General features: G+C 56.7%; 45 protein-coding genes and 1 pseudogene (1 of these 46 running past the window's edge). 17 read left to right on the top strand and 29 right to left on the bottom strand.

The features are described from left to right. Both F3J39_RS11070 and uraH read left to right on the top strand, forming a co-directional pair. A protein-coding gene (locus F3J39_RS11070; RefSeq protein ID WP_166714181.1) for an NADH:flavin oxidoreductase/NADH oxidase crosses the window boundary here: on the top strand, positions 1 to 45 show its end. 1,059 nt of this gene lie to the left of the window's left edge; 45 of the gene's 1,104 nt are visible here — the last part of the coding sequence; the start codon falls outside the window, past its left edge; it ends in the stop codon at positions 43 to 45. A gap of 127 nt (positions 46 to 172) precedes the next feature. Next, positions 173 to 586: a hydroxyisourate hydrolase gene (uraH, locus tag F3J39_RS11065; protein WP_071668326.1), complete on the top strand. Its 414-nt coding sequence runs from the start codon at positions 173 to 175 to the stop codon at positions 584 to 586. Positions 587 to 626: 40 nt separating this feature from the next. Here the strand turns inward: uraH and F3J39_RS11060 are convergent, their stop codons facing one another. From F3J39_RS11060 to arnB, 10 genes are all read right to left on the bottom strand, one after another. Next, positions 627 to 1,865 (bottom strand): aromatic amino acid transporter, encoded by a 1,239-nt coding sequence (locus tag F3J39_RS11060; RefSeq protein WP_071668325.1) that lies wholly within the window; start codon positions 1,863 to 1,865, stop codon positions 627 to 629. A 147-nt stretch (positions 1,866 to 2,012) separates the two neighbouring features. Then, positions 2,013 to 3,023: a Gfo/Idh/MocA family oxidoreductase gene (locus tag F3J39_RS11055; protein ID WP_166714180.1), complete on the bottom strand. Its 1,011-nt coding sequence runs from the start codon at positions 3,021 to 3,023 to the stop codon at positions 2,013 to 2,015. 25 nt (positions 3,024 to 3,048) lie between these two features. After that, positions 3,049 to 3,870 (bottom strand): TIM barrel protein, encoded by an 822-nt coding sequence (locus F3J39_RS11050; RefSeq protein ID WP_166714179.1) that lies wholly within the window; start codon positions 3,868 to 3,870, stop codon positions 3,049 to 3,051. 123 nt (positions 3,871 to 3,993) lie between these two features. After that, on the bottom strand, positions 3,994 to 4,368 hold the full coding sequence (gene arnF / locus F3J39_RS11045; protein WP_040113475.1) for a 4-amino-4-deoxy-L-arabinose-phosphoundecaprenol flippase subunit ArnF: 375 nt from the start codon (positions 4,366 to 4,368) through the stop codon (positions 3,994 to 3,996). Beyond that, a complete protein-coding gene (gene arnE, locus F3J39_RS11040) occupies positions 4,365 to 4,691 on the bottom strand; it encodes a 4-amino-4-deoxy-L-arabinose-phosphoundecaprenol flippase subunit ArnE (protein WP_040113474.1) in 327 nt (108 codons plus the stop codon). The genes arnF and arnE overlap by 4 nt, the downstream gene beginning before the upstream one ends. After that, complete coding sequence (arnT, locus tag F3J39_RS11035; RefSeq protein WP_166714178.1) at positions 4,688 to 6,343, bottom strand: lipid IV(A) 4-amino-4-deoxy-L-arabinosyltransferase; 1,656 nt, start codon at positions 6,341 to 6,343, stop codon at positions 4,688 to 4,690. The genes arnE and arnT overlap by 4 nt, the downstream gene beginning before the upstream one ends. 13 nt (positions 6,344 to 6,356) lie before the next feature. Continuing rightward, positions 6,357 to 7,247 carry a 4-deoxy-4-formamido-L-arabinose-phosphoundecaprenol deformylase gene (gene arnD / locus F3J39_RS11030; protein ID WP_071668322.1) on the bottom strand — a complete coding sequence of 297 codons (891 nt, stop codon included), beginning with the start codon at positions 7,245 to 7,247 and terminating at the stop codon, positions 6,357 to 6,359. Continuing rightward, a complete protein-coding gene (gene arnA, locus F3J39_RS11025) occupies positions 7,244 to 9,223 on the bottom strand; it encodes a bifunctional UDP-4-amino-4-deoxy-L-arabinose formyltransferase/UDP-glucuronic acid oxidase ArnA (RefSeq protein WP_166714177.1) in 1,980 nt (659 codons plus the stop codon). Before arnA ends, arnD begins: the two co-directional genes overlap by 4 nt. After that, complete coding sequence (gene arnC / locus F3J39_RS11020; RefSeq protein ID WP_040113472.1) at positions 9,220 to 10,206, bottom strand: undecaprenyl-phosphate 4-deoxy-4-formamido-L-arabinose transferase; 987 nt, start codon at positions 10,204 to 10,206, stop codon at positions 9,220 to 9,222. Before arnC ends, arnA begins: the two co-directional genes overlap by 4 nt. Continuing rightward, positions 10,196 to 11,344, bottom strand: coding sequence for a UDP-4-amino-4-deoxy-L-arabinose aminotransferase (gene arnB, locus F3J39_RS11015; RefSeq protein WP_166714176.1), 1,149 nt, complete (start codon positions 11,342 to 11,344; stop codon positions 10,196 to 10,198). Before arnB ends, arnC begins: the two co-directional genes overlap by 11 nt. A gap of 461 nt (positions 11,345 to 11,805) precedes the next feature. Between arnB and F3J39_RS11010 the strand changes: the two genes are divergently transcribed. The 3 genes from F3J39_RS11010 (at position 11,806) to F3J39_RS11000 (ending at position 15,636) form a co-directional block, all read left to right on the top strand. Continuing rightward, positions 11,806 to 12,561 (top strand): A24 family peptidase, encoded by a 756-nt coding sequence (locus F3J39_RS11010; RefSeq protein ID WP_040113470.1) that lies wholly within the window; start codon positions 11,806 to 11,808, stop codon positions 12,559 to 12,561. Positions 12,562 to 12,774: 213 nt separating this feature from the next. Continuing rightward, positions 12,775 to 14,157 carry a diaminobutyrate--2-oxoglutarate transaminase gene (locus tag F3J39_RS11005; protein ID WP_071668318.1) on the top strand — a complete coding sequence of 461 codons (1,383 nt, stop codon included), beginning with the start codon at positions 12,775 to 12,777 and terminating at the stop codon, positions 14,155 to 14,157. Positions 14,158 to 14,169: 12 nt separating this feature from the next. Further along, a complete protein-coding gene (locus F3J39_RS11000; protein ID WP_166714175.1) occupies positions 14,170 to 15,636 on the top strand; it encodes an aspartate aminotransferase family protein in 1,467 nt (488 codons plus the stop codon). Between the two features lie 49 nt (positions 15,637 to 15,685). On the opposite strand, the gene F3J39_RS10995 is transcribed toward F3J39_RS11000, so the two are convergent. After that, a complete protein-coding gene (locus F3J39_RS10995) occupies positions 15,686 to 17,200 on the bottom strand; it encodes a PLP-dependent aminotransferase family protein (RefSeq protein ID WP_175540448.1) in 1,515 nt (504 codons plus the stop codon). A 109-nt stretch (positions 17,201 to 17,309) separates the two neighbouring features. Here F3J39_RS10995 and gabT point away from each other — a divergent pair, with 109 nt between their 5' ends. Together gabT and gabP are read left to right on the top strand one after the other, a co-directional pair. Further along, a complete protein-coding gene (gene gabT / locus F3J39_RS10990) occupies positions 17,310 to 18,566 on the top strand; it encodes a 4-aminobutyrate--2-oxoglutarate transaminase (protein WP_104085669.1) in 1,257 nt (418 codons plus the stop codon). Between the two features lie 101 nt (positions 18,567 to 18,667). Further along, positions 18,668 to 20,062, top strand: coding sequence for a GABA permease (gene gabP / locus F3J39_RS10985; protein ID WP_071668316.1), 1,395 nt, complete (start codon positions 18,668 to 18,670; stop codon positions 20,060 to 20,062). Between the two features lie 29 nt (positions 20,063 to 20,091). Here the strand turns inward: gabP and F3J39_RS10980 are convergent, their stop codons facing one another. Continuing rightward, positions 20,092 to 20,412: a hypothetical protein gene (locus tag F3J39_RS10980; protein ID WP_040113465.1), complete on the bottom strand. Its 321-nt coding sequence runs from the start codon at positions 20,410 to 20,412 to the stop codon at positions 20,092 to 20,094. A gap of 115 nt (positions 20,413 to 20,527) precedes the next feature. Here F3J39_RS10980 and F3J39_RS10975 point away from each other — a divergent pair, with 115 nt between their 5' ends. Together F3J39_RS10975 and F3J39_RS10970 are read left to right on the top strand one after the other, a co-directional pair. Further along, positions 20,528 to 21,856 carry a glycoside hydrolase family 10 protein gene (locus F3J39_RS10975; RefSeq protein ID WP_304485925.1) on the top strand — a complete coding sequence of 443 codons (1,329 nt, stop codon included), beginning with the start codon at positions 20,528 to 20,530 and terminating at the stop codon, positions 21,854 to 21,856. A 51-nt stretch (positions 21,857 to 21,907) separates the two neighbouring features. Further along, positions 21,908 to 22,594: an RluA family pseudouridine synthase gene (locus F3J39_RS10970; protein ID WP_104085672.1), complete on the top strand. Its 687-nt coding sequence runs from the start codon at positions 21,908 to 21,910 to the stop codon at positions 22,592 to 22,594. 12 nt (positions 22,595 to 22,606) lie between these two features. On the opposite strand, the gene F3J39_RS10965 is transcribed toward F3J39_RS10970, so the two are convergent. The 3 genes from F3J39_RS10965 to F3J39_RS10955 form a co-directional block, all read right to left on the bottom strand. Then, the gene (locus F3J39_RS10965) at positions 22,607 to 23,137 is read right to left on the bottom strand and encodes a DUF2058 domain-containing protein (protein ID WP_094112280.1); all 531 of its coding nucleotides are present in this window, start codon (positions 23,135 to 23,137) and stop codon (positions 22,607 to 22,609) included. A gap of 115 nt (positions 23,138 to 23,252) precedes the next feature. Further along, positions 23,253 to 25,235, bottom strand: a complete 1,983-nt coding sequence (locus tag F3J39_RS10960; RefSeq protein WP_104085673.1) for an autotransporter domain-containing protein — start codon at positions 25,233 to 25,235, stop codon at positions 23,253 to 23,255. 220 nt (positions 25,236 to 25,455) lie between these two features. Further along, positions 25,456 to 26,583 carry an acyltransferase family protein gene (locus F3J39_RS10955; RefSeq protein WP_104085674.1) on the bottom strand — a complete coding sequence of 376 codons (1,128 nt, stop codon included), beginning with the start codon at positions 26,581 to 26,583 and terminating at the stop codon, positions 25,456 to 25,458. 575 nt (positions 26,584 to 27,158) lie between these two features. On the opposite strand from F3J39_RS10955, the gene F3J39_RS10950 reads away from it, so the two are divergent. Both F3J39_RS10950 and cybB read left to right on the top strand, forming a co-directional pair. Next, positions 27,159 to 27,956 carry an SGNH/GDSL hydrolase family protein gene (locus tag F3J39_RS10950; protein ID WP_052246545.1) on the top strand — a complete coding sequence of 266 codons (798 nt, stop codon included), beginning with the start codon at positions 27,159 to 27,161 and terminating at the stop codon, positions 27,954 to 27,956. Positions 27,957 to 28,048: 92 nt separating this feature from the next. Continuing rightward, positions 28,049 to 28,588, top strand: a complete 540-nt coding sequence (cybB, locus tag F3J39_RS10945) for a cytochrome b561 (protein ID WP_071668312.1) — start codon at positions 28,049 to 28,051, stop codon at positions 28,586 to 28,588. A gap of 32 nt (positions 28,589 to 28,620) precedes the next feature. On the opposite strand, the gene F3J39_RS10940 is transcribed toward cybB, so the two are convergent. From F3J39_RS10940 to F3J39_RS10925, 4 genes are all read right to left on the bottom strand, one after another. Beyond that, positions 28,621 to 30,561: a methyl-accepting chemotaxis protein gene (locus F3J39_RS10940; protein ID WP_108569873.1), complete on the bottom strand. Its 1,941-nt coding sequence runs from the start codon at positions 30,559 to 30,561 to the stop codon at positions 28,621 to 28,623. Between the two features lie 658 nt (positions 30,562 to 31,219). Next, a complete protein-coding gene (locus tag F3J39_RS10935; protein ID WP_166714174.1) occupies positions 31,220 to 31,543 on the bottom strand; it encodes a YebG family protein in 324 nt (107 codons plus the stop codon). A 71-nt stretch (positions 31,544 to 31,614) separates the two neighbouring features. After that, positions 31,615 to 32,409, bottom strand: a complete 795-nt coding sequence (locus tag F3J39_RS10930) for an SIR2 family protein (protein ID WP_034829783.1) — start codon at positions 32,407 to 32,409, stop codon at positions 31,615 to 31,617. Further along, on the bottom strand, positions 32,406 to 32,966 hold the full coding sequence (locus F3J39_RS10925) for a non-canonical purine NTP pyrophosphatase (RefSeq protein WP_040113457.1): 561 nt from the start codon (positions 32,964 to 32,966) through the stop codon (positions 32,406 to 32,408). The genes F3J39_RS10930 and F3J39_RS10925 overlap by 4 nt, the downstream gene beginning before the upstream one ends. Before the next feature lie 337 nt (positions 32,967 to 33,303). Here F3J39_RS10925 and F3J39_RS10920 point away from each other — a divergent pair, with 337 nt between their 5' ends. After that, positions 33,304 to 34,698: an EAL domain-containing protein gene (locus tag F3J39_RS10920; protein WP_166714173.1), complete on the top strand. Its 1,395-nt coding sequence runs from the start codon at positions 33,304 to 33,306 to the stop codon at positions 34,696 to 34,698. On the opposite strand, the gene F3J39_RS10915 is transcribed toward F3J39_RS10920, so the two are convergent. The 8 genes and pseudogenes from F3J39_RS10915 to fhuE form a co-directional block, all read right to left on the bottom strand. Then, a complete protein-coding gene (locus F3J39_RS10915; RefSeq protein WP_094110874.1) occupies positions 34,692 to 35,594 on the bottom strand; it encodes an ABC transporter substrate-binding protein in 903 nt (300 codons plus the stop codon). The two genes, F3J39_RS10920 and F3J39_RS10915, sit on opposite strands and share 7 nt — an antisense overlap. After that, complete coding sequence (locus F3J39_RS10910; protein WP_040113455.1) at positions 35,594 to 36,388, bottom strand: amino acid ABC transporter ATP-binding protein; 795 nt, start codon at positions 36,386 to 36,388, stop codon at positions 35,594 to 35,596. The genes F3J39_RS10915 and F3J39_RS10910 overlap by 1 nt, the downstream gene beginning before the upstream one ends. Further along, positions 36,372 to 37,298, bottom strand: a complete 927-nt coding sequence (locus F3J39_RS10905) for an amino acid ABC transporter permease (RefSeq protein WP_104085677.1) — start codon at positions 37,296 to 37,298, stop codon at positions 36,372 to 36,374. The genes F3J39_RS10910 and F3J39_RS10905 overlap by 17 nt, the downstream gene beginning before the upstream one ends. A gap of 10 nt (positions 37,299 to 37,308) precedes the next feature. Then, positions 37,309 to 37,818: a GNAT family N-acetyltransferase gene (locus tag F3J39_RS10900; protein ID WP_104085678.1), complete on the bottom strand. Its 510-nt coding sequence runs from the start codon at positions 37,816 to 37,818 to the stop codon at positions 37,309 to 37,311. Positions 37,819 to 37,827: 9 nt separating this feature from the next. Beyond that, positions 37,828 to 40,094, bottom strand: a pseudogene (locus F3J39_RS18855) (NtaA/DmoA family FMN-dependent monooxygenase). 163 nt (positions 40,095 to 40,257) lie between these two features. After that, positions 40,258 to 41,253, bottom strand: coding sequence for an MsnO8 family LLM class oxidoreductase (locus F3J39_RS10885; RefSeq protein WP_040113450.1), 996 nt, complete (start codon positions 41,251 to 41,253; stop codon positions 40,258 to 40,260). Between the two features lie 188 nt (positions 41,254 to 41,441). Then, the gene (locus F3J39_RS10880) at positions 41,442 to 42,641 is read right to left on the bottom strand and encodes a glycosyltransferase (protein WP_104085680.1); all 1,200 of its coding nucleotides are present in this window, start codon (positions 42,639 to 42,641) and stop codon (positions 41,442 to 41,444) included. A 648-nt stretch (positions 42,642 to 43,289) separates the two neighbouring features. Then, positions 43,290 to 45,464, bottom strand: a complete 2,175-nt coding sequence (fhuE, locus tag F3J39_RS10875; protein ID WP_104085681.1) for a ferric-rhodotorulic acid/ferric-coprogen receptor FhuE — start codon at positions 45,462 to 45,464, stop codon at positions 43,290 to 43,292. Positions 45,465 to 46,010: 546 nt separating this feature from the next. Here fhuE and F3J39_RS10870 point away from each other — a divergent pair. From F3J39_RS10870 to F3J39_RS10860, 3 genes are all read left to right on the top strand, one after another. Then, complete coding sequence (locus F3J39_RS10870; RefSeq protein WP_071668305.1) at positions 46,011 to 46,412, top strand: H-NS family nucleoid-associated regulatory protein; 402 nt, start codon at positions 46,011 to 46,013, stop codon at positions 46,410 to 46,412. Positions 46,413 to 46,631: 219 nt separating this feature from the next. Continuing rightward, positions 46,632 to 47,780: an amidohydrolase gene (locus F3J39_RS10865; protein ID WP_166714172.1), complete on the top strand. Its 1,149-nt coding sequence runs from the start codon at positions 46,632 to 46,634 to the stop codon at positions 47,778 to 47,780. A gap of 519 nt (positions 47,781 to 48,299) precedes the next feature. Beyond that, positions 48,300 to 52,028: an FAD-dependent oxidoreductase gene (locus F3J39_RS10860; RefSeq protein ID WP_166714171.1), complete on the top strand. Its 3,729-nt coding sequence runs from the start codon at positions 48,300 to 48,302 to the stop codon at positions 52,026 to 52,028. Between the two features lie 35 nt (positions 52,029 to 52,063). On the opposite strand, the gene F3J39_RS10855 is transcribed toward F3J39_RS10860, so the two are convergent. After that, positions 52,064 to 53,257, bottom strand: a complete 1,194-nt coding sequence (locus F3J39_RS10855; protein ID WP_223811795.1) for a cellulase family glycosylhydrolase — start codon at positions 53,255 to 53,257, stop codon at positions 52,064 to 52,066. 103 nt (positions 53,258 to 53,360) lie between these two features. Continuing rightward, positions 53,361 to 54,248 carry a MurR/RpiR family transcriptional regulator gene (locus tag F3J39_RS10850; RefSeq protein ID WP_104085686.1) on the bottom strand — a complete coding sequence of 296 codons (888 nt, stop codon included), beginning with the start codon at positions 54,246 to 54,248 and terminating at the stop codon, positions 53,361 to 53,363. A 364-nt stretch (positions 54,249 to 54,612) separates the two neighbouring features. Here F3J39_RS10850 and F3J39_RS10845 point away from each other — a divergent pair, with 364 nt between their 5' ends. Both F3J39_RS10845 and F3J39_RS10840 read left to right on the top strand, forming a co-directional pair. Continuing rightward, positions 54,613 to 56,736, top strand: a complete 2,124-nt coding sequence (locus tag F3J39_RS10845) for a TonB-dependent siderophore receptor (RefSeq protein ID WP_104085825.1) — start codon at positions 54,613 to 54,615, stop codon at positions 56,734 to 56,736. Beyond that, positions 56,726 to 57,671 (top strand): ABC transporter substrate-binding protein (locus F3J39_RS10840; RefSeq protein WP_247648252.1); only part of this gene is annotated, 946 nt, incomplete at its 3' end. The genes F3J39_RS10845 and F3J39_RS10840, both read left to right, overlap by 11 nt.

Below are 57,671 nucleotides of genomic sequence, written 5' to 3'. Positions count from 1 at the left end.
GAGCCGCACGGTCTGAAAGGCACTCTGGTACAGAACGGCAAGTGATCCATTGCGGCAGGCGCTCCGCCTGCCGCACCCCTCTGGGAAATTTCACAGATTGTGGCCAGCGTGAGGCGCTCCGGCCCTTAGCCTCTATGCTTCATTTCACGCATTCACATTAAAGGACGATGAAATGAAACCTCAACACCTTCTGCTTTCTGCTGTTTTACTTTGCACCGCTGGCGTCGCCGCGGCCGATACCATGAAAAACCCGGTGAGCGTGCACGTGCTCAACCTGCAGACTGGCATCCCCACCGCCGGCGTAAAAGTAGAACTGGATCAGAAAGCAGGCGATAACTGGACAAAACTGGCAGAAGCCACCACGGATGCGCAGGGGCGGATCCCTGCACTCTATCCGAAAGATAAAATGGCGCAGTCAGGTATTTATCGCGTGGTGTTTAAAACCGGGGAGTATTATAAATCAGTTAATCAGCAGACTTTCTTTCCGGAAATTCCGGTGATTTTTAACCTTGAGAAAACCGATCAGCATTACCATATCCCGCTGCTGCTGAGCCAGTATGGCTATTCAACCTATCGCGGTAACTGATTGATAAAACGCGCTGGCGTCAGGCCAGCGCGTTCTCCTGTCAGCCTGGGCCAAATCGCGGCAACCACTCCAGCCAGCTCAGCAGCCACGCTACGATGTTCAGTCCCCCAAATAGCAGTACCAGCGTAATCGCCAGCGAGGATTTTTTATGCGTGGCGAAGCGCTTTTCTGCCCGTAATGCGAGCAAGGCCGGGATCGCTACCGCCCACAGGGTGGCAAACAATCCGGCATAGCCGATGGCCGCCACAAACCCGTGTGGCCAGACAATCGACGCCAGCAGCGGCGGCAAAAAGGTCAGCAGCGCCGTTTTCACACGCGCCCGGCGCGTATCGCCCTGCCCCATACGGTCGGCGATATAGTCGAACAATCCTGCGGTGACGCCAAGAAACGAAGCGATAACGGCAAAATGGGAAAAGAGCGACAGCATCAGGGTTAATGCCGGCACCTGCAGATGCGAGCCCAGCGCCGCCATCAGCGCGGCGATATCCCCGCCCTGCGCAACAATACCCGGAAACGCGCTGCGCGGCAGGTTTCCCATCGTGCTGACGATCCAGAACAGGTAGAGCGCAAGCGACATCAGGGTCCCGAGCAGCAGCGCACGTGCGATCCTGCGCCGGTCGCGATGGTAATAGCTCACCAGCCCGGTGATATTGCCGTGATACCCAAAAGAGGCCAGGCAGAAAGGCAGCACGCCGAGCGCATAGGGCCAGTAAGCGCTGCCTTCTGGCGCTGGCTGCAGCAGTGAGGCACTGTCAACCTGCATCAGGAGTCCGCCAAACAGCATAATAAGCAGCGCAATTTTTGCCACTACGCAGAAGGTCATAAGCCGGCTCACGCCACGCGTGCCGAGCAGCACGACCCCTGCAACCAGCAGCGTCAGCGCAATTTTCGCACCGGCCGCTGTCAGCGGCAGTCCCAGCTGATTAAGAGAGTGCTGATAGACCGGACCGCTGGCTGAAATGTAGGCGTAGGTCAGAATACCCAGTACAAACAGGATGCTTAACCCGTTGAGCCTTGCCCAGCCGCGTCCCAGCAGATCGCGCACCAGCGTGTCATAGCCGGCGCCGGCAGTATAGTGCAGGCTGACGCGCATAAACAGCAGGCCGGAGAGCAGCATCGCGCCCCAGCTGATAAACAGCAGCAGCACGCCCCAGCCAAACCAGCTTCCTGCCATAACCACAGGCAGCGTAAACATACCGGCACCCACAACGGTGCCACAGATGATCATAGCGCCCCACCAGACTGAGGGCTGGCGCGGCGTGAGTTGAGGTACTGACATTAAGACGACTCAGAAAATTAGCAAAGGCGGGATGATACACATCATGTACTAGTATGTAGAGTACAAAACGCAAAAACAGACTGGCAGGGTTGTAAGCAGATAATGACAGCAGCGCGCCTGCAGAGCAGGCGCGCAGTTCAGGCGGGGTTACTGATAAAAAGCCGGACGGGGTGGCATCGTAATCTGAACAATATCGCCACTCTTCTGAGCCGCGACGCAGGCGTCTGCCGCTACCGCCGCCGCATAACCATCCCAGGCAGAAGGCCCGGTCAGCTCATCGGCAAGCACATTGTTGATAAATGCCTGCAGCTCCACATCGTATGCATCGATAAAGCGCTTTTTCCAGTCGGTCAGGATGGCCACAGAGAGCGCAGCGTTACTGCGCGTCTGCACCGCCACAGGTTCCGGCAGCCGGGCAATGCCGCTTTCTCCGACAACTTCACACTGAATGTCATAGCCATACTGGCAGTTAACAAAAATTTCGACGTCGATGCGCGTGCCCTGCGCCGTTTCCAGCAGAACAATCTGCGGATCTTTCAGGTGTGAACTGGCGTGACGCGTTTTGCGTGGCCAGATCACCTGCGCGCTGACGTAATCATCATTCAGTAACCAGCGCAGCACATCCAGCTCATGGATCAGCGTATCGGTAATCGCCATATCCGTGGTGTAACTGTCACCCACCTCCGGACTGCGATGCGCGCAGTGCAGCATCAGCGGCGCGCCAATCTCACCGCTCTCCAGCACCTGCTTCAGCGCGCGATAGCCGCTGTCATAAGGTCGCATAAAGCCGACCTGTACGCGTTTTTTACCGCCGGCCATCTCCGCTTCAACGATGTTCATACAGCCCTGCGCCGTCACTGCCAGCGGCTTTTCACAAAATACCGCCTTGCCCGCTTTGATCGCCGCCAGCACAAACTCTTCATGAGTGGGACCCCAGGAGGTCACCAGCACGGCCTGTACGTCAGGCGCATTAATCAGATCGTGCGCGCTGTCGTAGATCTCCGCCTGCAGCTGTAGCGCAGCTGCGACCTCTTCACACTGACGGCGGTCGATATCATTCAGCGCCACTACGCGCGCGTTCTGCAGCACCTGACTGCAGCGCCGGATATGTTCACGACCGATTGCACCGGTGCCAATTACGCCAATATTGAGTGTCATAGTCTGTTTCCTGAGCCGGTTGCGGTTAGCGGTTGAGATAGTCGATACTGCTGCGGATCTGCTGCTCAATCTCAGCAGCGCTCCAGCTCTCCATCACCGATGAGAAAGGCTCAAACGCATAGATCCCGCGATACCCCATCTCTTCAAGGCGGGCCACCTGCTGTTTTGTCTGCAGTCTGTCATCGGCGCTGAGCATAATACGCTCTTCATCCGTCAGCTCTGCCGCCGGCCGCGTATCGGTCACGCCGGACAGGTGAACCAGACCAATCTCATGCACGTTGACGTGCCCGGCAAAGTCCGCTTCGGCACCTTCATAAAGATGATGATGGAAGGTATCCAGCACAATTTTGAACGGCACCCCGGCCTGTTTGATCAGCTGCTGCGCCTGCGCGGCAGAACGCAGCGAACTCTGCGGAAAGCCCAGCGGCTCAACCAGCCCCTGAATGCCGTATTCTGCAAACAGCGGCGCCAGCGTTTGCAGCGCATCGATAGTCTGTGCGTCGCTGACCGGCGCACCATCGTTGAGCGGACAGAGCACCAGCGCTCTGGCACCGCTTTCAGCTGCGTCTTTCAGCAGGCCGCGGGTCTTTGCCAGAACCTCATCATTGAGCTGGTTAAACGGATAAACCGCATTGATTGTTTCGATAGTCAGATCGTGCTCGCGCGCCAGCGCGCTGACCTGCGCGCCACCGAGATTGTCGGTCACGCTGCCGCTTTTCATGTCATTGCGGATTTCAACCTTGTGCAGCCCCAGCTTTGACACCAGCGCAAAAAATTCACTGATGCTCAGAGCGGGAGCAATTTTGCGATTAATACAGAGGCGGTCGCTGCTTAGTTTACCGGTCATATTCAGTCCTGATGCGTACGGGTTGGAAGGCAACTGAAGGGATACTAAAACATCAGGCTGAGCGGCTCCGCTGCTTCTTTGAGTGATTTACATCAGCCCCGTATCGTGCTGACTAAGCGCATATCAGCAGTCCTGTTTTTTACCGCGCGGCAGCGATACCACCAGCAGGCCCGCCACAATCAGTACTACGCCCGCCAGACTGCTCCAGCGAAAAGGCTCATGAAACCACGGCAGAACGACAGCAGCCAGCCAGACCAGTACGTAGCTCAGACTGAGTAGCGGATAGAGCTGACTGAGCGGCTGATAGCGCAGCGCGGTAAGCCAGCAGAGCATCGATAACCCGTAGGCTGCAAGGCCGGCGCAGAGCATCAGCACAGGGCGTGCGCCGCCCTGCAGCAGCGCACTGAACGCGGGAAACTCCATCATCGCGCTGCGCAGCATCAGCTGCGCCAGCGTCACCAGCGCGACGCTTACGAGCGCCAGCCCTGTACCTTTCATAGCTGACTCCCCATCAGCGCCACCCCCGCGACAATCAGCAGCGTGCCCAGCCACTGCTGCAGCGTACAGGCTTCGCGCCAGATCAGGCGTGCGGCTGCCGCCACCAGCACAAAGTTAAGGCTGAGCATCGGATAGGCCTGGCTGACCGGCACACTGCGCAATACCAGCAGCCAGAGCAGCATCGCCGCCCCCAGCAGCAGCAGGCTGAGCGCGACCCAGAGCGCCATGCGCCTGCCGCCTGACGCCATCAGCGCGGCCTGCTTCTGACAGAGCTGGGCTGCACAGCTGAGCAGGCTGACCAGAACAATCAGCAGCAGATTCATGGCGCGCGACGGTAGCTGTAATAAACCAGCCGTCCCTGCTGCCAGACATCATCCGGCACCGGCAGCATCGCATCCGGCGTTTTCTGTCCGGCATCCAGCATCAGTACCAGCGCGACATCACCCTCTCTGCGATGGACGCGCAGCCAGTCGGCAAACTCCGCTCCGGCAACGTAGCGCTTTCGGGCATCGGCGTAGCTGAGACCATACTCCAGCTCGCCTTTGCTGCTGTAAAAAAGGATATCGCTGCGTTTGAGCTGCCAGGCGATCGCCGAGCCGACGCCGGGATTATCCGCCAGGATAAAGCGGCTCTGCGCAAGCCGCTCCTGGATGTGGCGGACAAAGTTCTGCGGCTGTTTGGCGTCCCGTATCCGGTCGGGAATAGCAAATCCCACCAGCAGCGCCAGCGCCAGCGGGCAGAGCGCCGCCAGCTGCCAGCGCCCGGTGCGCAGGCTGACACCTGCCGCCAGCGCCCAGCCGGTAAAAGCGAGCGCAGCCAGAGTCGCACGCAGCTTCTCGTCGCTGCTGTAGAGCGGCCGGTGTGCCAGCCCCCACGGCGCCAGTACGCTTATCACCGCCAGCGCGGTCAGCGCGCCAAACAGCAGGTTAATCCAGCCGTTAAACCGCAGCGCGGTGCTTAAGCGTGCGCTGTTTCCTGATGCATAACCTGCTATCAGCAGGCTCAGCGGAGCAAAACAGGGCAGGATATAGGTTGGCAGCTTGCCTTTTGCAATACTGAAAAACAGCAGCGGCAGCAGGACCCAGCTCAGTAAATAGAGCACGCCTGCCTGCTGGCGACGCTGCTGCCAGCCGCTTATCAGCGCGCCGGGCAGCAGCCCCAGCCAGGGCAGCGTGCCCGCAACCAGCACCGGCAGGTAGTACCAGAAAGGCGCTTTGTGCTGCGCGTTTTCTTCAGCAAAACGCTGAATATGCTCAACCCAGAAAAAGTAGTGCCAGAAATCTCCCGCCTGCTGCGCTATCGCCAGCGCCCACGGCAGGCTCAGCAGTACTGCGGTCAGCAGCGCCAGCGGCCCCCAGCGCAGCAATTCCGTGAAGCGGCGCTGCCACACCATCCACGGCACAATCGCCAGCACCGGAACCGCGAGCGCCAGGAAGCCTTTGGTCATAAACCCCATGGCGCAGGCCGCACCCAGCAGCAGATAGCCGGAGAAGCGCTGCCGGAATGTGCGTGCCTGAACCGCGTACCAGAAGCTGCACATCGCTCCCGTCAGCCACAGCAGCAGAACAGGGTCCAGCACCGCATAAGTGCCGATTCCGTAAACCAGCAGCGAGGTCAGAAAAACGGTGCTGGCCAGCAGGGCGACGTTGCGGCTGGCAAACATCCGGCATCCCAGCCAGAAAATCAGCAGGCCGCTGCATAGCGTGCTGAACAGCGCGCCGGCGCGGACGCCAAAATTAGTGTGTCCGAACAGCAGCTGGCCCAGATTATTTATCCAGTAGCCGGCGACAGGTTTTTCAAAATAGCGCAAATCAAAAAAGTGCGGCACAACCCAGTTGCCGCTGACAATCATCTCGCGGCTGATCTCTGCATAACGCAGCTCATCGGGCTGCCACAGATCGCGAAACGGAACCGGCAGCAGATAATAGAGCGCAAACAGCATCAGCAGCAGCGTAATTTTGGTGCCTGTACGCATCAGAACTCCCTGATTAGTTTTCTGCCTGACAGCCCAGCCACCCTTCCCGACCCGCAATCCGGCCGCGTATCACAGGCGCGCGCGGCAGAGTGGAGAGATCGGCAGGCAGAAGCTCGCTGAGCGGACAGAAGTGAATACCGGCCTGCCGGGCGCGATCGAGCAGGTTGCTAAAGGCGTCGCGCGCGGCGATCCCCTCAACTTCGGCATGAATGGTGTAAACCGCGGTGCCCGCAGCGTGCTGCATGCGCTCAAGGATAAAATCGTTGAAGCGCGCAGCACTCACCTGTTGCCCCACCACTTCATCCCAGGTAGGCAGCGTGACCGGGATCTGTACTGTGCCTTCTGTACCGTCCGGTAGCAGCGGGATAAACGGGCCGCTGCCGCGGCAGTCGCTGTTGTACCGAAAATGGAAAGGTTCTTTTGCAGCAATAATCCGGCTGTCTGCCCGCCAGCCGGCAACGGCTGAACAAGTGACGGCGTCACCTGTCAGCGCTTCCAGCATCTGCCTGCCCCGCCCGATCTCCTGCGCCAGCCGCTGTTCTGACCAGACGCCCGCCCAGGTCTGCCAGGCGAAGTGATCCCAGGCGTGCAGGCCAACCTCATGATGATCGGCGGTGGCGCGGATAATGTCCGCCTGGCCGCGTCCGATGTGGCGTCCTGGCCAGGCGGTACCGGCCAGCAGAATATCCCAGCCATAGAGCGATGCCGCCCGCGAGCGCACCATTTTGTGAAAAAAGTGCGGCTTAAGCAGGCGCCAGATATGGCGCCCCATATTGTCCGGCCCGACGCTGAAAAAGAAGCTCGCCTGCAGCTGATGCAGGCTGAACTGTTCCAGCAGTGCCGGGACGCCCAGCCGGGTGCCGCGCCAGGTATCAACATCGACCCGCAGCCCCACTTTTTTCATGGCTTCTCCTGCAGTTCAACAGTGCGCAGAAAGAAATCAAGGGTGTTATCGATGGTGGTATCCATATCCACATCCGGTGCCCAGTTCAGCAGCCGGCGCGCATTTTTTATCGAGGGCTTGCGATGCTCCACATCCTGATACCCTTTGCCGTAGTAGCTGCTGCTTTCTACTTCGCGGAACCCGGCAAACGGCGGAAAACGGTCGCGCAGCGGATGGCGCTCAAAGCTTGCCAGCAGATGCTCCGCCAGCTCACGAATACTGGCTTCATTTTCAGGATTACCAATATTGATGATCTGCCCGTCACAGTTACCGTTGCGGTTTTCAATGATGCGAAACAGCGCCTCAATGCCGTCACGGATATCGGTAAAGCAGCGCTTCTGCGCCCCGCCATCCACCAGTTTGATGGGCGATCCCTCTACCAGATTGAGGATCAGCTGCGTAATGGCGCGCGAGCTGCCAATGCGTGCAGCATTGAGGTTATCCAGCCGGGGGCCCATCCAGTTAAAGGGGCGGAACAGCGTAAAGCGCAGGCCCTCTTTTTCACCATAGGCCCAGATCACCCGATCGAGCAGCTGTTTGGAAACCGAGTAGATCCAGCGCTGCTTGTTAATCGGACCGACCACCAGGTTAGAGCTATCCTCATCAAAATGCCGATCGGTACACATGCCGTACACTTCAGAGGTAGAAGGGAAGATGATGCGTTTTTTATATTTAACGCAGTCGCGAATGATTTTCAGGTTCTCTTCAAAATCGAGTTCAAATACGCGCAGCGGGTTACGGGTGTACTCAATCGGCGTAGCAATCGCCACCAGCGGCAGCACCACGTCACACTTCTTGATGTGATACTCAATCCATTCAGAATGAATGCTGATGTCGCCCTCAACAAAGTGGAAACGCGGCTCGTTCAGAAAACGGCTTATCGCATCAGAGCCGATATCCAGCCCGTAAACCTCAAAATTATCATCCTGCAGCAGGCGTTCAGTCAGATGATTGCCGATAAAGCCGTTCACCCCGAGGATCAGCACCCGCGTGCGGCGTTTAACAGCCGCCACCGGCTCAGAGTAAAGCAGCGCGCCGGGCACCAGCCCCAGGCTCTGCGCCAGCTGGCTGCCATTCATAAACACGCCGTTGTCACACTGGCCGGTGATAATTTCCAGTGCGCCCTGGCCGCAGGCGACCTGCAGCGGATCGACAGAGAGTATGGTCCCGGCTCTGGCACCCGGCGTGCCGGCGTGCACACGTCCTTTCCACACCATAAACTTCACCGTACCGGCAAAGGCAAAAGCACCGGGCCACGGCCAGGTTACCGCGCGCACCAGATTATTCACCTGCTGCGCACTCTGCTCCCACCGGATACGTCCATCTTCCGGCGTGCGGCGTCCGACCCGGGTTGCCAGCCGCTCATCCTGCGGCCGGGCTACAATCTCGCCGCGCTTCAGCGCTGGCAGCGTACCTTCCAGCAGCTGCGTAGCACAGGCGACCAGCTTACGGTGCAGCGTCAGCGCGTCATCCTGCTCATCGATCGCCACCCTTTCCTGCGTGACAATGTCACCGGCATCGGCCCGCTTAACCATGCGATGCAGCGTCACGCCGGTTTCCGTTTCGCCATTAACCAGCACCCAGTTAAGCGGTGCGCGTCCGCGATAGGCGGGCAGCAGCGAGCCGTGCAGATTAAACGCGCCGCGTGCCGCACATCCCAAAATAGCGTCGCTCAGCATGGCGCGGTAATAAAAGGAGAAAATATAGTCAGGCTGCAAGGCGCGGATGCGTTCAATCCATAACGGGTGATTGACCTCTTCAGGCGCATGCACCGGAATGCCGCGCTCAGCGGCGAGGCGCGCGACGGAATCAAAAAAATGGCTCTCTGCGCCGGTGTCGGTGTGCGTGAAGATCGCCGCAATCTCAAAACCCGCTTTCAGCAGCGCGTTGATTCCTGCGCAACCCATTTCCGCATAGGCAAAAACAACTGTTTTCATGGTTTGATTTCCTGAACCTGAGGAGTTTCCTGCTGCGGGTGGATCACCCGCTGAATGAAATAGCGCGGCCGCGCGCGTACATCGTTGTAGATACGCCCGATGTATTCGCCCAGCAGGCCCATCCCGATAAACTGCGCGCCGACAAAAATGAACAGCACTGCAAACAGCATAAACAGACCGTCGCCGGCCCAGCCGGCGCCAAAAAACAGGCGTAAGATCACCAGCACTATCGAAAAGGCAAAGCCCGCCAGCGCAATCAGGCTGCCAGCAATACTCAGCAGGCGCAGCGGCGTCGTGGTCAGACAGGTCACCAGGTCATACATCAGATTGATAAGCTTCATGACGCTGTATTTGGAATCGCCAAACTCGCGTTCAGCGTGTGCGACCGGCAGTTCGATAGTGCGGCGGGCAAAGGTATTGGCCAGTATGGGAATAAAGGTGCTGCGTTCATGGCAGTTCAGCATGGCGTCAACAATATGCCGGCGATAGGCGCGCAGCATGCAGCCATAGTCGCCCATCGCTTTGCCGGTCACGCGCTGGATCAGCTGATTGATGGCGCGTGAGGCGCGTTTACGAAACCAGCTATCCTGCCGGTTCTGGCGTACCGTGCCCACCACGTCGTAACCCTGCTGCGCAGCTTTGACCAGCGCCGGGATCTCTTCGGGCGGGTTCTGCAGATCGGCGTCCAGCGTAATAATCAGGTCGCCCGATACATGGGCGAAGCCCGCCATAATCGCAGAGTGCTGACCATAGTTTCGGTTAAGCAGTACGCCGACGACGTGACTTCCTGGCATATCAGCGGCATCAGCGATCATCTGCGCCGAGCGGTCGCTGCTGCCGTCATCCACCAGCAGGATCTCAAAGTTCAGACCCAGCGTGCTACAGGCTGCGCTGGTGCGGCGTACCAGCTCCGGCAAACTCTCCTCTTCGTTATAGACCGGGATAACCACAGAGATTTTCTGAAGCGGTTTTTCATCCAGCATGGCGGCCTCCTGCCAGCGTACGCAGCGCGCCGATCACCCGGCTGACATCCTCATCCTGCATATCAGGAAACAGCGGGAGCGAACAGATACGTTCGCTGTTCCATTCCGTGTCAGGCAGGGAAAGATGCGGATAACGCTCGCGATAATATTTGTGCGTGTGCGCCGCGCGGAAGTGAAGTCCGGTGCCGATCTCCTCCGCTTTCAGCGCCTCCATCAGCGCATCGCGGCTGATGCCGCAGGTAGCTTCATCCACGCGAATGATAAACAGATGCCAGGCGTGCTGATGCGGCCAGTCCGGCTGTTTCAGCGGCAGAAAAGGCGTATCCGCCAGCGCCTGCAGGTAGCGCTGCGCAATCTCCCGGCGGCGCCGGTTGATAGCCTCAAGCTTACCGAGCTGAACCAGCGCAATAGCGGCATTGATATCGGGCAAATTGTATTTAAAACCGGGTGCTATCACCTCTGCCTGCGGTTTGCGCCCGTGCGTATCGCGATCCCAGGCATCCACCCCCAGGCCGTGAAACTTCAGGCTGCGCACCCGGTCGGCCAGTTCAGCATCATCCGTTACAACAACGCCGCCCTCGGCACAGGTGATATTTTTGATGGCGTGCAGTGAAAAGATCGCCGTGCCGCGCTGTCCGACATGCTGGCCGTTATAGTGGCAGCCGGTTGCGTGTGCGGCGTCCTCAATCACCGGAATGGCGTAGCGCTCACCCAGCGCGCAGATTGACGCCAGATCTACCGGCGCACCGGCGTAATGCACTGGAATAATCGCCCGGGTGCGTGGTGTGATCGCCGTTTCAATCTGCGGTGCCGTCACCATCAGCGTATGACGGTCGACATCAACCATAACCGGCGTGGCTCCCAGCAGCGTGATGATATTGAGCGTAGAGACCCACGTTAGCGAAGGGGTGATCACTTCATCTCCGGGCTGAATGCCCAGCGCCAGCAGCGTAACGTGCAGGCCGGCAGTCGCTGAACTGACGGCAATGGCGTGCTGGTTTCCAGTCAATTCACAGAAAGCCTGCTCCAGCGCAGCATTTTTCGGGCCGGTGGTGATCCAGCCTGAAGCGAACACCGCACTGACGGCGGCCAGCTCTTCTTCGCCCAAAGCGGGACGCGAAAAAGGTAAGAAAGACATAAATCCACCTTATCAATTATGCTCTGACCACAATGCAGGAATAAACTCTGCACCTGTCACTCTGCGCAACTTCAACGCACTCTCAACGTGTTATAGTGAAAAACCGGTTAACATCACGCCCGTTCACTGGCTCAGCGCTGACATAGCCGATCGACTAAAACATTAGTGCACCTGCTATTTTTCCTGCGTAATCACCATAAGCAACGAAACTTAACGCAACATTAAATTTGCAGTGTTTACTCAGCCAACTTCTTCAGCGTTTAGGGTTGATTGATAATTGTGCAGAGCGCGGTATGACAAAAAGCAGGGCTGCCGTTGAGATTTTTACACGCTGATTTTTCTGGATATGGCGCGCAACTTTTTCTGCAACTATCTGAAAATATTGATTTTAAATACCTCACTCGCCGGATATCAGGTAGGTTACTCGCAGATGAATTACGTCATGTGAGAAGGAGGAAAATATGATGCTGGTAATGGTGACGCTGCTGTCGCTGGCGACGGGCAGTTTTATTAACGTTGTGGTGTACCGGCTGCCACGACACATCGCCGGGGCGGCCACGTTCACTTCCCTGCTGGCTCCCTCCTCCTGCTGCATACACTGTGAACGCGCCCTGCGCTGGTATGACATGATCCCGGTGCTGAGCTGGCTGCTGCTGCGCGGCCGGTGTCGCGATTGCTATGGCCCTATCAGCTGTCGTTATCCGGTTACTGAGGCCGCGACGTCGCTGATCGCCCTGCTGCTGATGCAGCTGCTGCCCGCGGACAGCCGCCTGATTGCCGCACTGCTGCTGGCATGGTCACTGCTGGCGCTTTCGCTTATCGATATGACGCATCTGCTGCTGCCGGATGCGATTACGCTGCCGCTGCTCTGGCTTGGCCTGCTACTGCATGCCGGTGATGCGATGCCCGGTACGCTTCGTGATGCCGTTACCGGCGCAGCGGCCGGGTATAGCGTGATTCGCTTTACCGGCTGGTGCTATCAGCTGCTGAGAAATCAGCCCGGCATCGGACTGGGGGATGCAAAATTAATGGCAGCGCTGGGTGCCTGGCTTGGCTGGACGTCGCTGCCGGCGCTGCTGCTTATCGCCTGCGGCAGCGCGCTGATTTTTGTGATCTTTATCAAACCCTACTGTTTTCAGCGGCCAGACCGCCCTGTTCCGTTTGGTCCGTGGCTTTCACTGGCGGGTATAAGTCTCTTTATTCATTCAATAATTTAAAGCTGGCTATTTTAGCGGAGAAATAACAGCGGCCAGTTTCTGTCCAACGTTATGATTCGTATATGAAAAGAATAAACAATTCTACACAAAATTAATCATTGTGATGTGAGGCAAAAGGCTCTATATTGGCCGCGCTTTTTACATTACTGATACTTTTTTGTTCAATTAGTCAATCGGCCAGCCACTGCGAGCCCCGGTTGAAGGAGAGATATGATGACGGATAAAGTCCGTATTGATAATTTTGGTGCCAGCTCATTCAACGGAAACAACGACGCATTCTTAGCCCGTCAGGCTGAGTTTGAATCAAACGTCAGGAGTTACCCGCGCAAATTGCCTTTAGCCATCGCTAAAGCCAGCGGCGTGTGGATTACGGATGTTGAGAATAAGCAATATCTTGACTGTCTGGCTGGCGCAGGGACGCTGGCACTTGGTCATAACCATCCTGATGTTCTGCAGAGCATCCAAAATGTCATTACCAGCGGCTTGCCGTTACATACTCTTGATCTGACCACACCGCTGAAAGATCAATTCTCTGAATCTCTGCTTTCTCTGCTGCCAGGCCAGGGCAAAGAGTATTGCCTGCAGTTCACCGGCCCATCCGGCGCGGACGCCGTTGAAGCTGCGCTGAAGCTGGCGAAAAAAGTCACCGGCCGCAGCGGTATTATCAGTTTCTCAGGCGGCTATCACGGCATGACGCACGGCGCGCTCGCGGTGACCGGCAACCTGTCGCCAAAAGAAGCGGTTAACGGCATGATGCCGGAAGTGCAGTTTATGCCTTATCCGCACCAGTACCGCTGCCCGCTGGGTATCGGTGGCGACGCAGGCGTGAAAGCGCTGACCTACTACTTCGATAACCTGATCAATGACGTAGAAAGCGGCGTGCGCAAGCCGGCAGCCGTTATTCTGGAAGCGGTCCAAGGTGAAGGCGGCGTGAACCCGGCACCGGCAGAGTGGCTGCAGCGCATTCGCAAAGTCACGCAGGAGCACGGCATCCTGCTTATTCTGGATGAAGTTCAGGCAGGCTTTGCCCGCACTGGCAAATTCTTCGCCTTTGAACACGCCGGCATTGAGCCGGACATCATCGTGATGTCAAAAGCGGTTGGCGGTGGCCTGCCTCTCGCTGTGCTGGGCATTAAAAAGCAGTTTGATGCCTGGTCACCAGGACACCATACCGGTACTTTCCGCGGCAATCAGCTGGCGATGGCGACTGGTCTGGCTACCCTGAAAGTGCTGACCGAGCAGAATATTGCTGCCAAAGTTGCGGAACAGGGTGAATGGCTGAAAGCACAGCTGGCAGAGATGCAGCAGCGCTTCCCGGTTATCGGTCATATTCGCGGCATGGGCATGATGATCGGTATCGAAATCGTTAAGCCTGATGAGCCAGCCGATCACATGGGCAGCTTCCCGGCAGATGGCGAGCTTTCTGCGCTGCTGCAGAAGAAATGCTTCGAAGCGGGCCTGATTCTGGAGCGCGGCGGCCGTCACGGTTCTGTCCTGCGCCTGCTGCCGTCCCTGCTTATCACAAACGAAGAGCTGGCTGTATTCCTGGATAAATTTGAGCAGGCGCTGCTGGGCGCTGGCGTCAAACCTGTTTGACTGGAAAAGTAAATGAGTGAAGTGAACCCGATTCTGGCCGCCTCTGCGCAGAGCATTGAGGCGTATCAGCAGGCGATTGCCCAGAGCAGCGCCGCGGTTGTGCAGTGGCTGCAACAGCCTGAGATGTATCAGGGCAAAACGGTTGCCGAACTGCGCGAGCGAATTGCGCTTGACTTCAATCCTGACGGCCTGGGTAACCAGGCCGCGATTGAGCGCGCAATTGAGTATTTCCTGAAAGACAGCCTGTCAGTGCACCACCCGCAGTGTGTGGCGCATCTGCACTGCCCAAGCCTGGTGGTAAGCCAGGCCGCTGAAGTTCTGATCAACGCCACAAACCAGAGCATGGATTCCTGGGATCAGAGCCCATCAGCGACCATCATTGAGGTCAAACTCATTGAATGGCTGCGTGCTCAGGTGGGTTACGCTGCCGGCGACGCGGGCGTCTTTACCAGCGGCGGCACCCAGAGCAATCTGATGGGCCTGATGCTGGCGCGTGATGCCTTCTTTGCCCGCCAGGGACATTCGGTGCAGCAGGATGGCATCACCGGCGATCTGCGTAAGATGAAAGTGTTCTGCTCTGAAAATGCGCACTTCTCCGTACAGAAGAACATGGCGCTGCTCGGCCACGGCTATCAGTCAGTGGTTCAGGTGAAGTCGGATGACTTTGCGCGCATGGACATCAACGATCTGCAGGCCAAACTGGCGCAGGCTGAAGCGAATGGCGAACAGGTACTGGCGATTGTTGCTACGGCGGGTACCACTGACGCAGGCGCTATCGATCCGCTGCGCGAAATTGCTGCCATTGCTGCTGAACGTAACATCTGGGTGCACGTGGATGCGGCATGGGGCGGCGCGCTGCTGCTGTCAGAGAAGTATCGCCACTATCTGGATGGCCTGGAAATGGTGGACTCCGTTACCCTGGACTTCCATAAGCAATATTTCCAGACCATCAGCTGCGGCGCATTTCTGCTGAAGGATGCGCGTCACTATGAACTGATGCGTTATCAGGCGGCTTACCTGAACTCTGAGTTTGATGAAGAGGCGGGCGTACCAAACCTGGTCTCTAAATCGCTGCAGACCACGCGTCGCTTCGATGCGCTGAAGCTGTGGATGGGTCTGGAAGCGCTGGGTCAGAAACAGTATGCGGCAATTATCGACCACGGCGTCACGCTGGCGCAGGAAGTGGCGCAGTATGTTGAAGCGACACCGCGCCTGGAGCTGGTGATGCAGCCGCAGCTGGCAAGCGTGCTGTTCCGCTATCGTCCGCAGCAGCTCACCGATATCGCGCAGATTGCCCTGTTTAATCAGCGCATCGGCGATGTGCTGCTGGAGTCGGGCCGCGCTAACGTAGGCGTGACCGAAAATCAGGGTGTGACCTGCCTGAAGCTGACGCTGCTGAATCCGACCGTGACGCTGGATGATATCAAGCTGCTGCTGGCTCTGGTGGAAAAAACCGCCGATCAGCTGCTGAGCGCCTGATTCTCCGGCTGACATCAGGCCGGCAACCTTCACGGGTTGCCGGCTTTTTTTATGCCAGATTTTCCGTGCCGCTGCCACGCGCGATCACGCCCGCCTCCAGCAGACAGCCTCTCAGCGCGCCAAACGCATCCTGACACTGACGCTCGTCAACGCAGGCATATCCCAGCAGTAAACCGCGTTTCTCCTGCGGATGCATATAATACTGCGACAGCGCACGCACCTTCACGCCGCGCCTGAGCGCCAGCGCAGCTATCGCCACGTCATCACACCCCTGCGGCAGCGGCAGTACCAGATGCAGACCCGCCTGATAGTTCACCGCAGGCATAAACGCCTCCCCAAGATAGCGGGAGATAAGCCCGGTCAGAAACTGCCGCCGCTGGCTGTAAAGCTTGCGCATGCGGCGGATATGCGCCATGTAATGCCCTTTCTGAATAAACTCTGCCAGCGCGCGCTGGATCAGCAGGTGACCGCCCCGGTATAGCTCCGCTGCCGCCAGCCGCAGCGGCTGTGCCAGCGCTTTTGGCACCACCAGATAGCCCAGCCGCAGCGCCGGATAGAGCGTTTTAGAGAACGTGCCCATATAGATAACCGGTGCATCCGCCTCAAAGCCCTGCAGCGACGGAAACGGCTGGCCGGAAAAACGAAATTCACTGTCGTAGTCATCTTCTACCAGCCAGCTTTTATGTTTTCGCGCAAAATCAAGCAGCTGCCTGCGACGCTCCAGGCTAAGATGTACGCCCAGCGGATACTGGTGTGACGGTGTCACAAATATCATTTTTGGCGGTTTACTGCGCGACGTCAGATCTGGAATGATGCCCTGCTCATCCACCGCTTTCGCCTGGATTTTAAGGCCGTTGATGCGCAGCAAATTACGCGTTCCCCAGTAGCCCGGCTCCTCGATCCAGACCGGATCCCCCGCGTCGCACAGCACGCGCGTCACCAGATCCACCGCCTGATGCACACCCTCGGTAATAATAATCTGGTCGGCGTCCGCCCGTACCGAACGCGCCACGCTGAGATACTCCGCCAGCGCCTGACGCAGCAGCGGACAGCCTCCGCTGCTGCTGTAGATCAGCCGCTCTATCTCCGGATCGCGGTTCAGCCGCGCCTGGATCTGACTGAACAGCTTATGGGGAAACTGACGCACATCGGGCGCGCCCGGAACAAATGCGCCCCACTGCCACGGTGAGGCGTTGGCGTGGCCGAGCAGGGTTGCCCCCCGTCGCGACAGCGCAGCAGGTTTTGTCAACGCGGCAGCAGGCTCAGGAACGCGCTGCGGGCTGTTCAGACACCCCTCAGGCAGCGTTTCAGCAATCCAGGTGCCGCTGCCGGTGCGCGCCGTGACGTATCCCTGCGCAATGAGATTTTCATAGACGTTCAGCACCGTATTACGCGATACCGCCAGCTCGCGTGCCAGATCGCGCGTGGCGGGCAGGCGCGAGGCGCGCGGGAAAATACCTTCAGCAATCGCCTGCTGCATGCAGATAAGCAGGCGCTGCTGCAGCGTGCCCTCTGCAACAAATTGCAGACGTTCCAGAACATGATCGGCATACAAACTCCGCAATTGGCTCCATCCTTTTTCGTTGAATTGGCTCTGGCAACCTGTGCCGCTGCAGGCATAAATAAGCGTGTTTGTCGTGATTTGTAAAGAAGCTTATCGCTAAGGAAAGGTTATGGAAGGTAAAAACAGCCAGCTGCAACAACGTAAAGATGACGCCCTGCCACGCGGCACCGGCAACCTGTGCCCGTGGTTTGTTGAGCAGGCGGAAAACGCCACGCTGCGCGACACTGAAGGTAATAGCTGGATCGACTTTGCCGGCGGTATTGCGGTTCTGAACACCGGCCATCGCCATCCGCGCGTCGTGCAGGCCATCAAAGATCAGTTAGAGAAGTTTACCCATACCGCTTTCCAGGTCACGCCTTATGAGAACTATGTTGCGCTGGCGGAACGCATTAACGATCTGGTTCCTATCGCCGGTAAAGTGAAAACCGCGTTTTTCAGCACCGGTGCTGAAGCGGTAGAGAATGCCGTTAAGGTTGCGCGCGCCGCCACGCGGCGTCACGGTATCATCACCTTTGGCAATGCGTTTCATGGCCGCACCTTTATGACCATGGCGATGACCGGCAAAGTGGCTCCCTATAAGCGCGACTTTGGCCCGATGCCCGCCTCCGTATTCCACGCCCGTTATCCAAACAGCGTCACCGGCATCACCACAGCAGATGCGCTGGCAAGTCTGGATGACCTCTTTACGCAGGATATCGCCCCGCAGGATGTGGCCGCGATCGTGCTGGAGCCGGTCCAGGGCGAAGGTGGCTTCCATATCGCCCCCCCTGAATTTATGACGCAGCTGCGCGCGCTGGCCGATCGGCACGGCATTCTGCTGATTGCTGATGAAGTACAAAGCGGATTTGGCCGCACCGGAAAAATCTTTGCCATGGAACACTATGGCGTGGAGCCGGACCTTATCACTATGGCAAAAAGCCTCGCCGGCGGTATGCCGCTCTCTGCCGTCAGCGGACGAGCAGAAATTATGGATGCGCCCGGTCCCGGCGGCCTGGGGGGAACCTATGCCGGTAACCCTCTCTCTATTGCGGCAGCGCACGCGGTGCTGGATGTCATCGCCGAAGAGCAGCTCTGCGAACGCTCCGTACAGCTTGGCGCTGCGCTGACCGAATTTCTGCAGGGAGTACGCGCCACGCAGCCTGCTATTACCGATATCCGCGCGCTGGGTTCCATGGTGGCCGTGGAGTTTGCTGATGCGCAGAGTGCGCAGGCGCTGCAGCAGCAGGCGATGGCGCAGGGGCTGCTGCTGCTGACCTGCGGACCGCAGGGTAACGTCATCCGCTTCCTCTATCCGCTGACGATTCCGGACGCGCAGTTCCGTCAGGCGCTCGATATTCTCGGCGGTCTGCTCACTCCGCAGCGTTAAACCGCGCTGCACCTCAGGCCTGTCCGCTGCAGGCCTGACTTGTCCACCTTCACGCCAGGCGGCGCTGTACGTCGCCTGAGAGACGATTCGGAGAAAAAACTATGACTGCTCAGAATGCCGACGTACTGGCACCAGGCCTGAAGCCGCGCCACGTGAGGATGCTATCTATTGCCGGCGTTATCGGGGCCGGCCTGTTTGTCGGATCCGGTCACGCCATCGCCGAAGCGGGACCGGCGGTGCTGCTCGCCTATATTGCCGCCGGTACGCTGGTGGTGCTGATTATGCGCATGCTGGCTGAAATGGCCGTCGCCTCGCCTGATTCCGGCTCTTTTTCCACCTATGCTGATAAATCGCTGGGGCGCTGGGCCGGTTTTACCATCGGCTGGCTCTACTGGTGGTTCTGGGTGCTGGTGATCCCGCTTGAAGCTAACGCCGCCGGCACTATCCTGCACGGCTGGTTTCCGCAGGTAGACGTCTGGGAATATACACTGGCGATTACGGCGTTTCTGACCATCAGTAATCTGTTCAGCGTGAAAAACTATGGCGAGTTTGAGTTCTGGTTTGCCCTGCTGAAGGTGGTAGCAATCGTCGGCTTCCTGGTCGCCGGTAGCCTGGCGGTATTTGGCCTGCTGCCCGGCAGCAATACGCAGGGGATCTCACATCTTTGGGATACCAAAGGCTTTATGCCAAACGGAATCAGCGCCGTACTGGCGGCTATTCTGACCACGATGTTCTCTTTCATGGGCACGGAGATTGTCACCATTGCCGCAGCGGAGTCGCGTGAACCGAAAAAGCAGATCACCCAGGCGACTAACTCCGTCATCTGGCGTATCGCGCTGTTTTATCTGCTGTCAATTTTCCTGGTGATTTCGCTGGTGCCGTGGAACAGTCCGGCGCTGATGAAGAACGGTTCTTATCAGACCGCTATGGAGATAATGAACATCCCGCACGCGCGTCTGATTGTCGATATTGTGGTACTGATTGCCGTCTGCAGCTGCCTGAACTCTGCGCTCTATACCGCCTCGCGTATGCTGTTTTCGCTGTCGCGCCGTCAGGATGCCCCCGCGGCCGCATCACGCACCACGCGCAGCGGTACCCCATGGGTTGCGGTATTGCTCTCAACCGCAGCGGCGTTTCTGGCGGTATTTGCCAACTACGTGGCACCCAGCGCCGTCTTTGAGTTCCTGCTGGCCAGCTCCGGAGCCATTGCGCTGCTGGTCTATCTGGTTATTGCAGCCTCTCACCTGGTGCTGCGTAAAAAGCGCGAGGCGCGTGGTGAGGTCCTGAGCTACCGCATGTGGCTCTTCCCGGGACTCACCTGGGCAACCATTGTGTTTATCATCGGCGTGCTGGGCTCCATGCTGTTTAATCAGCAGCATCGCCCGGAGATCATCGCAACCGCTATTCTGACGCTGCTGGTGCTGGCTGCCAGCCGGCTGGTACACCGCAAACGCGCGGCACGCCGCCACGCCAGAATGGTCGCCGTTCGTTCCTGAGTCACAGTGCCGGGCAGGGATGCCCGGTTTCAGTATACGTCGATGCTGATGGCTGACTCCGGCACATCAATTTTCACCACGCAGTGCGTCCAGACGGGCTGGCCCGGTGACAGTTCATGCTCAATGAAATAGTGCTGAAACGCTCTCAGTGCCTCCGTCAGGTCGCCTACGGCACGCGCATCAGGCTCAAACCAGTCAGGTTCGCCCTGCTCATCCAGATAGTTAAACTGATACTGTCCCCCCTCCTCATCAGCAAACAGTTCAGCCTGTACCGTCAGCTGACGTGCGTTCTCAGGCCCGCAGCTATAAATAATCTGTCCGATGCGGCGATAGAGATCTTCATATTGCATATTTTTTATTCCCGCGCGTGGATGGCGACACTGCACCACCCGTTAAGGTTGACTTTCTGCCGCATGCCCTGACAATGGCAGCGCCAGTTTTAGCCGTTTATAAAGGGAGTTTACCATAGCCTGTTTATCGCGTTTTCATCTGACAGCGCTGCTGCGCACCGCTGCGCTGGCGCTGCTACTGGCAGGCTGTGCCGGTACCCCCCCGAAGTCGCTGGTGACGCCGCTGCCGCTGCCGCCCGCGGCAAAGCCGCCGGTAACGCCTGCTCCGGACGCCCGGCGCGTGCCGATGCGCGGCGTATGGCTCACCACCGTTTCGCGCCTCGACTGGCCGCCAGTGACATCGGTGACGGCTGCACACCCTGAGCGTGTGCGTCTGCAGCAGGCGTCGCTTATCGCAAAACTGGACCAGTTAAAGCAGCTCGGGATCAACACAGTGTTTTTCCAGGTCAAGCCTGACGGTACCGCGCTCTGGTCCTCAAAGATCCTGCCGTGGTCCGATACCCTGACCGGCCATATCGGAGAGTATCCCGGCTACGATCCGCTGGCGTTTCTGCTGAAAGAAGCCCATCAGCGTGGCATAAAAGTGCACGCCTGGTTTAACCCCTATCGCGTCTCGACTAACGTCAAACCCGGCACCCTGCGCGAACTACAGCGTACGCTGGCGCAGCAGCCTGCCAGCGTCTATGTGCTGCATCCTGACTGGATCCGCACTGCCAGCGACCGGCTGGTACTGGACCCGGGTATTCCCGCCGCACGCGACTGGATCACCAGCATCGTGGCTGAAGTTGTTTCGCACTACGCCGTGGATGGCGTGCAGTTTGACGACTATTTCTACACGGAAACCGCGGCCTCTCCTCTGAATGACAGTGCGACTTTTCGGCAATATGGCGCCGGTTTTACCACTAAAGCTGACTGGCGGCGCAATAACACGCTACAGCTGATTGAACAGGTTTCCCGCACGATTAAAAAAGTGCGGCCCGGCGTGGCGTTTGGCGTCAGTCCGGCTGGAGTATGGCGCAATCTCTCTCACGACCCGGCGGGTTCCGATACGCGCGGGGCAGCCGCCTACGACGAGGCCTACGCCGATACGCGCCTCTGGGTTCAGCGTGGTCTGCTGGATTATATCGCGCCGCAGCTTTACTGGCCGTTTGCCCGCGCAGCAGCGCGCTATGACGTGCTGACCCGCTGGTGGGCGGACGTGGTCCGTCCGACGCCGGTGCAGCTCTACATTGGCGTTGCGCTCTATAAAGTGGGCGTGGCGTCTAAAATGGAGCCCGACTGGACGCGTCAGAATGGGGTACCCGAACTGCAAAAGCAGATTGAGCTGAATGAGTCGCTGCCGGATGTAGATGGCACCATTCTCTTCCGGGAAGGGTATCTGTCGCAGCCGCAGACGCAGGAGGCCGTGCGCTATCTGCAGAACCGCTGGAAAAGCCGCGACTGACCCGCATCAATCCGCTATCATCAGCGCCCGTTAGCCCGATTAGGATGTGCTATGTCTGCTGATTTTGACGCGTTTATTGCACCGCCGTGCCATGAACAGATCGCGGTAGTCTGGCAGGATGAGCACCTGCTGGTGATAGGTAAGCCCGCCGGTCTGCTGAGCCTCTCCGGTAAGAATCCGCAAAATAGCGATTCGGTGCATTACCGGCTGCTGCAGCGCTATCCCGGCTGTTCGCTGGTGCACCGGCTCGACTTTGGCACATCCGGCCTGATGATCATCGCCCGGAACAAAGCGATTAACGCTGCGCTCTCCGCGCAGTTCAGTACGCGCCGGGTGGGAAAAACCTATACCGCACTACTGTGCGGTCACCTGCCCGATGACGAAAGCGTGATAGATGCGCCGATAGCAAAGGATCCCGCGCACTTTCCGCTGATGTCGGTGTGCCCGGTGAAGGGTAAACCGGCGCGCTCGCGTTATCAGGTAACTGCACGCCTTTGCCCGCCTGAAGGGCCGCCGCTGACGCGGGTGATGCTGATGCCCGAAACCGGACGTACCCATCAGCTGCGTCTGCACTGCCAGCTGCTGGGTTACCCGATTCTGGGCTGCGACTTTTATGGTGGCCGGCAGTTGCCGGGAACAGAAGAGGCGCCGCGTCTGATGCTGCACGCCAGTGCGATCCGGTTTGTTCATCCGGTCAGCCAGCAGCCGCTACATCTGCAACTGCCGGCCCCGTTCTGAACGCCAGACTGCTTACCACATCAGATCATCCGGCACTTTAAAATCAGCATATGGATCGTCCTCATCCTGCGCTTCCTGACTCAGCGCGCTGTTCAGCACAATCGCGCTGGCGTCGCGCTGCGCAATTTTATCCGCCACGCTGGCCGGAATAATGGCGTAGTCGCTTTTCTCCGTAACCAGCCGGGCAATCGCCAGACGCCCGTTAATAAGCTGCGTCTGCGTCGTTTTATCAACGGTAATTTTTTTAATCAGATTGTTGTCGGTGAAATTAAAATCGATATCACCCCGGCCAATGGTGATGCGGTTCATCTCAATGAGCTGCTTTACCTGCGCCTTATACTCTTTTTCCAGCACCGCCTGACGCTGCTGATCATTAAGCTGCTTATCACGCTCAAGCTGCGCTTTTTTATTCTCTTCAACGGCCTGTTTCGCTTCGCGCGCCTGCACGCGTGACTTTTTGGCCGTGCGCTGCACTTTTTCCATTTTTTTGCTGGAGACTAATCCGGCTTTGAGCATCTGCTCCTGAAGAGTAAGTTTGGTCATGTCCGATCCTGAATCTGTTGGCTAATCTGCCGGATTATACCTGTTATTCACCGGGCTGTACCGGCCAGCCGCATCCGCGTGAGCGGATATCTGCAGCAGACGGCGCTCTCAGCGATCAGAAGGTGGCATTAATGCCTATATTCCATGTTATCTGCCGCCGATCGCTGTTGCCGCCGATCGCAGAAACGCCGGTAAACGCGCTGACGGCGTCAGTCAGCGGCACCGAGGCACCCGCTGCCGCCTCCAGCCAGCTATCATCGCCATTGCTAACCGTACGGGTAAAAGCCGTGCGCGTTGATTTTAGTCCACCGCGAACGCTGCTCTCAGCATCACCAAACTGACGGTTGTAGCTGATTTCCGCCCAGGGATTGACGGGCCACCGCGTGGTGTCGATACGCCAGCCGGCTGCGCCAGTCTGGGTATGCCGGGTCTGATCGGAAAAACGCATTGCGGTGCTGCTCTCTCCGTTTTCACGGTAGCCACCGGCGCGCGCGTAATCGAGCGCATAGCGCACAACCGGACCGGTAGAGAGATGTGCGGTCAGCGGGAAATCCCAGCCGCTCTGCACGCGAAAGCCCAGCAGTTTACCGCTGCTGTTTCCCTGTTCTGTACGGGTGGCCGGCCCGATTTGAACACGGCGCTCAATAGCGTCATAGCTGAGATCGCCGTAGTGCACGTCTGCGTTGATCCAGCCCTGCTCGAACAGCGTAAGCTGGCTGTAAAGCGCCACCAGATTGCCGCGCAGCTTGTATGAGTAACGATCGTCAGGATGCTGGCGCTGGTCGCTGCGTGACAGCACCAGACCCGCCTGCCAGCTATCGGTCAGCTGATATCCCATACCCAGCGTCAGGCTGGCCTGAGTGGCATCACCCGTAAGCAGATCGCTGCGGCGATAGTCAGCATGCTGCCCGGCGTAGCCACCAAACAGGCTAAACTCACCGGTACTCTGCGCCTGCTGACGCTGCTGCTGCAGATGTCCCTCCAGCGTATTTTGCATATCACGGGCCGCGCCTGCTGGCGCTGCGGTGAGCGATGAGACCAGCGCCGGTGCATCGAGAATCGAGCGGATATAATCGGCAATCATCGCATGTACCGCTGGCGAGGGGTGCAGCCGGTCAGCAAACAGAAAGCGCTGCGCCTCGCTGAAGCCTGGCGTGGCAGACGTACACTGGGCGGCGGATGTGCCTGGCGGGCAGGCCATACCGATGGTGTTGCTCAAACCATACCGCGCGGGGTCCGCGATCACTTCGCTGAGCAGGCCAGCGATATCAGCACGCACGATATTGCCTTTAAGCGCAGCCAGCCCCGCTTCCTCCTGCTGGTTAAATCCATCAGAGAGTGCCGTCACCTGCTCACTCAGCACCTGCCAGAGCGCGAACAGCTGCTGCGCCAGCGCATCGCGTACGGCAGGGATCGCAGAGACTTCTCCCGCCGCACGGCTGAATGCGGTCTGAATAGCCTGCTCGCGGGCAGCCTGACTCAGCACAGGCGTCGCGCTCAGCGACTGAAACGCCGCCTGCAGCGCTGAATCTGCCAGGGGGCCTGTCAGCTGCAGCACCGTCTCAATCATCAGCGGGGTTGTGCCAAGCTGCGGCACATTTGGCACGATTACCGTACCCGCACCTGCATCCAGCAGCGTTCGAACCTGTGCCGCCGCCGCGCTGGCGCTGGCTGCAACGGTTTGCGGCGCAGTCAGCGGATTTGCCAGCACCGCCGCCGCAATGTCATTGGCACCTGCCCAGTAAATATAGAGACCATTGCGCTCCGCGCGGCCGTTGTTACGCTGCAGCCAGCGCGCCAGCTGATCCTGCGTATTAAACGCCGGGTTAAGCGCCGGAACGGTCACGGCGCCGCCCTGAGCATAGTTATTTCCGCCCTGCGATGAAGGGCGCAGCGACAGGCCAGAGTCTGCTGCCAGAATTTCGTCATAGAGGGGATGCTGTGCACCATCATACGTAAAGCGACCGACATTGCCGCCATCGCTCAGGCTATCGCCAAATACAGTCAGGCTATCCCAGGCGTAAGCAGGCGCTGAGGCAACAAGAGTGGCAGCAATGGCACCGGCAAGCGCCAGGGGCGTAAAACAGGAATGAGGCATATCAGACTCCTGAAATACCCGATCGCCACGCTGGCGACGAGACGGGCGGACTACGCGTGCGGCTTATCCGCAGGCGGCGTGGTATTGCAGAAAAGGTGTAGACATTCAGAGAGGCATTTAACAGATTGTGACCGGGGATTTGCGGTATCCGTCAGAATAATCGGGTTCAGGGCGGTATAAAGCAGGGCCCGCCAGCAGGCGTGCTGACGGGCAAAACGGATTACATGCGGGCTTCGAGCGGCACCGGCACCTTCTTCGCTTTTGGCTTCAGGCCAAACATGAAAGAGGCAATGCGTGAACGCTTGATGAACCAGTAGCAGACGGCGCTCAGGCCGATACCGATAGCACAGTCAATCAGCACATACAGAACGGCATAGTTGGCAGGCAGCCAGTCATCAATAAGCCAGGAGAACGCAATCACCACCGGATAGTGCAGCAGATAGATGATCAGTGCTGAATCCACGATAGCGGTCAGTATGCGATTCTCTTTAACCTGGATTTTTTCAAAGGTGAACACCATCCAGTAAGAGAGCATGGCGGACAGCACGCTGCCCATCATTACCGGCACGTACTTCACCACGCCGCCGATATGATTATGCGCAACGTAATAGCAGCCCGCCCAGACGGCAGCCACCAGCGCGGCAATCAGCCAGTTGTTCATCAGCTTACTGTTTGCGTAATGCGCAATCTTCTCGCGATTGATATAGAGCGCATAGCCTGCCGTGTAGTAAACCAGGAAGCGCGCCGTAATCGGAATCAGCTCGATAAATTCGCCACGCCCTTTTACCAGGAATTTCAGCACAAAACAGGCGTTACCCAGCACAACCAGTAGCGCGATAAGCGCAGGCAGTGAGAGTTTGCCCAGCTGGCGCGCGGTCCACTGATAAAAGCTGCCGGGTATGGCCAGTGACATAATGCTCAGTGACACCAGAAACCACAGGTGATGCATCATGGTGTAGCTGTTCAGCCAGCCTTCCGCCGAGTAGGGGCGGTCATTTATCTGTCCAGAGATAAAATACATCAGTGGCGGAATAAACAGATAGGCTGAAATAAGCGGAATAAATACGCGCTTGCGACGGTTCTCGGTAAAAAACTGCTGTCCTTTACGGAGAATAATGAGGGCGGAAAACATCCCTGATAAAAAGAAAAAGACTTCCATCCTGAAGGTATGAAACATGCTCAACAGCGCAGTAAATATCTCAGCGGGATCGCGCTGCGCCGTATAATACCAGGGATTCTCGCCGGGCAAACTTCTTGAGGCATGTAACAAGACACCTTCCAGAATTAGCCCGGCACGCAGCAGATCCAGACCGATATTTCGGCTGGACAAAAAGGATTGTGTTTTCACATCGCATACCTTGATGGGGATAGTGAGCGGAATATAGGGGAATCGTGGACGGGGTAATACCAGAAAATTCTGTATACATTCCTGTGACTAACGATTCGGAATTTCGCTATTGTGTAAAAGTTGTAACTTTTTTACGGACCTGTTCAGTAAAGCAGCGTTATCTGTTTGAAAGTGTTAGAGAGTTAATGCTTTGAACCGGGTTAATGCCGCGCTGGCAGGCGGCCTTACTGACAAAGAAGCCCGGCTCCGCTAGCCTGAGCGCTTTTCCTACATCCTGGCCTGACAGGTGAAAATCATAAAAATGGTTAGCGTGGTCATCCTGAGACTCCAGAGCAGTCCCCTGTCCCCCTCCTGAAATCAGGTCCAGACTATTTTATAGTCACTATGCACATCATGCTGATTAAACAAATAATTTCACAGCGTTATTACCAGAGTTTAAGAATTAACCTGATTTTGATTTTTCACTGATGCTTTAAGATTGTATGACCTGCGTCACAGCTGTTATGGTTACATTTTACGTTTTAATTATTCGATCCATTAAATATTATTGAGCCTCACCAGGCGGGAAATTTGCTATGCCTTATTCACTGATTCGTTTTGCTTCATTATTGGTTACCGGATTTATCCTGCAAAATACCGCATGGGCAACGACGCCTGATACCAGTAATAACTTTATTATTGAAGCTTACGGTGGTTCAAGTACGCTGGGCGCAATGGCAGTCAGAGAGAATGGCAAACAACATAACATCAACATCAAAGACAATGAGATTGCCCTGATAAATAAGTGGCTTGGCGAAAAGTATGGCCCGGGCATCCGCGTGGTAAATAAGGGCGCAGCCTCTGCACAGGCAATGGATTTACTGCACCCGAAATACTTCTATAAAAAGAATAAAAGCTGGCGTGAAGAGATGCAGCGCTCGCCCGCTAAAATAATCCTGCTGAACTTCGCAACCAACGATGCGCGACACTTTCATTTCAAAGATACCGAAGCGAAATATATCGTCAGCCCGGATCAGTATACTAAAGTGATGACGGAGCTGATCGCGATTGCCCGCGAAGAGGGTAAACAGGTGGTATTGCAGGAGCCGCACCCGATTTGTGGCGGGGCAAAAAAGTGGAACGTTGCGCCTTATGTCACGAAGCTGGACGCACTGGCGCGCGCCGAGTCGCTGCCGCTGGCACGCCAGTATCAGCGTATTCTGCAAATGAAAGAGTGGCAGTCGCTGATGTCACCTGACTGTATTCATCCCTCTGAACAGCTCTATCGTATGAAAGCTGAGGAGACCTACTCCGTTCTGACCGCACATTTCAACAGTGAGCTTGCGGCGGCCGGTAAGTCAGGCAATGAGGCGCAACAGGTCGCCCGGCGCTGAGTTTCAGGCAGCAATGACGCAGAAAGGGCATTTTTTTCACTCTGCTTTCGGCTATTGTAGCGCTACCGCTTCGTACCGAATGGAATGGAATAATGAGCACAAAATATGCCCCCGCGCAGATTCTGCTTCACTGGCTGACATTTATTTTGATTGTTCTCGCTTATTGCACGATGGAGTTTCGCGGCCTGGCACCGCGCGGCTCCTGGCAGCGTCTCTTTATGGTGGTGACGCACTTCTCTGCTGGCAGCTGCGTGCTGCTGCTGATGCTGTCGCGTCTGGTGATGCGGTTTCGCCATCGCACGCCGGCTATTGTGCCGAAGCCCGCCCACTGGCAGACCGGCCTGGCACACCTTACTCATCTGGCAATCTACCTGCTGTTTATTACCCTGCCGGTGCTGGGCATTCTCTCCCGATTCTGGCTTGGCCGCGACTGGTGGCTATTTGGTATTTCGATGCCGGTCAGCGCCGCGCCCGATCCCGACCTGGCCGATACGCTGATTGAGTGGCATGAAACGCTGGTACCGCTGGGTTACTGGTTAATCGGCCTGCACGCGCTGGCGGCGCTGGCGCATCATTATCTGTTTAAGGACAATACGCTGCTGCGCATGATGCCTTCGCGCAAGCCGCGCTAACGGCAGCCCGGCACGCGGCCGGGCTGCGTCAGTCAGCTTAATGTGAAACGTGCGGCGGTGTGAGCGAGCTGCGCCGCCTGATCTTCCAGTGAGCTTGCTGCTGCCGACATCTGCTGAACCAGCGCCGCATTCTGCTGCGTAGCGCTATCCATCTCATTCACTGCAATGGTCACCTGGCTTATGCCGCGCGCCTGTTCATCAGATGCGATAACAATTTCATCGATAATATTGCGCACGGAGTTTACCGCCTGTGTCATTTCAGTCATGGTTTTACCGGCACGCTGAACCAGCCCGACGCCGCTGCTGACGCGCTCCCCGGACTCCTCGATCAGCGCAGCAATCTCTTTCACCGCGCTGGCGCTGCGCTGCGCCAGATTACGAACCTCAGAGGCCACGACGGCAAAGCCTCGCCCCTGCTCGCCGGCACGTGCAGCTTCCACCGCCGCGTTGAGCGCCAGAATATTCGTCTGAAATGCGATGCTGTTGATAATGGCAGTAATGTCGCCGATCTTTTTCGCGCTGTTATCTATCTGCGCCATCGTCTGCACCACTTCACCCACCAGTGTTTCGCCGCGGCTGGCAATATGCGTGGCATTTTCTGTCAGCGTGGTTGCCTGATGCGCATTTGCCGCGTTGTGTTTCACCGTAGCGGTAATCTGCTCCATACTGGCCGCGGTCTGCTCCAGCGCAGCCGCCTGCTCTTCGGTTCGCGATGCAAGATCGAGGTTGCCGCTGGCGATTTCGCCCGCGCCTTGCCGCACTGATGCGCTGGCGTCCTGAATCTGGCTTGCCATATCGCGCAGCTGCGTCTGCATTGTATGCAGCGCGTAAAACAGGCTGCTGCGATCCTGTGACACCAGCGGAATCGCGTTATCAAGTCTGCCGCCGGCCACCGCCAGCGCAATAGCCGTGGCTTCGGCCGGCTCGCCGCCAATCGGCTTAAGCACTTTCCGGCTGAACACCCATCCCAGCAGTACACTCACGGCAACGATGCTGATGAGCATCAGTATCAGCGCGTGCATCAGCTGGCGGTGCGCCGCCGCCATCACTTTGCTCACCGGTGCAACGACACCCAGATACCAGTGCTGGTCGCTGCTGCCGATAGTCACTGGCTGCCATGTTATCAGCGCCGCTTCCCCCAGTATGGCGTCATGCTGTTCAGTAACGGCACGGCTGAACCCATGCGTTTCTCCCTGCCAGGGTTTCGCGGTTTGCGTCTGGTCCGGATAGGAAACCACCCGGCCACCGCTGGAGAGCAGCATCGCATAGCCACTGCCTTCCCAGGGCCTGATCTTGTTGATGCGCGCCTGCAGCGCCGCCAGTGAGATATCAGAGGTCACTACGCCCCAGAGCTTGCCCTGACTGATAATGGGAGCGGCGACGGAAGTGAGTAACACAGGCACCCCGTTATAGGCGTAGCTGTAGGGTTCAATCAGCGTATCCTTACGACTTTTTTGTGGCAGCAGATAGTAATCTCCCTGCCCTGGCGTCAGCATCGAGGCCAGTGGATGCAGCCTGAAGCTGCCGCTGCTGTTGCGATCGACAAAGTAGGCGTAGCGTCCCTGAGGTGCAGCACCAGGCTGGCTGGCAAACTCCGCATCGCGGCCATCAAACGCATTTTGTTCAAATATCACAGAGATGGAGAGGTAATCGGGGTTGTCACGCAGAGTGGAGATAAGAAGCTGGTCCGCCACCTTCCGATCGCTGATCCCTGCCGCCGGCAGCGCAATCAGGCTATGTCCCAGATTATGCGCCACATCGCGCGCGTAACTCAGCTCCTGCTGAATCTGCAATGCCTGACTCTGCGCAATCTGCTGCAGATAGTTTTCCGCCAGCGACTTCTGTTCTCTGCTGGATTGCCAGCTGAGCACGCCGATGGTGATAGCAAAACCAAGGGTAATTGTGACCGCGCCCGTCAGCAGCATCTGAGTACGGGTACGCATTTTTCGCGTTATAACTGCTTTTGTGGCCATGATGGCGCTCCTGGGGTTGGCAAATCAGAGCAATAATTGCGCCACATCCTGGGCCACCAGCGATCCTTTATCACTCTATCGGCTCAACCGTGCTGAACTTGATGGCATCCGCACCCGGATTAAAAAATAATCAATATCGATGCCCGTAGGGGTCGCATTAATGCGACCCTGGCGTATTAATGCGACCCTGAGGTTAGGTGCGGAACGTGACCAGGGCGGCATTAATGCCGCCCCTACAGACGCCCCTACGGACGCCCCTACAGACGCCCCTACAGACGCCCCCGTAGGGGTCGCATTTATGCGACCCTGGCATATAAATGCCGCCCCTGGGGATTAATTAGGTATTTCACTGGCGGGTTGATCTGGCGCAAGAACTTTGTGCGCAACTGCTGTCAACGTATCTCCTGCAGGCTTTCCGCCCTTACGATTACAGGAGCATACAATGACAGGTAAAATGGGGTTAACCGGTTTTTTACTGGTGTGGCTGGTTTATGTTGTCTGGATGGTGAGCTACTACTCGGGAACCTTTTCACTCTTTTCACACTGATAAAATGGCCCGCATGCCGGGCTTTTTCAGGCTTAATCAGAAAGTAGCAAAGGTGAGTAAGGCGACAGCAAAACGCCGTCAGGAAGACGGCGCCGGGGTGCATCACAACGATCAGGCCGCTTTAACCGAGCGCACCTTTTTTTCAGGGGCAGAATCACTCTCTTTCACTTCAGATTTAGCATCTTTGTCTGCCGCCGCATCAGGCAGTTTGCTGGTGCGCAGAATATGCTGTACCGCGTCTTTCTGCTCTGCCAGCAGCATGCCCCAGGTTTCCGCTTCCGCATCCGCCAGCTCTGGCTTGATCTGCTGCAGCCAGTCGGTAAAGGCATCTGCCATATCGAGCATCTTATCCCAGGCATCGGCATCTTTTTTACTGGCAAACGTCATCTTCTCTTCACCTTTTCTGACTACAACATATTTGGTTTCGACTGCCATGATGCACCTCATTAACTGTATTTATATACAGTATATTCTGTTATGCAGCGATGAGCAAGTCTGCCCGCGTTTCAGGCAAGCAATTCCTCCAGAAAGGTGGCCAGCGCTTTTCGTGGGTCATCCTCTTCCGAGACAATCATCTCAATTCCCCACTGCCCCAGTACCTCTTTAGCCACCGGATTATTGCGATTGGTAAAAAGATACGATTTAGGCCGGGCAGTTGCGAGTCCGGTTCGTCCCCACATTTTAGTCAGCCGGTAGAACAGCAGGCGGATGTTGAAATCGCTGATGCTGTAGCCAACAAACAGCACCGAGTTACCCATCACGTCGTGCGTCAGTTTGATATCCAGTGGGGAATCAAAATAGAGACGTTCAAAATAGCTGCTCTCATCCAGCACAATCGAGGTATCGTCATCGAAATCGCCGTGAAGTTTAATGATGTGGCGCTTATCTTCAGTGAGTGAGACGAGATCGGCGGCGTTAGCCACTTTGCTATAGGGGACGTTGTGCGCCTCGTGAGCCATCTCCAGCCAGCGATCGTAATTGGTGGTGTAGATGCGCGAAAAATTACCCTGGGTGATCATGGTATGGATTTCGGAGCTGCGCACATCGATATCGGGCCGGTGCCACTCGCGATCCATCCAGCTGCGCAGCGGCCCCAGTGAGCCTTTGCGCTGCTTGTAATACTCCGCCAGCGACAGGTGTGTCCCGTAGGTGTTGAATATTTTCGGATCGTAGCCCAGCTCTTTTGCCAGATGGGCAATCAGTTCGTGCCACTCCGGCAGGCCAAGATTGCGGGAGATGCCGGCACCGGCAAACAGGATCAGTTTGCCGGCATCGTAGGCGCGTTTGAGTTCAGGCTTCATACATAACCCCGCGCGGTTTTGAGAAAGGCGGCAAAGCGATCCAGCGCCAGGCGCCGATTGGAGATCTCATTCTTTAGATCGCCCATTTCAGCAAAGGTCTGCGTATACCCTTCCGGGATAAACACGCAGTCCCACTGAAACTCCTGCGGCCCGGCCGGCTCTGGCGCAATGCGACCGCGCAGCTGTCCTTCAAACTGATACATCTTGCGACCATCGCAATACCCCAGCACGGTTTTTGCCGTCACGCAGGGCGTATCAAGGCCGCGTACCAGTTTGGTAAAGCGATCGGCATTGAGCCGGCTCCAGAAGATGCGCGTCAGTCCGGCTGGCAGACCGTTAAGCCCGTCCAGAAACAGGCCGGTATGCTCGACAAACAGCGGCCGCCCGATAATGGAAAACGCTTTAGTGAGCTTATCGCGTACCAGTTCAACCTCATTTTCCGTCTGGATCTCCTCAATCCGCCGCGCGATAGGCACCACTTCCACCCCTACCGGTTCAAGGATGGTACGCACTTCAGAGAGTTTGAGCTCGTTAGCCGATAAGAAACGAATTTTCATTGCAACCAGTAATGTTAAGTAGGGTTAAACTGCATTAGTGAGGTGATCCGGCTGTTTTCCGCCTGTTATTATATTTAGCACATCAGCCTGTGCCGGGAGTGATTCTACTCTGTGACCGGCGGAAGGAACAACCGCGCGCGCAATTTAGCGCAGGCAGATTGCGGTTCGCTTCCGTGAAAAGTTGCGCGATAACCCCCCGCCACGCATAAATATCATCTCTAATGTCAAATCTCCGGAGCAGATCAACGCGCAGAAAAAGCGCTGTGACAGCCGTCTCGCTTAGCACTAAGATAGCGCTCCTGAATACAATAAAACTAATCAATTACAGAGCAGAGTGATGATAGCGTTTTTGACTGCGGGCTATTCGCGTGTACGTAATTTGCCCTTCAGCCTGAAGGGAGAGAGCGCAGAAAAGAAGCTGCGCTTTACGCTGCTGATTGCGGGTGTGGCCAGCACTACCTCAGGCATTTATATGGCGCTGCTTAACGCCCATAGCCGTTCGCCAGCAATACCGTCGCTCTACTATCTGGGCGTGGCGCTGGGCCTCTATATCTGCGCCGTTGCCTTTCACGGCAAACTGCAGCGGCATCTGGCGATCGTCACGCATGCGCTGCTGTTTATCATTACAGCTCTGCTGCTGCTGGACAATGACCATCCTGCCGTTAAACCTTCTGCGTGTAATTATCTGATCGCACTGACCATCGGCTCGGCACTCGTCCTGCGGCAGCAGCCGCGCTATCTCAGCAAAATATTTCCGCTAATCTGCCTCGCCTGTTACCTCATTTTTACCCTGACCGGCCTGACCTGGCAGCAGGGATCGTTTCATTTTGCGCTGCCGGCGGAAGCCAGTTTCTACATTGTTAACTGTATCGTGCCCGTACTTTCTCTGCTGCTGACCGCGCTGACCTTTCGCGGCGATTACTCTGAAACTGACCTGATAAAGCGCGAACTCTCTGCCGCTGTCAGCCAGGATCAGCTCGAACTCTATTTTCAGCCGCAAGTGGATACCGGTAAACATCTGATCGGATTTGAAGCTCTGCTGCGCTGGAAACATCCGGTTAAAGGATTTATTTCACCGGACGTTTTTATCCCGGTAGCGGAAAAGAGTGGCCTGATGATTGAGATTGGCCGATGGGTTATGGAGCGCACGCTGCAGCATATGGCTGCCTGGGAGAGTCTCCGGCACGGCGACAGCCTGGTGTTTTCTGTCAATATCAGTCCTCTGCAGCTAATGCATCGTGACTTTACCGCTGAAACTCTGCTGCTGCTCTCGCGTTACAGGATCCAGCCACAGCGGCTTAAATTTGAGATCACCGAAAGCACCTTTATCTACGATCAGCAGCATATCAGCTCTGTTATCGCGCACTTCAGCCAGCTCGGCGTAAAATGGGCGATCGATGATTTTGGCGTCGGTTACTCTTCGCTGAAATCGCTCAGCGATTTTTCGATTGATGATATTAAAATTGACAAGTCGCTGATTATGCACATTTTTGAAAATGAATCTGCCGCTATTGTGGTGCATAAAACCATTGAGCTGACGCGCGAAATGGGGCTGAACGTGCTGGCTGAAGGCGTTGAAAGTGAAGAGATGTTTCACTACCTGCGCAGTCGCGGATGCCAGTTCTTCCAGGGCTATTACTTTGCCCGGCCTCTGCCAGCGGCAGAGGTGATAAGCTGGGTGAAAAAATATCAGGGTGAAAAACGGGGCCGCAGTGCGACCCGTCTTTACTGATAAACGATGCCCGGCGGATTGATCTGCGACTGCGCTACCGCCTCATCCTGCTCTCCCCAGCGCGTCAGTACCTGCTGATACTGTCCGCTGGCGATGGCATGATTAACCGCCTGCTGCAGCGCCGGGGCCAGCCCGTTACCCTTTTTGGTTGTGACGGCCACCCATGCCCGATACGGGCCGTGACCAACAACCGCTGTTTGCCCGCGCGACGCCGCTTTCCACGCCGCCACCGCCTGCGGGCCAAAGGTGGCATCGGCGCGTCCGGACAACAGCGCGAGCGTGGCAGAAGCGTCATCATTAAGATAGACAGGCTGCACCGGCGCTAATCCCTCCTGGCGGTTTTTCGCATCCCAGCCCAGCAGGATCTTCTCCTGATTAGTACCGGACCCGACAATGATGCGCCTGCCCGCGACATCCTGACGTCCGGTAATCGCAGAGATGGGACTCCCTTTCCGTACGGCAAAGGCGTGGTTGTCAGCCCGATAGGTGGCAAAGTCAAATTTGCGTTTACGCTCCTCGGTCACGGCGATATTAAACATGGCAACATCATAGCGTCCGGCGCTGATGCCGAGCGGCCACTCCTCCCACGAGGCGGGCACCAGCTTTAGCGTAAGGCCCAGACTTTCAGCCAGAAGTCGCGCCATATCGGGATCGCTGCCAATCAGCGTTTTGTTATCTGACGCCCATAACCCGATGGGCGGTGAGTTAGTGGCGCTGGTTGCGACCGTCAGAAAGCCGGGGTGAACAAACGCATAGTTCGCCGGAATTCTGGCTATCGCCTGCGGATCGGCGGCGATATGAATCGCCGTTTCATTATTAGCCGCATCCAGCGCCGCGCCCTGCGCGGCTGAAAACAGCAGGCCGGATGCCACCAGCGTCAGGATGAACCGCTTCATCACAGCACCCGGGCCAGAAAACGTCGGGTGCGCTCGTGGCGAGGCTGATTCAGCACCTGCACGCTGCTGCCCTGCTCAACCACGCGGCCGTCAACCATAAACACCACGTTGTCTGCCACTTCACGCGCAAAGCCAATCTCATGCGTCACAATCACCAGCGTGGTGCCGGAGCGCGCCAGCTTTTTAATGACGTCCAGAACCTCACCCACCAGCTCCGGATCCAGTGCCGACGTCGGCTCATCAAACAGCATCACGCGCGGATTGAGCATCAGCGCACGCGCAATCGCGATACGCTGCTGCTGACCACCCGAAAGATGGCGCGGCCAGGCGTCAGCTTTATGCCGCAGTCCCACCGTGTCCAGCAGCTCACCGGCGCGTTCAATCGCCGCACGTCGCGTAAGCTGACGATGTGCGATCGGCGCTTCAATCAGGTTTTCCAGCACGGTCAGGTGCGGAAAAAGATTGAAGTTCTGAAAAACGTAGCCGACGTTGACCCGCTGACGCAGTATTGCCCGCTCTTTAAGCTCATAGAGTTTATCGCCGCGGCGCTGATAACCGATATAGTCATCATCAATCTGAATAAAGCCCTCATCGACCCGCTCCAGGTGATTGATGGTGCGCAGCAGCGTTGACTTACCCGAACCGGAAGGCCCGAGAATAACCGTTACGGATCCCGGCGCCAGCGACAGCGAGACCGCGTCCAGCGCTTTGTGTTTACCAAACGACTTGCTGACGCCGGTGATGGTAACCGCCCCGGCAGCATAGGACGGGCGATAATCAATGGCTTCGGACATGAGAGCGCTCCTCAATAACAGCAGGGGTTGAATAACGATTACGCCACTGCCGCCAGCGCGATGGCTGCGGCTCGCGGGTTACGCTGCGCGCCAGCGAGCGTTCAACGCTGTGCTGCAACAGCGACAGTACCGTTGTGATAATCAGATACCAGGCGGCGCCCACCATCAGCAGCGGGATCACCTGCTGAGTGCGGTTGTAGATCATCTGAATGGTGTAAAACAGCTCTGGCATCGCCAGCACGTAAACCATCGACGTCCCTTTGGCCAGGCTGATGATTTCATTGAAGGTGGTTGGAATGATCGCGCGCAGTGCCTGCGGCAGGATGATGCGGAAGGTCCGGCGCGAAGAAGAGAGTCCCAGCGCTGACGCCGCCTCAAACTGCCCCTGGTCCACGCCGAGGAACCCGCCGCGGATAATCTCTGCGCTATAGGCGCTCTGCACCAGCGTCAGGCCGATCACCGCGGCCGGAAACTGGCCCAGCACATTAATGGTCTGGAAGTGACCCCACGACCAGGGCGTAAACGGGATCCCCAGCGATAACGTGTCATAGAGGTAGGAGAAGTTATAGAGAATGATCAGTACCACAATCAGCGGCAGCGAGCGGAACAGCCAGATATAGCCAAACGCCAGCGTGCTCAGCAGCCACGAGGAGGAGAGCCGGGCCAGCGCCAGCAGACCGCCGAAAATCAGACTCAGTACGGTGCCTGCCAGCGTCAGCAGCAGCGTCTGACCCAGGCCATTCAGGATCACCGGGTCAAAAAACCAGCGCGCAAATACTCCCCACTCCCAGCGCGGATTGAACGCGATGGAATCCACCACCGCTGCCAGAATAAACAGCGCCGCCACGGCGCCCAGGCTGCGCGCCGGATAGCGTGCCGGCACCACGGTCAGTTTTTGCGTCTCACTCATTTTCGGCTCCTCAGCTCGCCTGTGCCGCAGCGTGGACATCAATTATCTTCAGAAAGCGCAGGCGGCCGTCGTGCGGCGGCCGGCCGTAGATCTCCATATCTTCCAGCAGGGCAAACTGCGGCTGATAGCCGTGGCCGATATAGAGGCGCACCGCCTCCGGCTGACGAAAGCCGGTGGTCAGCCAGACACGCTGATAGCCGGCGCGCAGCGCACGACGCTCCAGCTCCTGCAGGATCTGTAGTGCCAGGCCCTGACGGCGCAGATCGGAGCGCGTCCAGATGCGTTTCAGTTCCGCCGTCTGTGCGTCATAGCGCTTGTAGGCGCCCATGGCGATAATTTCGCCATCCCGCTCCAGTACAATAAACAGGCCTCCCTGCGCAGGCAGAAACCACTCATCCTGCTCCACCTCATTCTGGCTGCTGAAATAGTCGCCATAGCGGGCAGCATATTCACCAAACAGGCCGGTAATAATCGGCTGCAGCTCTGCCGCTGCGGGTGAAACGTCACGAAAAAAATGCATATTGCCCCCTTAGTCGCCCAGGCCCGGTGGATTGATTTCCGAGCGGTCGAGCCGCTCAATGCCTTCGCCCCAGCGATTCAGCACCTTGTCGTAGTCGCCGTTTTGTATCACGCCGTTAAGCGCCGTATTGACTGGCTGCACCAGCCCGCCATCTTTTTTCACCGTCACTGCAATGTGCGCCGCTTTAGGCCAGCCGCCGTCCACGCTGCCCACCAGCCTGGTCTGCCCGTTGAGCGCCGCTTTCCAGGCGCCGATGACGTTGGGGCCAAAGTAAGCATCCGCACGTCCGGCCTGCAGTGAAAGCGTCTGCGCTGCGTCATCTTTGGTATAAACCGGGATAAACGGCTTCAGGCCCTTTGCGCGGTTTTCCTGATCCCACGCCAGTAAGATCGCTTCCTGATTGGTCCCGGAGCCAACAATAATGCGCAGGCCGGCAATATCTTCTGCTTTGCTGAGCGAAGCGATTGGGCTGCTCTTTTTCACATAAAAGCCCAGCGAGTCTTTGCGGTAGGTGGCAAAATCAAAACGCTCTTTGCGCGCTTTTGTGACGGTTACGTTGGTGATCGCCGCGTCATATTTGCCGGACGCCACGCCGAGCGGCCAGTCTTCCCAGGAGGTTGGCACGACGTTGAGCTTCAGGCCGAGGCTGTCCGCCACCAGACGCGCCATATCCACTTCGCTGCCAAGCAGCGTTTTGTTGTCGTCGCTGAACACCGTAAGCGGAGGGGAATTAAGGGCGGCCACCGCCACGGTAAACGCGCCAGGTACAGCAAACCGGTGTCCGGCCGGGATCTGCGCGATAGCCGCTGCATTTTTTGCAGTGTTAATGGGCGTCTTATTCGCCTCCACGCTGACCTGCTGCCCGTTAACGGCGACGTTTTCCGCCCCGGCAGCGCTGCTTAGCCCCAGTAACAGCAGCGCTATCAATGATTTTTTCTGCATAGCATTCATCCTGATCGTTATTATGATGTGAACTGATTTTCGGGGGTCTGCAGACCCAGACTGGCGCGCAGCGTGGTGCCCGGATAGTCGCGCCGGCTTAGTCCGCGCGCCTGCAACAGCGGGATAACCCGATCGACAAAGCGTTCAAACGTGTCGGGCGTTCCGCCCTGGATAATGAAACCGTCAGCAGCTTTCTGTTCAAACCAGTGCTGCAGGCCATCGGCGACCTGTTCTGGCGTGCCGTGAAACAGCGGCCGCGGCGTGGCCGCTTCCAGCGCGGCCTGGCGCAGCGTCTGACCGCGCACGCGGGCGTTGCGTTTTATTTCATCGGTGGTGCTGCGGAAGCTGTTCTGACCGATATCACCCAGTTCTGGGAAAGGTTCATCCAGCGGGTAGCGTGAGAAATCATGGTGGTCAAAGAACCGCCCCAGATAATTAAGCGCATCCGGCACTGAGACCAGCTGCGCGGTAGCCTGATACTGCTGCTCAACATCTGCGGCATCGTCACCGACGATCACGCTGACGCCCTGAAAGATATGGAGGTCATCCGCGGCGCGTCCGTTTTCGGCCAGCTGCTGTTTAACATCGCGCCAGAACGCCTGCGCCTCTTCCAGGGTCGCATGGTGGGTAAAAATCGCATCCGCATGGCGCGCGGCCAGCCGCCGTCCGTCTCCGGAGGCGCCCGCCTGGAAAATGATCGGTCGCCCCTGCGGCGTACGCTCAATATTCAGCGGCCCCTGCACCTGAAAGAAATCGCCGCGGTGATCGGGCGTATGCAGCTTGGCCGGATCGAAAAACTGACCGCTGCGCTTGTCGCGTACAAAGGCGCCCTCTTCCCAGGAATCCCACAGGCCTTTCACCACCTGCAAATACTCATCCGCAATCCGGTAACGCAGCGCGTGTTCCGGATGCTGCTGACGCGAGAAATTTTTGGCCGATCCTTCCAGCGGCGAGGTCACAACGTTCCAGCCGGCACGGCCGCCGCTGAGATGGTCGAGGCTGGCGAACTGCCGGGCGATGGTAAAAGGATCGCTATAAGAGGTTGAGACGGTGCCAACCAGGCCAAGATGCTCTGTGACCGCCGCCAGCGCTGAGAGCAGCGTCAGCGGTTCAAAGCGATTGAGGAAGTGCGGAATCGATTTTTCATTGATATAGAGACCGTCAGCGACAAACAGAAAATCGAGTTTGCCCGCTTCCGCCTTGCGCGCAATTTTTCTGGCGTAGTCAAAACTGATGCTGGCGTCAGCCTGCGCAGCCGGATGCCGCCAGGCGGACATATTGCCTGACGCGCCGTGTAATATCGTACCGAGACGTAATTCTCTTTTACTCATTATAAACTCCTGACAAAGCAGAGCCGTCGGCAGCGCAGAGGTTGCCGGGCGAAAAAGGTAAACGTTGTTATGCAGGCAGAATCAGATCGGTGCCGGGCAACATCGCTCGCAGCGATGCCAGAATGAGCAGCAGATAAGAAAAGCGGAGCGGATCATTACGCTATCCTCAGGCCGCAACCAGTCGCGCGGTGGCCAGCAGCTCCAGGGATTTAAACCGGGCGGCTTCGTCAGCGAGTGGCGTATCGATAATAAATTCGTCAATGCCGTAGCGATGATGCATCGACTCCAGCTGAGCATGCACCTGTGCAGCCGTGCCCTTTAGCAGTGACGGCGTGCGCGGCTCTATGACGTAATCCGCGTATCCTCCCTGGCGTACGTAACGTTCAGCCTGTTCCAGACTGGCAACGTTAACCGCCGGGCCATTTTTCACGCTGACGTGATAAAGACGCAGCGCATCGGTAAGCAGTTCAGCCTCTGCCGGCGAATCCGCCACAACCACCTGAACCGCTACCAGCGCACGGCCGCCGCGGCTGCGGGCATGATAGTGCTGCAGAACGCGCGCCATCAGCTGCGGATCGCCGTTATGGTGTGCAGCGAACACCAGCTGCCAGCCCAGCTCTGCGGCCAGCCCGGCGCTTGCTTCGCTGGCACCCAGCAGAAACCGGCTGGCGGGATGCGGTGGCTGTGGCGTGGCGCGCAGCGTCTCTTCGTCAGCGGAGGGAGATGCGTTCAGCCAGCTATCGAGAAGCGCCAGCTGTTCAGCAAAACTGCCTTTTTCAGCCAGGTTAACCCCGAGCTGAAGCGCCCGCGTTGAAAGCGGCAAACCGCCGGGCGCTTTACCGACGCCGAGATCGATGCGATCCGGTGCCAGCGATGACAGCAGATTAAAGTTCTCTGCAACTTTATAGGGACTGTAGTGCTGCAGCATGACGCCGCCAGAGCCGACGCGTATGGTGCGCGTCTGCGCGGCGATCCAGGCGATAAGCAATTCAGGTGACGGACTGGCCAGCTGCTCGCTGTTATGATGTTCTGCGACCCAGAAGCGCTTATAGCCCCAGCTCTCAGCCCGCTGCGCCAGTTTTAGCGAGCGCGCCAGCGCCTGTGTCGCATTTTCTCCTGCCGCAACCGGCGACTTATCGAGCACGCTTAATTGGTAAGACATACGCCCTGTCCTTGTCCTGATGAATATGGCGTTTAGTTTGCAGGCTATGATTCCGTTACGTAAAACATCATATTGTTAGTTCTATTGCTGTTTTGCGCATATCACCCGGCTGGCCGGAACAGAAATAAAAAAACTCCTGCAGCAGCTGCAGGAGTCAGATTAAAAAAAGAATAGCTGTCGGATAAAGATTAAGAGCGTTTGAGTGCGACTGCTTCACTGCGATCAAATGAATCATGCGTATCTTTTGCGCCATAAATGGCAGAGAGCGCGCGGTTAAATTTATCCGGATCGTGGTGCTGACGGATCCTGTTTACGGCTGCCGCTGAATAATCAGCCACGCGCATCCGGTCTTCAAGTATCGCCTTAATATGTGCCTTGAGCTGCGACACAATTAATATGCGCAGCGCCATTTTCTCCGCCAGCGTATCCACATTCAGTTCAAACATATCGTTGAGCGGACAGTTGATCAGCCAGCCGCTCTGAGCCGGATTAATTTCCGGCAGCGCCCGGACGTTAGTGGTAATCACCGGACAGCCGCACGCCTGCATTTCCAGCACGGAGAAGCCATAGGTATCCTGCCAGGTCGGCAGCAATCCGACATGCGTTTCACGCAGCAGCTGCATCACCTCATCATTAGACAATGCAGTATGATGGGTGAATACGGAGCGCTCAGCTATCAGGGTTTCAATTTGATGATGGAAAGCGGCATCGTCCTGCCACTCACGATGCGCAATATTATGCTGCTTTTTAATGTCGCCGATCAGGTTAACGCCGATCTGGTCAGCTGATATCACACCCTCGTCCATCAGTTCGGAGAAAGCCATTACCACTTCGGCTCCGCCTTTGCGGTAGAACTCATTACCGACAAAGGTGAAGATCATTTTATCGGCCGCTGGCGTGCGTCCGCCCTCATAGAGCACCGGCTGCGGCGGATGCAGCACGTGCAGTTTGTCGCTAATCGCTTCCCGCTCAATGGGAAAAGCGTCCAGCAGTTTCAGCTCAATTTTTCGCGTTGCCTCTGAGATGGCGATAATGCCGGCACATTCCGGTGCTGCAACATAGTACATCAGCTTTTTTAACAGCGGATTAGCTGTTTTGGCGACGCCCGGTACCGGCAATACCCGCGGCAGCTCGGTTTCAAAGGTTGACACCCAGCGCTCGCGGCTGGTTGCCACTTCATTAAAGAGATGAACTACCTTTTTTTCGCTACCGGCTGACCATAGCGGCGCGGAAAATATAAACAGCTTATTGCGTTTCAGAATTTTCCCACGAAACGCATTAATATACGTCCAGATATTTCTGGAGTGAAAATCGATATACGTTTTCTTAACATCAGTAACAATATTTCTTTTTTCGGGATATCCCTTGCCGCTAATGATGATTTTCATTTTATACTCCGGCCATAAACTTTAAGCACTACAAACCCGGCATTCAAAAAGTTAAAAATTGCAGATCGCCCGACGAGTATAATGCTTTATCAGCCTTCATATTGGTTATTCGGATTATTCCCCGAAAATCATTTCAGCATGTTATTTTATATTAATTATTTTTACGGCAGATATTAAAATAACCGCACTAACTTATAGCCTGCTAATTAAAAATTCCCTGTCTGAATGCATAGCGGACATTATCAATCAATTGAAATTAACGACTATTAAATCGTCTTTTGATTAACGTTGATAACATTAGCCAGCCTGGCATTATCTGATACCAGACAGAGATACAATCCTTAATAACGGGCCGGAGAGTGTAAATATGGTGGATATTATTCTTAATTATCATGCCATTAAACGAAGGCGCACCCTGCAGACCTGATTCATAACCGGACGCCTATACATGCGACCGCCTGTGATGTACGCAAAAGAGGCGCATCAATGCATAACCGCGTTAAACAGTAAGGTGCGTTACTTTGTCCGGAGATTAAAAAATCTATTCAGCCTGAATGCACTTTAGCCTAAGAGGAGAGCAGAGTGCGATGGGTATAAACCATTAGCCGCCTGAGGAGAAGAGGCGCGTTCAGAACGCGCCTGCCGGGATCAGAAGCGGTAACTCGCCGTTACCGAGTAACTGCGCGGTTCACCATACACGATGCCGCTGCTGCCCACATTCTCGTCATACTCTTTATCAAACAGGTTTTTCAGGTTGGCCTGCAGGGAGAGATTTTTTGTCACGTCGTAGCGGGCAAACAGGTCCACCAGCGCATAACTTCCCTGACGCACACGCCAGGTTCCGTTACCTTCAGGTCCGCCGATATCTTTCCAGGTCTTTGACTGCCAGTTAACGCCGCCGCCCAGCGTCAGTTTATCGAACTGAGGCAGGCGATAGTGCGTAAAGAGATTGAAAGAGGTACGGGGCAGCTGGGAGTTATAGGCCTCACCCTTGCTGTCTTTTGCTATGTAGGTCGTACCGCCAAACGTCATCTGCCAGTTATCCGTCAGCGCACCGTTGATCTCAAATTCAACGCCGCGGCTGACAACGCCATCGGTGGTTTCATAAATAGCGCTTCCGCTCTCGCTGAAACGTCCGGTATCAACCGGCGCATTATCCAGCTCGGTTCGGAACAGAGAGATCGTGGTGGTCAGACGGCTATCAAACCAGTCCGATTTAACCCCGGTCTCATAGTTTTTACCGACAACTGGCGTCAGGAAACTGCCGCTGGCATCCAGATTATCCTGCGGCTGAAAGACCGAGGTATAGCTGGCAAACGCTGACCAGGCGTCATTGATGTCCCAGATAAGACCGCCATACGGCGTGGTATTGTTCTCTTCCAGTTCAGAGGTAATGCCCTGACGGTTCCAGTTGGTATATCGCGCCCCGACAATCAGATGCAGCGGATCGGCGAGCGTCAGGCGCGTAGCCATATAGACCGATTTTTGCCGCACCAGCTGGCTGTCCGTGGCAGGTTCGCGCGGCGACCAGTCAGGCTCCGGATAGTTGCCGTTGAAGTCGTTAAAGTTACCCAGTTCAGCAGAGGAGATGTTGGTCCAGGCGCTGTAATATTTATTATCCTGACGACTGTAGTTAACCCCCAGCATCAGCTGATGCTGGCGTCCCAGCAGCTCATAAGGGCCGCTGGCAAAGGCATCTACCGCATCCACTTTGCGCTTGCCGGTGTTATAACCGGTTCCGCCGATGACCGGATAATTTGCGTAGGCAGAGCTGCCTGCACCGGTCACCTTATTGAAATAGCCGTCGAGATAGATCTGCTTACTGTCCAGCAGCATTTCGTTATGCGTGCCGTTGAGCGTAATGTTCCAGCCGTTATCAAAATTCTGCTGCAGATTGACGAAAACCTTGCGGTTCTCTTTATTGTTGTAAGCCCACTCCGGTTGAGTGTTATAGCCGCGACGCAGATGCGTCTGGCTGCCATCGGTATACCAGCGCGGCGCCCCACCCCACATCGGCGAATCGGTATCGACCTGCGTAAATTCGTAGCCCGCGGAAAGCGTGGTGCTCTCAGTCAGATCGGCGTCTATCACGCCATAAATAAATTTTTTCTCAAAACCGTAGCGTTCAATAAAGCTGTTTTTATCCTCATAACCAGCTACTACGCGCCCGCGCACGTTACCCTCAGGGGTGAGCGGCGCAGAGAGATCGGCAACATAGCGCTGTTTATTCCAGCTGCCGTAGCTCGCTTCCAGCGATCCGGTAGGGGTTTTACTGTCAGCGTGCTTACGTACCATATTAATCGACGCAGAAGGATTCCCGGGCCCGGTGAGTAACCCGGTCGCGCCGCGCACCACCTCGACCCGCTCATAAAGCGCCATGTCGGTCTGGGCATCACCCAGATTCCAGCGTGATGCAAACGCGGTCGGGATCCCGTCTACCATATAGTTGTCAATGAGAAAGCCGCGCGAGTAGTAACTGGTACGATCCATATCCGCCGAAACACCCCTGATACCGGTAGTGTTGGACAGAACATCATTCAGCGACTGCAGCTGCTGATCGGCCATACGCTGTTTACTGATAAGCGATACCGACTGAGGAATGTCGCGCGCCGTCAGCGCCATTTTTGTGCCTGCGCGCGTTACCGGTATGCTGTAATCCCGATCGTTCTGATTTTCCACGTCAGACGCGCTGGTTTCCACCATCAGGGTCTGTTCCGCCGCCTGTGCAACACCGGCTGCAATCAGCATCGCCAGCAATGACATTTTCAGCGCAGGTTGTGCCGTTGCAGCCGCAGCGCGGACGCGCATCGGTTTAGAAGACATAGCCATCCTTAATTCTCATTTTAGTTTATCTGTCAGCGCACCCTGCCGGTCACCTGGAGCAGGCATAGCTAAGAAAGCAAATGAGAAATATACTCATTTAGATTACTATTGCAAGAAATTGTTACTGCTTCTGACACCCTGTAATCCGATAAAAAACCATAATTTTCATTGATTAATACGGATTTAAGCTTTTTAGCTTAACAAACTACATGACTATCCGTTCGGTTCGTTACAAAACGCGACAGAAAGTCACCGCCTGCTGCCGGCCGCCATAGCGTTGCGCCGGGCGCCGGCATGGGCAGGCCGCCCAGGAAGGTATAACAGCGGAAAGATCGATCTGCCGGTAGCGTGACCACTTTATAAATTCTGGTGTCCGTTAAATATTCAGTTTGCGGCTAATAAATTTCTGATGCAGGTGATAACTCAATGAGTCTGATAATTGTGCGATATAGCGGATTTAACGCCCTGATGCATATTTTAATTTGAGAAAAAATATCGTAGAATGCGCGCTTTCAAATTTTCACATCAGTAATAAGGGTTATATTCATGAGCGATGCACTAAAGGCATTGAATAATCTTCGTACACTGCGTGCTCAGACGCGTGATATTGAAGTAGCGGTATTAAATGAGATGCTGGAAAAGCTCGCTGTGGTCGTTGCAGAACGCCGTGAAGAAGCTGAAGCAGATAATGCTGCTCAGCGCGAAAAAGCAGAAAAACTGGCGTTATACAAAGAGATGCTGATGAATGATGGCATCGATATTAGTGAACTTGCGCAATTAAACCAGGCAGAAACTAAACCTAAAGCCAAACGCGCGCCGCGTCCGGCTAAGTATAAATATACCGATGAAGAAGGTAATGAAAAGCAGTGGACCGGTCAGGGCCGCACGCCTTCTCCGATTAAGAGCGCTATTGATGCCGGCGCATCGCTGGACGATTTTTTAATCTGATTAGCTGACACGCATATTTCCCAGCCTCATTTCCCCGGGGCTGGTTTCGCCACTCTTCCTGCCCTTCTTTATAACCCTGAACCGATCAACCGCTGCTGTTATTCACTTATTGCAATATCATTGCGGGTATTGAGATATATCGCTCACTCGTTCTGCTGTTACCTTCCCCGGATAACGTGCTGCACGCCGCGCAGCGTAATCGTGAGAAAGGAACAAACTATGTCGCCGTCAGAATCAACGCAGTTAACAGAACAGCTGGTCGCTTTCCGGCAGGAGCTGCACCGTTTCCCGGAGCTGTCAAACCAGGAATTTGCCACCACACAACGCATTCGTGAGCAGCTGGAGGCGCACAATATCCGCATTCTCCCCCTGGCACTGACAACCGGACTGGTCGCTGAAGTGGGTCCCGCAACCGGTCCGCTGGTGATGCTGCGGGGCGATATTGATGCCTTGCCGATTGAAGAGCACTCCGGAGTAGAGTTTACTTCAGCGCATCCCGGAGTCATGCACGCCTGCGGTCACGATTTTCACAGTGCGGCCATACTGGGCGCAGCCATTCTGCTGAAATCCCGCGAAACACAGCTGGCTGGCCAGGTGCGCTTTATTTTTCAGGCAGCAGAGGAGACCGGTGAAGGCGCACCCGCGGTGCTTGCCAGCGGTGCTTTGCAGGATGCGTTTGCCATATTTGGTCTCCATAACGATCCCTCTCTGCCGGCAGGTGTGGCGGGCAGCCGGGCGGGCGCCCTGACCGCCGCCGTTGACCGCTTTGCGCTACAGATCACCGGCACCGGCAGCCATGCCGCACACCCGAATCAGGGTAACGACCCTATTGTGATTGCCGCGCACATTGTCTCTGCAGTCCAGACGCTGATCAGCCGTAACCTCCCTTCAGCAGAGAATGCTGTGTTCTCGATTACCCAGCTTCACAGCGGCAGCACGTGGAATGTCATTCCGGAAAGCGCCTGGCTGGAAGGCACCGTGCGCACCTTTTCCGCCGCAGCGCGCGAACGTATTGAACAGCGATTTCGTGAACTGGTAAAAGGTATCAGCGCAGCGTTTGCGGCTGAAATAGCAATCACCTGGCAGGCCGGGCCACCCGCAGTGATAAATGATGCGCACTGGACAGCGTTTGCCCTGCAGCAGGCAGCGCTTAACGGGCTGGACGCACGTGAAATTGCTGCCACCCCGATTGGCGAAGATTTTGCTTACTATCAGCAGCACATACCCGGCGCATTTATCATGATTGGCACCGGTGAAGCCTGGCCTCTGCATCACCCTGCGTTTCGCATTAACGATGATGTGCTGTTGCCTGCTGCACACTACCTTGCAGCGCTGGCCGAAGCAGCTTTTGCTCAGCGGCCGGTTTAATACGTAACGCAATTTTTTCTCTGCCGCCTAATCAGAGCCGCAAAAATTAAACCTAGAAGTGCTGCAAATAAAAACCGTCAGGCGCAATTATTATACCATTCAACATGTTGAACATAGCGGCAGCTTTTTTTTGGATTAAAAAACGTGAAGCGAAAATCAAAAATCGCTGCGAATAAATTATCCTTCGCTGAAATAGTAATTTTTCCATTTTTCTACTGTAGCCATTGAAAAATAGCGTTATTCGCCGAAAAAAGAGAGGATCAGCAGTCAATAAAGCAAAGCATTGGCTGCCGCTTTGCTTTTTTTTCAGCAACTTCACAGGGTTGCTGAAACCCGGCACCTGACTATAATTTCCTCAAACAACCTTTATAAATTTTTACCGCTGTCCTGACGTTGTCGTGTAACCCGCTGGCAGCCTTTTTATTTATCCAGTCACAGCCCTGATAAATTTCAACTAAAGCTGGTCCTGTAATTTACTTTACAGGGCTGCTGTTTTGTCCTGTTTTCCAGGAGAATTAAATGTTGCCATTTTCCAGCTTCTGGCAGGCCGGTTTTGAGGGTGCCGATCATATTAATCCCGCCGGGATTGCACTTGATATGAATGTAATCAATGCACACGACGTGCATATTGCAACGGATTATGCCGCGCTCGCTGCATTTAATATTCGGTCAGTGCGTGAAAGCGTGGGCTGGCGGCTGGCTGAAGCCGATCCACAGCGTACCTTTGCCCGGCTGACCCGCTGCATGCAGTCGGCCAGCGAGCAGGGTATTCAGGTGAACTGGACGCTGAGCCACTATGGCTGGCCGGACGATCTCACCCTGTTCTCGCCTGAATTTGTGCCGCGTTTTGCGCGGTTCTGCCATCAGGTTGCGACCTGTCTGGCCGGATTTTACCGTGACGTGCCCCCGGTTTACTCACCGGTTAACGAGCTCTCTTTTTTCGCCTGGGGTATTTCAGTAGGACTCTTTGGTAACAACGCCGATAGCGATCCCGATGCCATTAAGCGGCAGCTGGTACGCGCTGCCCTGGCGGGCTGTGATGCCATTCTGGCCGTCGATCCGCGCGCACGTTTTTTGCACTGCGATCCCATTATTCATGTGGTGCCGGAGGATGAAAGCGAGCACGCACAACAGCACGCCGCCGCTCTGACGGCCGCGCAGTATCAGGCGTGGGATATGCTGGCAGGGCTGCGTGAACCGGAGCTGGGCGGGTCGCCGCGCTATCTGGATCTGATCGGAGCCAACTATTATCACGGTAACCAGTGGCTGGCGCAGACCGGCCAGCGGCTGGAGTGGCATCTGGATGATGCCCGGCGCATTCCGTTATCCGACATGCTTGCCCGTCTCTCGGCGCGCTATCAGCGCCCCCTGCTGCTGGCAGAAACCAGCCACGTCGGCAGCGGCCGCGCGGCCTGGATAACCCATATTACCGACCAGGTCGCGCAGGCGCAGCTGGCAGGCTGCGATATTCGCGGCATTTGCCTCTACCCGATTATCGATCGGCCTCTCTGGGAAGATATTACGCACTGGCCGCATAGCGGTCTGTGGGATAGCGATTCGCAAAACGTTCGCCTGCTTAACCACGCTTATGCTGCCGCGCTGCGGCAATCACAACGCGCACTCGCGCGTTTTCAGGGGTTTCTCACACCGGCCGCTGGGCCAAAGGAGTTCGTCATGAATCAATCTGTACTGGTGGTATTTAGTCATCTGCGCTGGGGATTTGTGTTTCAGCGGCCGCAGCATGTGCTCTCACGCCTTGCACAGCACCACCGGATTATTTTTATTGAAGAGCCGGTTTATCAGGCGGGTGAAGCGGGATTGCGCACCTCGCAGCCGGCGGCCAATGTCACCGTGGTCGAGCCGCATACGCCGATACACGCCCCCGGTTTTCATGACGACCAGATTGCGCTACTGCAGCCGCTGCTCAGCAACCTGCTGGAGCCTGGCACTGAACCGCTGGTCTGGTTCTACACCCCAATGGCGCTGCCGCTGCTTAGCGCGTTTAACAGCCGCGGGATCATTTATGACTGTATGGATGAACTCTCCGCGTTTGACCAGGCGCCGCGTCAGCTGCAGCAGCGCGAATCGGCTCTTCTGAGCCGCGCTGACCTGGTCTTTACCGGCGGACGCAGCCTGTATGAAGCGAAAAAAGATCGTCACTCGCGCGTTCACTGTTTTCCCAGCAGCGTGGATGCCGGGCACTTTGCACAGGCGCTCGACCGCAGCAACGGCCATCCGCTGCAGCAGTTTCTGCCTAAACCGCGCCTCGGTTACTACGGTGTGATTGATGAGCGCATGGATCTGCCGCTGGTCACCGCGCTGGCTGACGCGCACCCTGACTGGCAGATCATCATGGTGGGACCGGTGGTCAAGATCGATCCTGCGACGCTGCCGCAGCGTAAAAACCTGCACTGGTTCGGACAGCAGCCTTATGCCGCCCTGCCGCAGTTTCTGGCGGGCTGGGATGTCTGCCTGATGCCGTTTGCGCTCAATGCCTCCACGCGCTTTATCAGCCCGACAAAGGTTCTGGAGTACATGGCCGCGCAGCTGCCGATTGTCAGCACAGCGATCGCTGACGTAGCGCGCCAGTATGCTGACGTCGTGACAATAGCCGATTCGCAGGAAGCCTTTATTCAGGGCTGCGAACACGCTCTGCGCCAGACAGCTGAACGGCGTCATATGCAGGCTGAAGCGATGGCTGCCGTAGTCGCCGCGACGTCCTGGGATAATACGGTGGCGCAGATGCAGCAGCACCTCAGCGCCATTAAACGTCAGCCCGCCCGGCCTGCGACGCAGGCCGCTGCACCCGCTGAACGCACGCAGCCGGTCACGCTGCATCCGGTTGAATGTCTTATCCTCGGCGCAGGGCCTACCGGCCTGAGTGCCGGTTATCATTACGGTAAAGGGGCCGTCGTACTGGAGAAAAATGAGTCGCCAGGCGGCTGGTGCCGGTCAATCGAAGATAAGGGTTTTACCTTCGACTATGCCGGTCACATCATGTTCTCCAACGATCCCTACGTGCTGGAGCTCTACGATCTGCTGCTGGGTGAGAATCAGCACTGGCAGATGCGCGAAGCCTGGGTCTATAGCCACGATGTCTATACGCGCTACCCGTTCCAGTCAGCGCTGCACGGCCTGCCGGCGGAGGTGATTAGTGAATGTGTGCTGGGCGCGATTGAAGCGCGCTACGGCGCGGCAGAAAACGATACCGCCATACTGCCTGGCGCAGACGCATCGCGCGACTGCTGCGCCGACGGCGTGGTAGCGGATGAGGGCTGCATCACTGAACAGCGCGACAGTGAAGATTTTGAACATTTTATCTATCGCGTCTGGGGCAAAGGCATCGCCCGTCATTTTGCCGTTCCCTATAACCGTAAACTGTGGAAAACGCCGCTGGCCAGCATGGAGACCTCGTGGCTGGGCGGTCGCGTACCCCTGCCGGATCTGGCGCAGATCGTCAGCGGTGCGCTTGCGCCGCTGGAGAAACCGGTCGGGCCCAACGCGCGCTTCGGCTATCCGCTGCGCGGCGGCTTTCAGGCGCTGATGAACGGTTTCCTGCCTCACCTTAGCTGTACGCTGGAGACCGGAACGGCGGTAGCCGAGATTCAGCCGCAGTCGCGCAGCGTCATGCTCAGCGACGGCAGGCATCTGCAGTATGACCAGCTCATCAGCACGCTGCCCTTACCGGAACTGGTGCGCCTGATGGGCGCCCGCGCGCCGCAGGCGGTACAGCAGGCGGCTTCTCAGCTGCGTCATACCTCTGTGTGCTGCGTTAATCTTGGTATCGGACGTCCGGCGATCAGTGAAAAGCACTGGATTTACTATCCGGGAGACACGCTGTTCCATCGCATCTTCCTGCAGGGTAATGCCAGCCCGCACTGTAATCCTCCGGGCGGATTCGGTCTGACCTGTGAAATCACCTGGCGTGACGATCAACCGCTGCCCTGTGAGGGTGAAGCGCTGATCCAGCGCTGTATCGATGACTGTATCCGGGTAGGCATTATCAATGAGGATGATGAGATCCTCACCAGTAGTATCGTAAACATGCCGTACGCCTATGTCGTTTACGATCATGCGCGCAGTGCCAACGTGGCGCTGATCCGTAGCTGGCTGGCCACGCAAAGTATCCATCTGGCCGGGCGCTACAGCGAATGGGAGTATTACAATTCGGATCACGCTTTCCTGGCGGGCAAGCGGGTAGCAGAGAGCGTGAAAGATCTGCTCAGCAATCGCAAAACTATCGCCTGAGGCGGGGCGTGCCGGGCCGCATGGCCCGGCACGCCTTACTGACCGGCGAGCCGCTTGCGTATCGGCTCAAACTCTTTTGTGGCGCTGCGCGGCAGGGGATCGGGCAGATTTTTCTCTGCCGCCTGCCAGTAGCGCCACGGCACTTTCTGACGACCCAGTTCATAATCCATGCCGTCCCAGCTATCTTCACGAAAGCTATAAAATGCCCAGTGCGCGTCATGGCTGTCCAGCACCGTCAGCACATCTTCCAGGTACCGGGTACAACCGGCCAGCGTGCGCACGCAGCCAAACTCGCTAACCACCAGCTGCCGCTTATCGATCCCGTTACGCGCAGCCCATTCAAAAGGGCGTGCCAGATAGTCCGCGACACGCGCCGCATCCCACTGCTGCATATCCTCGCCGAAAGGTACGTAACCCGGATAGGGCCAGGGCTTTTCACGCCGTGCGTTGGGTGCGCTGGTCGCAGCATAGGGTTCATACATGTGCACGCTGTAAAGTATGCGCGTGTCGTGCAGCGCCTCAGGCCAGTAGTCAAACGCATCGGCGGCGGCATACCAGCCGCTGTCGACCATTATCGGTGTAACGGCATCTGCTTCACGAATAGCGGCTATCAGCGCGGCATAAAACGCCGGCAGATCGCGGCTTCCGCCACGCTGCTGCTGATACCAGCGCGCCATCGCCTCGCTGCTGGCGTGCTCTGCCAGTCCGCCATTTTTTTCCGGCGCGGGCTCATTGATCAGGTTATAGGCGGCGATAGCGGGATGATGGTGCAGAGCAGCAGCCAGATCGTGCCAGTAGCGCACGCTGGCTTCCCACCAGGCTTTATCCTGCCAGAGCCGATCGTCAAATTTTCCCCCGTTATTCTGCGCCCAGCGCATGCCGGGCAGAGAGAGAGGCGTAATAACCACGCGCAGGCCCGCTGCCCAGGCGCGGTCGAGGGTGTGGATAAGCGTCTGCAGATCGCCGGCGTCCAGCCCGCGATACTCATCTGCGTTACCCAGCAAAAAATCGCGTTGCTGCGTGGGCCACTTATCCCAGGAGAGCCGTACCCAGCTGGCACCGTAGTCATGCAGAGCCGTAAAATATTTGCTGTCAGGCGGCAGCCGGTTAAAACTGTTGGCCCCGTGCCGCGATGCTGACCAGAACGCCATGGCGTCTGCCGCCAGGCTAACCGGGCTGGTCAGAACGAGTGTTATAAACAGGGTAATAGTTGTCAGAAATGCACGCACAAGAACTCCTTCTTTTGCCTGCATTTATAGCGATAAAACCGCACCGGCAGGTGTTATTTTTCGTGAATTTTGCGCGCGCCGGATATTCACGATCGGTTCATACTTAGCGTTTAGTACCGGACTTAAGCGATCGGTTTAGCTCCTGAATCCGCTTCATGGTTTTCACCGTGCGTCCGGCATTGACTGAGGCAACCGACAGGATAAGCATTTCAAGACAGACCAGCACGGTCCCGTGCAGCGGCATGCGTCCTCCTTCCCCGCCGCGTGGTACATTGATCACGATATCAGCCTCGCGCGCAAAGGCAGACTCCATCGCATGCGTCAGCAGAATGACAGGAATGCCCAGCTTTCTCGCCTCCTTTAACGCCGTGACCCCTTCACGATGCGCCGATTTCTGCGCCATCATCACCAGTACATCACCACGCTGCAGGCTCAGCAACTGCTCTGCCAGCGCAATGCCGGTGCGGTTCAGGGTTGTGGCGGGCAGCCCGATACGGCTGAACATACGGGCGCTGTAGTCCGCAAGAATACCTGACGCGTTGATGCCAAAGAGGGCGACCTGACGCGCTTCGCTTAGCAACGCCACCGCCTGTGCCACCGCCTGACGGTTTTCGGGCTGTGCCAGCGCGTGACACGCCTGCTGGTGTCCCAGCAGCACAAAATCGATGCTGGCATTAATATCGCAGGCCAGTTCGCTAACGGTCGCGCTCATCTTTGCCGCAGAGTTAATGGCCGGCCCCGCCCACTCCGCCAGCGTGAGTTTAAGATCGCGCAGGCCCGTAAAGCCCAGCGCCTGTACGGCACGGATCACCGTCGCATCAGACGTTCCCGTTGCGGCGGCAATATCGATAGCCGTCGCTTCCGCCACGCTCTCACGATGCGCATCAATATAGCGGGCGACCGTCTGCAGCCGGGGGGAGAGACTGGCGATACGAGCCCGGCAGCGGTCGCCAAAAATGTCTGTCCGGACACCCTTTTTTTTCAGCGCCATGGGCTGAGGCTCCTGACATTACCCGCTGTGAAAGGCGGATATGTTGTAGTGGCTGGTCTCGTGATAATGAGATGCGCCCTATTCACTTTACTCACAGAACGAGAAACCTCTTCGCATTTTAGTGATTAATATATTGATTTATAACATCAATATTTAAATATACCGTCATTAGACGGATTCCGGATAAATGTAGTATTACCTGCATTATATCCGTTTACTACTACATTCTTTCATGTTTGAATGATTCTCAATTACATTCAAGCCTGCATTGTGGCCGCTGAATGATTATTCTCCCTGCCCGCGCGCGGCAGGTTTTGCCGATGGCTTTATGACGGAACACTCCGTCTTTACCAGGTTTGCTGACATGCTTATTTCCTCTACTTTTGTGCCAAAGGCGTTACGCCCTGCGTTATATGTTGCGCTGCAGGGGCTTATCCCTGTCTCCGTTACGGCCAATGCCGCAGAGCAGGAAACCACGCTCACGGTTCAGGCTGATAGTGAAACCGCGTCCGGTTATAGCGCCGGCAGCAGCACCGTCAGCAGCAAACTGCCCGTTGCGCGGCTTGATGAGATCCAGTCAGTCAGCATCGTAACGCCGCAACAGCTGGAGGATTACCAGGTCAGTCGCCTGACGGAGGCGATGCGCTTTGTCAGCGGCGTAAGCGAAGGTAATACGCTGGCAGGCACGGAAGATGGCTTTGTGCGCCGCGGGTTTGGCGGCAACAGCGACGGTTCGATCTATCGCGATGGCATACGCAGCAGTCAGGGCCTCAATGTCAACGCAGCAACGGAGCGGGTTGAAGTACTGAAAGGATCCGCTTCACTGCTCTACGGCATCCAGAATCCGGGCGGCGTCATCAATATCATCAGCAAAAAACCGCTTTATGAATGGCGTACCGCGCTGAGCGGCCGGACCGCCAGCAGCGGCGGCGGCAGCGGTACGTTCGATATCACCGGACCACTGGATAACGGTTTTGCTTTCCGGCTGGTCGCAGAGCAGCAGAACCAGGATTACTGGCGCAATTTTGGTCGTGATAAACACCGGCTCATCGCACCCTCGCTGCAGTGGTATGGCGAGAAAGCCAGCTTTCTGCTGAGTTACGAAGATTACCAGTATGATATTCCTTACGATCGCGGTACGGCGTTTATCCATAACCGCCCGGTTGATATCGGCTACAAAGATCGGCTGGATGATAAAGCTGGCCACGCCTGGGGCCATAATAAAACGCTGAATACCCACTACGACTGGCAGTTTAGTGACGACTGGAGCACGCGTGTGACGCTGGGCTGGAACCAGCGCCAGTATGATAATAATGAAGTGCGCGTTACCGCCATCGATCCGGACAGCGGGGTTGTGACGCGTCGCGCTGACGCCAATCGCGGTTTTAATCATCAGACAAAATATATCGCCTGGGATCTGACCGGTACGCAGCAGCTTGCCGGCATGACGCACACGCTGGTGGCGGGTACCGATTATGAGATGAATCAGACCTTGCGGGCGCGGCAGTATCAGGGCAAAGCAAATCGCGGGTTTACGCTTGCCGAACCGCATTACGATCTGCTTGCGCCGGTCACGGATGCCACTACCGAGCGCCGCGCAAATGCGCGGCTGCTGAACCGCATTCACAGCCGCTCGCTTTACGCCAAAGATAGCGTAGCGATTAACGATCGCTGGACCCTGGTGGCAGGCGGCCGCTATCAGCATTATGAACAGCGCGCCTCAAAGGGAGCCGACCCAATCGTGCCGACGCTGGAGAGCAGCGGCAACAAATTTTTGCCGCAGGCAGGCGCGATCTACAAACTGACACCGGATATCTCGCTCTACACCAGCGTCAGCAAATCGTTCACCCCCTCAACCGAGGTGGATGATGCGGGACGGGTGGGCAAACCTGAACAGGGCACCAGCTGGGAAGCGGGCAGCAAGTGGCAAATCACGCCGACGCTGTTTGCCAGCCTGGCGCTTTACCGCATTGATGAGCGCGATATGTCACTCAGCATCAATGGCACCACGCGCACTATCAACCGGGCGCGATCCACAGGCGCTGAAGCGGAGCTTAACGGGGAAGTGGCTGCCGGCTGGGAGATCAGCGCCAGTTACAGCTATGATATAGCGGAGATCGCTGACGATGGCGTAAACAGGGCCAATAACGGCAACCGGCTGCAGAACGCTCCCCGTCACGCCGGTGCACTTTGGCTCACCCACACGCTGGCGCTGCCCGGCATTCCGGGTGATTTCCGCATCGGGGGGGGTGCCCGCTATGTCGGTTCACGCGCGGGCGATCCGGAGAACAGCTTTACCCTGCCTGACTATACGGTAGCCGACACCTTTATTGCCTGGAACAGTACCCTTTCCGGGCATAAAACCCGGCTTCAGCTGAACCTGAATAATCTGTTTGATAAACACTACTACACCTCCAGCGGTGGCAACCTGCGCGTACGCGAAGGCGAGACCCGCAATCTGGTGGCGGAGGCGAGCATTGCGTTCTGATTCACTCTTTTTCGCCAGCCTGCTGCTGTTAGCCGGGCTGCTGCTCAGCCCGCTGGCGCAGGCAAAAACGCTCACCGATATTGACGGTCATTTGGTGACAATACCCGATCGCCCGCAGCGCATTGTGCTTGGCGAAAGCCGTATGCTCTATACGCTGGCGCTGCTGGCGCCTGAAAATCCGCTGCAGCACATTGTGGGCTGGCCACGCGATCTGCAGAAATATGATGCGCAGATGTGGCGCAGCTTTGCGCGGCGTTTTCCGCAAATAGAGACGGTTCCGTCACTTGGCAGCGGTGGCCCGGCGGCGATCAACCCGGAACAGGTTATTGCGCTGCGCCCCGACGTCGTCATTTTACCCAGTCTGGCACGCTATGATGATGCTGACGCGCGTCTGCTTGCGGTACTGCAGGCGGCACACATTCCGGTCGTGAAGATCGACCTGCGCGTTCAGCTGCTGAAGAATACCCGGCGCAGCGTGGAGATCCTGGGTGATGTCATTAATCAGCAGGCGCGGGCAGCCGCATTTAACCGGTTTTACGCCGCCCATATGCGGGTCATTGAGGAGCGGCTTGCTGATTTTCACGGTGCGCGCCCTGAAGTGCTGCTGCACCTGCATCTGGGACGCCGCAATGAGTGCTGCGTGACGGCAATCAACGGCAGTCTGGGCGAGCTTCTGCGCCTGGCCGGAGGCGACAACATCGCCGCCCGTACCCGGCAGGGTGTGTTTGCCCGCCTGAGTGAAGAGAGCGTGATTGCCGCGCAGCCTGACTACTACTTTGCTACCGGTTTTAGCGACAATCAGAGCAGTGGCCGGCTGAAGCTCGGACCGGAGATCGCGCCTGATGTTGCACTGCAGAGTTTTCAGCAGCTGACCGGACAGCAGAAAGGGCTGCGCGGGCTGAAGGCGCTGCATAATGGTCAGGCGGGCGCGCTGT

The sequence above is a fragment of the Pantoea sp. Acro-807 genome (genome assembly GCF_011752675.1).
Lineage (GTDB): Bacteria > Pseudomonadota > Gammaproteobacteria > Enterobacterales > Enterobacteriaceae > Pantoea > Pantoea eucrina.
This window is presented reverse-complemented; position numbering and strand designations above follow the sequence as displayed.

Excerpts from the sequence above, each read along its gene's own strand:
- arnC (WP_040113472.1), bottom strand. The coding sequence starts at position 10,206 with ATGCTGGATGAAAAACCGCTTCAGAAAATCTCTGTGGTTATCCCGGTC.
- F3J39_RS10850 (WP_104085686.1), bottom strand. The coding sequence starts at position 54,248 with ATGGCGCTGAAAAAAAAGGGTGTCCGGACAGACATTTTTGGCGACCGC.
- F3J39_RS10965 (WP_094112280.1), bottom strand. The coding sequence starts at position 23,137 with ATGACCAAACTTACTCTTCAGGAGCAGATGCTCAAAGCCGGATTAGTC.
- F3J39_RS10870 (WP_071668305.1), top strand. The coding sequence starts at position 46,011 with ATGAGCGATGCACTAAAGGCATTGAATAATCTTCGTACACTGCGTGCT.
- F3J39_RS10845 (WP_104085825.1), top strand. The coding sequence starts at position 54,613 with ATGCTTATTTCCTCTACTTTTGTGCCAAAGGCGTTACGCCCTGCGTTA.
- F3J39_RS10970 (WP_104085672.1), top strand. The coding sequence starts at position 21,908 with ATGTCTGCTGATTTTGACGCGTTTATTGCACCGCCGTGCCATGAACAG.
- arnA (WP_166714177.1), bottom strand. The coding sequence starts at position 9,223 with ATGAAAACAGTTGTTTTTGCCTATGCGGAAATGGGTTGCGCAGGAATC.
- F3J39_RS11005 (WP_071668318.1), top strand. The coding sequence starts at position 12,775 with ATGACGGATAAAGTCCGTATTGATAATTTTGGTGCCAGCTCATTCAAC.
- F3J39_RS10980 (WP_040113465.1), bottom strand. The coding sequence starts at position 20,412 with ATGCAATATGAAGATCTCTATCGCCGCATCGGACAGATTATTTATAGC.
- arnB (WP_166714176.1), bottom strand. The coding sequence starts at position 11,344 with ATGTCTTTCTTACCTTTTTCGCGTCCCGCTTTGGGCGAAGAAGAGCTG.
- F3J39_RS11060 (WP_071668325.1), bottom strand. The coding sequence starts at position 1,865 with ATGTCAGTACCTCAACTCACGCCGCGCCAGCCCTCAGTCTGGTGGGGC.
- cybB (WP_071668312.1), top strand. The coding sequence starts at position 28,049 with ATGAGCACAAAATATGCCCCCGCGCAGATTCTGCTTCACTGGCTGACA.
- arnT (WP_166714178.1), bottom strand. The coding sequence starts at position 6,343 with ATGCGTACAGGCACCAAAATTACGCTGCTGCTGATGCTGTTTGCGCTC.
- F3J39_RS10960 (WP_104085673.1), bottom strand. The coding sequence starts at position 25,235 with ATGCCTCATTCCTGTTTTACGCCCCTGGCGCTTGCCGGTGCCATTGCT.
- F3J39_RS10925 (WP_040113457.1), bottom strand. The coding sequence starts at position 32,966 with ATGAAAATTCGTTTCTTATCGGCTAACGAGCTCAAACTCTCTGAAGTG.
- F3J39_RS10940 (WP_108569873.1), bottom strand. The coding sequence starts at position 30,561 with ATGGCCACAAAAGCAGTTATAACGCGAAAAATGCGTACCCGTACTCAG.
- gabP (WP_071668316.1), top strand. The coding sequence starts at position 18,668 with ATGACTGCTCAGAATGCCGACGTACTGGCACCAGGCCTGAAGCCGCGC.
- arnF (WP_040113475.1), bottom strand. The coding sequence starts at position 4,368 with ATGAAAGGTACAGGGCTGGCGCTCGTAAGCGTCGCGCTGGTGACGCTG.
- gabT (WP_104085669.1), top strand. The coding sequence starts at position 17,310 with ATGGAAGGTAAAAACAGCCAGCTGCAACAACGTAAAGATGACGCCCTG.
- uraH (WP_071668326.1), top strand. The coding sequence starts at position 173 with ATGAAACCTCAACACCTTCTGCTTTCTGCTGTTTTACTTTGCACCGCT.
- F3J39_RS11050 (WP_166714179.1), bottom strand. The coding sequence starts at position 3,870 with ATGACCGGTAAACTAAGCAGCGACCGCCTCTGTATTAATCGCAAAATT.
- F3J39_RS10930 (WP_034829783.1), bottom strand. The coding sequence starts at position 32,409 with ATGAAGCCTGAACTCAAACGCGCCTACGATGCCGGCAAACTGATCCTG.
- F3J39_RS11000 (WP_166714175.1), top strand. The coding sequence starts at position 14,170 with ATGAGTGAAGTGAACCCGATTCTGGCCGCCTCTGCGCAGAGCATTGAG.
- F3J39_RS11010 (WP_040113470.1), top strand. The coding sequence starts at position 11,806 with ATGATGCTGGTAATGGTGACGCTGCTGTCGCTGGCGACGGGCAGTTTT.
- F3J39_RS10935 (WP_166714174.1), bottom strand. The coding sequence starts at position 31,543 with ATGGCAGTCGAAACCAAATATGTTGTAGTCAGAAAAGGTGAAGAGAAG.
- F3J39_RS10880 (WP_104085680.1), bottom strand. The coding sequence starts at position 42,641 with ATGAAAATCATCATTAGCGGCAAGGGATATCCCGAAAAAAGAAATATT.
- F3J39_RS10900 (WP_104085678.1), bottom strand. The coding sequence starts at position 37,818 with ATGCATTTTTTTCGTGACGTTTCACCCGCAGCGGCAGAGCTGCAGCCG.
- F3J39_RS10905 (WP_104085677.1), bottom strand. The coding sequence starts at position 37,298 with ATGAGTGAGACGCAAAAACTGACCGTGGTGCCGGCACGCTATCCGGCG.
- F3J39_RS10885 (WP_040113450.1), bottom strand. The coding sequence starts at position 41,253 with ATGTCTTACCAATTAAGCGTGCTCGATAAGTCGCCGGTTGCGGCAGGA.
- F3J39_RS10865 (WP_166714172.1), top strand. The coding sequence starts at position 46,632 with ATGTCGCCGTCAGAATCAACGCAGTTAACAGAACAGCTGGTCGCTTTC.
- F3J39_RS11055 (WP_166714180.1), bottom strand. The coding sequence starts at position 3,023 with ATGACACTCAATATTGGCGTAATTGGCACCGGTGCAATCGGTCGTGAA.
- fhuE (WP_104085681.1), bottom strand. The coding sequence starts at position 45,464 with ATGTCTTCTAAACCGATGCGCGTCCGCGCTGCGGCTGCAACGGCACAA.
- F3J39_RS10910 (WP_040113455.1), bottom strand. The coding sequence starts at position 36,388 with ATGTCCGAAGCCATTGATTATCGCCCGTCCTATGCTGCCGGGGCGGTT.
- arnD (WP_071668322.1), bottom strand. The coding sequence starts at position 7,247 with ATGAAAAAAGTGGGGCTGCGGGTCGATGTTGATACCTGGCGCGGCACC.
- F3J39_RS10920 (WP_166714173.1), top strand. The coding sequence starts at position 33,304 with ATGATAGCGTTTTTGACTGCGGGCTATTCGCGTGTACGTAATTTGCCC.
- F3J39_RS10860 (WP_166714171.1), top strand. The coding sequence starts at position 48,300 with ATGTTGCCATTTTCCAGCTTCTGGCAGGCCGGTTTTGAGGGTGCCGAT.
- F3J39_RS10950 (WP_052246545.1), top strand. The coding sequence starts at position 27,159 with ATGCCTTATTCACTGATTCGTTTTGCTTCATTATTGGTTACCGGATTT.
- arnE (WP_040113474.1), bottom strand. The coding sequence starts at position 4,691 with ATGAATCTGCTGCTGATTGTTCTGGTCAGCCTGCTCAGCTGTGCAGCC.
- F3J39_RS10915 (WP_094110874.1), bottom strand. The coding sequence starts at position 35,594 with ATGAAGCGGTTCATCCTGACGCTGGTGGCATCCGGCCTGCTGTTTTCA.